This is a genomic window from Photorhabdus antumapuensis (assembly GCF_020387775.1).
Classification (GTDB): Bacteria; Pseudomonadota; Gammaproteobacteria; order Enterobacterales; family Enterobacteriaceae; genus Photorhabdus; species Photorhabdus antumapuensis.
Genome location: NZ_JAHZMK010000025.1, coordinates 1 through 57,671, shown reverse-complemented (window position 1 = coordinate 57,671; position 57,671 = coordinate 1). Strand labels below are relative to the sequence as shown.

At 42.1% G+C, this 57,671-nt stretch carries 23 protein-coding genes (1 of these 23 running past the window's edge); 3 read left to right on the top strand and 20 right to left on the bottom strand.

Annotated elements, in window-relative coordinates:
- The 4 genes from KZ793_RS11520 to KZ793_RS11505 form a co-directional block, all read right to left on the bottom strand.
- Positions 1 to 1,426, bottom strand: the 5' portion of a protein-coding gene (locus KZ793_RS11520) for a surface lipoprotein assembly modifier (RefSeq protein ID WP_225815472.1). 62 nt of this gene lie to the left of the window's left edge; the window shows 1,426 of its 1,488 coding nt (coding positions 1–1,426); its start codon is at positions 1,424 to 1,426; its stop codon lies beyond the left edge, outside the window.
- 85 nt (positions 1,427 to 1,511) lie between these two features.
- Positions 1,512 to 2,258: a Slam-dependent surface lipoprotein gene (locus KZ793_RS11515; protein ID WP_225815471.1), complete on the bottom strand. Its 747-nt coding sequence runs from the start codon at positions 2,256 to 2,258 to the stop codon at positions 1,512 to 1,514.
- Positions 2,259 to 3,028: 770 nt separating this feature from the next.
- On the bottom strand, positions 3,029 to 3,622 hold the full coding sequence (locus KZ793_RS11510) for a tetratricopeptide repeat protein (RefSeq protein WP_225815470.1): 594 nt from the start codon (positions 3,620 to 3,622) through the stop codon (positions 3,029 to 3,031).
- Between the two features lie 42 nt (positions 3,623 to 3,664).
- Positions 3,665 to 5,023: an MATE family efflux transporter gene (locus tag KZ793_RS11505; protein WP_225815469.1), complete on the bottom strand. Its 1,359-nt coding sequence runs from the start codon at positions 5,021 to 5,023 to the stop codon at positions 3,665 to 3,667.
- 668 nt (positions 5,024 to 5,691) lie between these two features.
- Here KZ793_RS11505 and KZ793_RS11500 point away from each other — a divergent pair.
- Positions 5,692 to 6,966 (top strand): bifunctional O-acetylhomoserine aminocarboxypropyltransferase/cysteine synthase, encoded by a 1,275-nt coding sequence (locus KZ793_RS11500; RefSeq protein WP_225815468.1) that lies wholly within the window; start codon positions 5,692 to 5,694, stop codon positions 6,964 to 6,966.
- Positions 6,967 to 7,368: 402 nt separating this feature from the next.
- Positions 7,369 to 8,178: a glycoside hydrolase family 16 protein gene (locus tag KZ793_RS11495; protein WP_225815467.1), complete on the top strand. Its 810-nt coding sequence runs from the start codon at positions 7,369 to 7,371 to the stop codon at positions 8,176 to 8,178.
- A gap of 61 nt (positions 8,179 to 8,239) precedes the next feature.
- On the opposite strand, the gene KZ793_RS11490 is transcribed toward KZ793_RS11495, so the two are convergent.
- Together KZ793_RS11490 and KZ793_RS11485 are read right to left on the bottom strand one after the other, a co-directional pair.
- A complete protein-coding gene (locus KZ793_RS11490) occupies positions 8,240 to 10,333 on the bottom strand; it encodes a TonB-dependent copper receptor (RefSeq protein ID WP_225815466.1) in 2,094 nt (697 codons plus the stop codon).
- 154 nt (positions 10,334 to 10,487) lie between these two features.
- Complete coding sequence (locus KZ793_RS11485) at positions 10,488 to 10,958, bottom strand: DUF2946 domain-containing protein (RefSeq protein WP_397443601.1); 471 nt, start codon at positions 10,956 to 10,958, stop codon at positions 10,488 to 10,490.
- A gap of 138 nt (positions 10,959 to 11,096) precedes the next feature.
- Between KZ793_RS11485 and KZ793_RS11480 the strand changes: the two genes are divergently transcribed.
- Positions 11,097 to 11,372 carry a hypothetical protein gene (locus KZ793_RS11480; RefSeq protein ID WP_225815464.1) on the top strand — a complete coding sequence of 92 codons (276 nt, stop codon included), beginning with the start codon at positions 11,097 to 11,099 and terminating at the stop codon, positions 11,370 to 11,372.
- Here the strand turns inward: KZ793_RS11480 and KZ793_RS11475 are convergent.
- The 14 genes from KZ793_RS11475 to KZ793_RS11410 form a co-directional block, all read right to left on the bottom strand.
- A complete protein-coding gene (locus KZ793_RS11475) occupies positions 11,369 to 12,202 on the bottom strand; it encodes a cupin-like domain-containing protein (protein ID WP_225815463.1) in 834 nt (277 codons plus the stop codon). The two genes, KZ793_RS11480 and KZ793_RS11475, sit on opposite strands and share 4 nt — an antisense overlap.
- A 101-nt stretch (positions 12,203 to 12,303) precedes the next feature.
- Positions 12,304 to 14,727: an acylase gene (locus KZ793_RS11470; RefSeq protein WP_225815462.1), complete on the bottom strand. Its 2,424-nt coding sequence runs from the start codon at positions 14,725 to 14,727 to the stop codon at positions 12,304 to 12,306.
- Positions 14,728 to 14,729: 2 nt separating this feature from the next.
- On the bottom strand, positions 14,730 to 15,710 hold the full coding sequence (locus KZ793_RS11465; protein ID WP_225815461.1) for a TauD/TfdA family dioxygenase: 981 nt from the start codon (positions 15,708 to 15,710) through the stop codon (positions 14,730 to 14,732).
- 61 nt (positions 15,711 to 15,771) lie between these two features.
- Entirely contained in the window at positions 15,772 to 16,515 is a 744-nt protein-coding gene (locus KZ793_RS11460; RefSeq protein WP_225815460.1) for an aspartyl/asparaginyl beta-hydroxylase domain-containing protein, read from the bottom strand.
- A gap of 72 nt (positions 16,516 to 16,587) precedes the next feature.
- Positions 16,588 to 18,255, bottom strand: coding sequence for a cyclic peptide export ABC transporter (locus tag KZ793_RS11455; protein ID WP_225815459.1), 1,668 nt, complete (start codon positions 18,253 to 18,255; stop codon positions 16,588 to 16,590).
- A gap of 40 nt (positions 18,256 to 18,295) precedes the next feature.
- Entirely contained in the window at positions 18,296 to 20,134 is a 1,839-nt protein-coding gene (locus KZ793_RS11450) for a thioesterase domain-containing protein (protein WP_225815458.1), read from the bottom strand.
- A gap of 35 nt (positions 20,135 to 20,169) precedes the next feature.
- Complete coding sequence (locus KZ793_RS22670) at positions 20,170 to 30,006, bottom strand: non-ribosomal peptide synthetase (RefSeq protein WP_225815457.1); 9,837 nt, start codon at positions 30,004 to 30,006, stop codon at positions 20,170 to 20,172.
- The gene (locus KZ793_RS11440) at positions 30,003 to 33,404 is read right to left on the bottom strand and encodes a non-ribosomal peptide synthetase (RefSeq protein ID WP_225815484.1); all 3,402 of its coding nucleotides are present in this window, start codon (positions 33,402 to 33,404) and stop codon (positions 30,003 to 30,005) included. The genes KZ793_RS22670 and KZ793_RS11440 overlap by 4 nt, the downstream gene beginning before the upstream one ends.
- 2 nt (positions 33,405 to 33,406) lie before the next feature.
- Complete coding sequence (locus tag KZ793_RS11435) at positions 33,407 to 43,249, bottom strand: non-ribosomal peptide synthetase (RefSeq protein WP_225815456.1); 9,843 nt, start codon at positions 43,247 to 43,249, stop codon at positions 33,407 to 33,409.
- Positions 43,246 to 53,085, bottom strand: coding sequence for a non-ribosomal peptide synthetase (locus KZ793_RS11430; RefSeq protein ID WP_225815455.1), 9,840 nt, complete (start codon positions 53,083 to 53,085; stop codon positions 43,246 to 43,248). The genes KZ793_RS11435 and KZ793_RS11430 overlap by 4 nt, the downstream gene beginning before the upstream one ends.
- A 59-nt stretch (positions 53,086 to 53,144) precedes the next feature.
- Entirely contained in the window at positions 53,145 to 53,603 is a 459-nt protein-coding gene (locus KZ793_RS11425; RefSeq protein ID WP_225815454.1) for a GNAT family N-acetyltransferase, read from the bottom strand.
- Between the two features lie 15 nt (positions 53,604 to 53,618).
- Positions 53,619 to 54,476, bottom strand: a complete 858-nt coding sequence (locus KZ793_RS11420; protein ID WP_225815453.1) for a cupin-like domain-containing protein — start codon at positions 54,474 to 54,476, stop codon at positions 53,619 to 53,621.
- Between the two features lie 30 nt (positions 54,477 to 54,506).
- Positions 54,507 to 55,814: a diaminobutyrate--2-oxoglutarate transaminase gene (gene ectB, locus KZ793_RS11415; RefSeq protein WP_225815452.1), complete on the bottom strand. Its 1,308-nt coding sequence runs from the start codon at positions 55,812 to 55,814 to the stop codon at positions 54,507 to 54,509.
- A gap of 1,111 nt (positions 55,815 to 56,925) precedes the next feature.
- Positions 56,926 to 57,671: AMP-binding enzyme (locus tag KZ793_RS11410; RefSeq protein WP_225815451.1), on the bottom strand; the 746-nt coding region annotated here is incomplete at its 5' end.

Genomic DNA, 57,671 nt, shown 5'->3' with positions numbered 1-57,671 from the left:
CATTACTACTATTTTTTCTAAATCGATAAGTAATCACTGGGGTTAAACCGAAAACCTCAAATTTAGGCATACTCACAATTGCCGCATAGAATTGTTCATTATCTTTACGACGTGCATTTAGAGGTACGCTGTAATCACCAAATTGCCGCTGGCGCAATGCAGTAAATACCACTGCATTAACTCCCGGATACAATTGAGTGGAAATGCCTGCTCGCACACCCTTTTGCTGATAATCATCCACTTTCTCAACACTGGTTTTATTAACCCAATCCCCCCCTGCAAAGGTAATGGTTTGATCAGTTAAATAATAAGATAAGGTAGCATAAACAGAAGTCATATTTCCGTCATTATGATTATAAAGTTTATGATAACGAAACTGCTTATATTCACCTTCCAAATTCAATGCCAGACTTTTGGATAGAATATGCATCCATTCGGTTTTCATTCCCGTAGTACGATAACGGGAACGATTACCAACATAATTAAATTCAACAACTGGCCCTATTAGGAAATCATCTTGTTGCGCTTTATAACTATAGCCCAAATAAGCAGAAGTGGTATTTTCATTCTCCTCACTATGATGATGATAACTTTCTCCATAAGTCATCGAGCGCAAAAAGACACCGTGGTGACCATTCAGCGGATATATCTTACGTAACGTAGCATCATAACTAATACCATTTGCTTTCTTTGCCATAGGCAAATTACGCTCAACTGCGCACTCTCCATTTTCACGATAGAATGTGCAAACAGGAGGCTTATCCGGCGACATATTCGTATTATCGTTAAAGACATATCCTACGGAAAAAGATCCTCGCCAGGCATTGCGCAAATTAATCGCCTCCTGATAATTAGTTATATTCTTAATGACTGCTGGTGGTAATTTATTTTCATTATCGCGACTGGCCGCTGAAATCTCATTAAATAGTAAACTGGCTTCTCTATTTTTTTGATTCTCATAATAGACCCTGGCTAACTCTAATTTAGCACGGGTAAAATCAGGTTGTTGCTGCAAGATAGCCTGATAATGCTGTTCTGCCACGACTAAGTCACCTTGTAAACGCGCCAAATTCCCCTGAGCAAAATGGACTAATTGGGTATCGTGTCCAGATAATTTCTGGTATATCAATAAAAAACGCTCAACATCTTTCACTTGTTGATGATTAATAGCTAAATAGAGCGCCTGGCCAATATCATTCACATTATTTTCAACACTAAACGCTTGACCATTAAGTACTATCGACAAATGATCCGTCTTTTTATTTACAGTTTCATCTGTGACAAGCGCTTTTTCCTGATCCTGCAAATTTCGCTGTACGTTATGCCACAATCTTCTACCGGTATCTTCATCTGCCAACACTAGAGATGGCTTTATAAACAAACAGCTAATAAGTAAAGTAAAACGAACAATTGGGGTATTTAACATCGTTAATATCACTGCTTAATTGTCGAACCAAAAATAAGACAAAGCCCATATGAACTTTGTCTTATCCAGTCATTACAAACTCATATTATGGGTTCTTAGTTCCGCCAAAAGCAGTATCTTTGCTATGATCCGTAGGGAACGTAGCTGCTCCTGCTAAACTAGCGGCATTATCGCCAAAGAAGTGACCGCTGTTTGTCCCTACAACATTTCCAGCAGTCGCCCTACCCGCAAATGAACCATCTGTTCTAATCCTAGAATTAATACCAACGGTTAATGCACTATTTGCTATTGAACCAGTAAGCCTTTTCTGACCGAAATCAGCAGTAAATGTCCCATGCAGGGCATTGCTACCACTATATTGGTTAATTCCTTTAACCGTATAAGTTGCAATACCACCGGTAGGCAAATTAGTGGTCACATCTTTACCGGAATAATAGGCGGTATGGGTAGTATCATTCACCTTGCCGGTTTGTGACCATTCACCAAAATAGACATCAGCGTTAGCCACTTTACTAAAATTAAATACCCCCATCCCGCTGTGGCTGCCCGATCCAGGCATAGAAATTTTGTGAATTCCATTTGCATCCGCTGCGGCATAATTTACAAGATTTGAAAAGCTAGTAATCTTACCCTTCGCAATAGACTGAACACCTATTCCCGGTTCTCCACCCGGAGTCGGATGACCTCCACCACGTGGATCAGTCACCCCAACACGAATACTTTGATTATTAGAATCATAATTTTGAGTTTGCCCAGTACCAGGAACAGCAATTGATTGTGCTACTAATCCACATGTACCTAATACTGCAATTAACACTTTAACTTTGTTCATAGCATATTCCTTATGTTAACTAATTAAATGTTAGAGTATTGCTTATTACATAGTTTTAGTACCGTCCGAAGACTGGCGCGCATATTAACGCACTTTTAATAAAAAATGAAATGATAATCATTATCATAAAACAATTGTATCTATTTGTATAGGATGGCAATTAATTCAGCTAACTATTTAATTATTAAATAAATATTCACCATAACCTTAATATAATAATGGATATAATCTTAGATAAACCGCCCAATAATGAGTGTAAAAATATCAATACATATAGATGTATAAATAAGAAATTATTTCAATATTAAATTAATTACAATGTTATTATTTAGATAGTAATTATATAACACAAAATTAGCTATCTCACATTAATTAAGAAATATTTAACAATAATAAATAAAAATCAAAAATATATATTTCATCTAAATGATTTAAATAGGAAAAATTATTCTTTCAAATATAAATATATTTATTCCGAGAATGATTTCTAATATATAAATTATTAAATTTACTAAAACAAAAATATTACCAACATGACTTAAACTCTAACTAAATATCATTTTACATTGATGAAAAATTAAATAACTACAGTTTTGGAGAGTAAATTTTCATTAACTGTAATTTTTTATAAAATAAATAGTCAAATGATAACATTGATACTATTTTAGCTCTAAGATTAAAAAGTTTAATTAAGTTATTTAAATAAATTCAGAAAAATCCCCTACCTTTCGACAGGGAATTTATATAGATATGATACTGTAATATGAGCATCATTCAGGTTCTTTGTATCCTAGCTGGATCAGCATGATGTCCCAATGCTCTAAAGAAAATTTAGCTTCTTTATCCCCCATGTCAGCTATTTTCTGAAAATATATTTTCGCCTTCTCTAAATCTTGTGGAACATCATTATCACCATGCAAGTAAGTGACGGCAATATTGTCATACGCCCTTATAAAACCCAAGCTACCTGCTTTTTCATAAAGTTCTATTGCTTTTTTCACATCTTGTTTATCTCTACCTTCATATTTATAAATTCCACCCAACCAATATAAAGCCAACATATGATTTCTATCTAAGCTCAAAGCTTTCTCATAATAATATTTAGCCATTTGATAATCTCTTTCAGATCTTCCTAATGCACTATCGCTATATAAACGGCCAAGCAAAAAATTGGCATCTGCACTCCCTTTTTCTGCCAGTTTTTCTAAGTTATGAAACTCCTCGACGGTTCTAGGCGTTTTCAGGGTAATTTCCTTATCCTCATAATGCATTCCTGTAAACACTGTTTTCGGAATATATTTTTCTATATTTCCCGCATATACATTAGAAACCAATAAAACCATCATCAAAATAATATATTTCATGATATTTCCCTAAATTATTTACCAGAATATTCTATGGTTAAGTCAGGAAATTAACCGAGAAATCATTCCTCTCTGTCTAACCCTTAATATGATAAACAGCAAAACAGCATTCACAAAAAGACCCAAAACCAACCCATACCAAAACCCTATAATTCCCATACTCTCAGTTACCCAGTCTGTCAAAGCCAAAATAAACCCTAATGGAAAACCAACTAACCAATAACCAAATAACGGCGCGTAAAATACCGATCGGGTATCATGAAAACCCCGTAAAATACCGGATAAAGCCGCCTGACAAGAATCAAAGAATTGGAACAGGCATAACAGAAAGATTATGTTAAGCGCAATTATTATAACTCCATTGTCATTAGTATAGAGTGAAATAAATGAACCTGCGAAATAGTAGATTAAAACACCAATAACTGCTGAAATAGATAAAATCAAAGCAATTGAGATCTTTATAGTACCTGTTAATAATGTTTTATCTCTCTTCCCAATATAGGAACCGACTCTCACTGTCACAGCGGCTGCAATTCCCCCAGTTATGGTATAGATGATAGAGGTAATATTAAGCATAATATTATGTGCAGCAATGACTTGCGCACCTAAAGGAGCGGCAGTGATAGCAATTACATCCAAAAAAACCATTTCAACAAAAAGAGCTAATCCACTTGGAATACTAATATAAAAAGTCCTAATTAAATCATTATATTTTGGCAAACTGAAACTTAGCCTATATCGACGATATTCCTTCTTTAGCAAAAAATAGATAATCAGGCATACAGCACTGAGGTTATTAATAACCGCAGTTGTAATACCCGCGCCAATGCCTCCCATTGCTGGCAAACCCAGTTTTCCATAAATGAGTATGTAATTTAATGGTATATTCAATAATAAAGCACCAGCAGACAAATACATGGCGGTTTTCGTATCTTCCAATCCTTGTAGAAATGAACGAAAAACATTAAATATCATAACACTAGGAACACCACATGCCATCGCAAGAACATAACCCTGGGTAATTTCTAGAATATGCTCATCGATGCCTATAAACGAAAGTAGCCAGCTAACTAATATTAATAAAAGAATTATTGGTATCGAAAGTATCACCGCCAGAAACAAGTAATTTTTAAGACTTGCTTTAATCCCTTCGTCATCATGTTGCGCTTTCTGCTTGGCTACATCTGCTGCCAGCATGATAATCGTCCCATATCCTAATACAAATATAGGAAACCAAATACTACTGCCTAACGTTACAGCTGCTAAATCAGCCGTAGCATAGTGACCAGACATCACAATATCAACAAAACTCATTGCTGTACGTGCTATCTGACTAACGATGATAGGGAAAGAGAAAAATAAAAGTTGTTTTAACTCCCTCCGGGTTGAAAACTTAGCCATAAAAATCCCATTAATTTATTGGTTAGTGCCAATATTGGTCATGCTAACAATAAATTACGACCAAAATCATTTAGAAAAGTTTGAAAAAGTTAGAATGATGAGTATACCTTCTATTTTCGCTCAGGCAACAGCGAAGAAATAAATTAAGGCAATCTAACGAAAACTAACTATTTCACGGAAATTTTTGTGATCTTTCTAAAAGATTGGATATTTATTTAAGTATTTTGTTCTCATTTTTTATTTTAATAGTTAATGTTACTTGGCTGAAATCGTTGAATTCTTTTGTGATAATATCCACATTATTAGGAAATAATGACACCAGCATAACTAAAGCAGATAATTAGTAACTTTTTCAAATTATTTCTTTAATTAATAAATAATTAGCGGAAATATACCTAATAGATTTCGAGTTGCCGCGCGGCGGCAAGTGAACGAATCCCCAGGAGCATAGATAACTATGTGACTGGGGTGAGTGAAAATAGCCAACAAAGCAGCAGCTTGAAAGATGAAGGGTATATCATGTCTATGCAGATACCTATTCTAATAGTTCATCAATCAAAAAGAGATATCAATTAAGTTACTTATGAGCAATAGTAAGTGAGGCTATAAGCCGCTTATCCCATCCATCAAAGATATATGTCATCTTACCGTAAAAGAAGAGATCGAAAATGAAACCAGAAACTCTTGCGATCCACGGCGGATATTCCCCTGATCCAACAACTAAAGCCGTTGCCGTTCCTATCTATCAAACAACATCCTATGCGTTTGACGATACTCAACACGGTGCCGATCTGTTTGATTTAAAAGTTGAAGGCAACATCTATTCCCGCATTATGAACCCGACCAATGATGTATTGGAAAAACGGGTTGCTCTACTTGAAGGAGGAATAGCTGCCTTGGCCGTTGCATCTGGTATGGCAGCCGTCACCTGTGCGATTCAATCCATTGCCAGCGCGGGTGATAACATTATATCTGTTGCTAAATTATATGGCGGCACTTATAACCTGCTGGCTCACACATTGCCGCGATTCGGGATTGAGACACGATTTGCTGAACACGACGATATTGCAGCATTGGAATCACTGATTGATGATCGTACTAAAGCAGTATTTTGTGAATCTATTGGTAACCCGGCAGGTAATATTGTTGATCTGAAAAAATTTGCCGAAGTAGCTCATCGTCATGGCGTTCCCTTAATTGTCGATAATACTGTTGCCACCCCTGTACTTTGCCGCCCTTTCGAGCATGGCGCTGACATTGTTATTCACTCTTTAACTAAGTATATGGGAGGACATGGTAACTCTATTGGCGGTATCATTGTGGATTCTGGTAATTTCCCCTGGAAAAAATATAAGCAACGGTTTGCGATATTGACTACCCCAGATCCCTCCTATCATAACGTCATTTATACCGAGCAATTTGGCAAAGCTGCATTTATCGGACACTGCCGCGTTGTACCGCTACGTAATATGGGCGCTTCACTGTCGCCTTTTAATGCTTTCCTTATCTTGCAAGGATTGGAAACACTGGCATTAAGAATGGAGCGTCATACTGAAAACGCGCTAAAAGTCGCGCATTATCTGCAAGATCACCCTCAAGTTAGTTGGGTGAAATATGCCGGGTTGTCAGACCACCCAGAACATGAATTGGCTCAACAATATGTAAATGGCAAGCCATCAGCCATTCTCTCCTTTGGTATTAAAGGCGGGCAGCAATCCGGCGCACGATTTATTGATGCACTAAAATTGATTGTGCGCTTGGTTAATATTGGCGACGCTAAATCACTTGCTTGTCATCCAGCCTCAACAACGCATAGTCAATTAAATGCAGAAGAGTTAATTAAAGCCGGCGTATCACAAGATATGATTCGCTTGTCAATCGGCATTGAACATATCGATGATATTATTGCCGATCTTGCCCAAGCTCTGGATGCATCGAAATAATTTAAATTTGTCATACACCCCGTTCTGGCGAACGGGGTTTTATTTATCTGCCACAACCGCTTCTTTTATACCCTTCATCTTTCAAGCTGCTGCTTTGTTGGCTGCTTTCACTCACCCCAGTCACATAGTTATCTATGCTCCTGGGGATTCGTTCACTTGCCGCCTCGCTGCAACTCGAAATCTATTAGGTATACAGTCTCTATTTTTATTATTTTCCCTTAATCAACGTCGCTGACTTTTATTTCCTTATTTTTACCTACTAAAACAACAAGCAGGGGATAACAAATTAAATCGGTCACCCTGGCGCTAATATTCGATAAAGTGGCCTCCCCCTATCCCTAAGAAAACGTGTAATAACGTCCAAGTGGCGACTATTCACGTCAAAAAATACAAGGAAAACAGATGAAAGTTCAGCTAGCCTATACGTTTTTATTAAACACATTGTTATTAAGCACATTATTCAGTGGATATGCTCTAGCGAAAATCCCAAATGAATTCAGCCCTACACCGTCATTTGAGGATAATTTCAATGGCACAACACTCAATAGCCAAAAATGGGATTACCGTGGCCTGGGTGTTAGAAATAATTGTATTAATACTCAATCAGCCGTTATTGTACGGAATGGATATTTAACTATAAAAACCTATTCCGATAGTTCTTCTGGCAAGCTACAAAATTATTGCGGCATGATTTCAACACAAAAAAGTTTCCTACAGTCATATGGCTATTGGGAAGCCGCTGTCAGATTTAATCGCGCTGAAGGTAATCAGGTCGCATTCTGGGTACAGTCACCGACAATGGGTCACGATTTAACAAATCCAGAAAAATCAGGTGTCGAAATTGATGTCTTTGAACATTTAGCCGAAGCGACACAGGATCAATATAATCATGCCATTCACTGGAATGGTTATGGCAGCGCTCATAAACAATGGTCAAAGAAATTGTCTATGAATAAACTTGGTGATGGTAAATTCCATAAATTTGCAGTGGCATGGACACCAAATGGCTACACATTTTATGTTGATAGTGTTCCTCAACATTTGTCTGGTCTGGAACAAGTCCCCATTTCAATCGCCAACCAATATATTATTTTGAGCTCCGAAGTACCGCGCAGTTATCCAGCACAAGGTTATGGCCCGATAAATAAAACAACCGCCACATTCGATGTTGATTATGTGAAAGTTTATCCGTATATCGGTAATAAGAAATAGCCATCGATCAGGAAAAGGGCAAACAAATATTGGCGTCCAATAATTGGACGCCATTTTCTCATTAGAATTTTACATCTACTTTCGCCCACACTGTCCGGCCAGGTTCATTCACTGAGGTATTCGCTGAATAACCAAAGATGCTATTACCGGCAAGGTTGAGGTGTTCGCTGTATTCTTTATCCAAGATATTGTCAATGCCAGCGCTCACTTTTACATTTTTGTTAACCTTATAGGCCACGTTGGCAGAAAGCACGCCAAAACCTGGACTATCTTGAAAATCTTTGCCGACAACATTGCCTTGCCCCACAGCAATCCGATGCTGGCTGCTCACCAATCGCCACAAACCGGTACTGCTCCAGTCACCACGTTCATAGGTCAATCCGAAACGGGCTTCCAGAGGTGGGATCTGAGGCATCGGCTTGTTATCCGCCCGGTTTTCTCCCCAAGCATAGGCAAGGCTGGCATCCGTTTTCCAATGATCTGTCAATTGATAACCAAAGCCCATTTCTCCGCCCATGATATTGGCATTGATGTTATCAGCCTGACTGATACGGGCATTTGTCGGGCTATATCTAAATAAAATGAAATCATTTACACGCCCTATATAAGCGGATACCCAACCATTAAAACGTTCCCCGGTATATTGAGCACCAATATCAAGCTGAGTGGTTTTCTCACTTTTTACCCCATCAAAAGCACTGGTACTCCCCGCCGGACCATATGTAGGTGAGAACAGTTCCCAATAGTCAGGGAAACGTTCGGTGTAACCAATACCGGCATAAAACATCATTGGCACATCAGCCAGAGTATGCTCTAAACGCATAAAACCACTCGGCAAGGTATCATTACGCTCTTTTTCACCATTGCTAGCAAATTTCTTTACCCGGCTGCGATCAAGACGGGCACCGGTTATCAATTCGTTCTGTTCCGTGGCAGACCAAGTTAGCTCGCCAAACAGACCATAATTATAGAATTGCGCATCTTTTTGCCATCCACTACCTGCTTTATTACGATGGGTATTGGTTTGCGTATCTGCACCACTTTCCAATTTGAAGTCTTGCCATAACCAGGTGCCCATGACTCGTCCCCCGACAACACGGCGGTCCAGTTGCATAGACATACCGTGGTTCATATTCATGTGCATACCACACCCATGTTTACAACTCGAAGAAGGCATACTCATTGACATAGCGCTATTCGGAGAACGCAAAGTGATATTGTCCATAATATGGTTGGTATAGTTGTAATAAACTTGGGCTTCAACCTTATCAAGCACCTCACCGATGTTAGATTTCTCAAAACGCACACCCAGACTTTCACGTTTGAATTGCGAACCATCCATACTACGTCCAGCATAACGGGCCTCTCCATCACCCTTACCCATTGTCAGTTCGAGCAATGTATCTTTATCTGGCGTCCACCCTAACGCCAGATCACTATTCCATTTATCCCAACGTGAAGGAACGCGATACCCGCTGCCATCTTTGTAGTCATTTGAGCGGGATTTATTTGCCATTAAACGTAAATATCCCAATTCATTGCCAATACTGGCATCCACATTGCCATCCCAACGGTCATTTGAACCACTCAATCCACTGGCATTGAATTTGACTCCCGGCTCATCAAATCGAGGATGTTCACGTTCAAATCTTACGGTCGCTGCTGAAGCACCGGCCCCCCACAATACCGTTTGAGGCCCTTTAATCACTGTCAGCAAATCATAACTCTCCGGCGAAATATAGGATGAAGGTGCATCCATTCTGCCAGGACACGCTCCTAACATTTCTGCGCCATCAGTCAGAAGCTTAATCCTCGAACCAAACATGCCACGAAATACCGGATCACCATTGGTACCACCATTACGGATTTGTGAAAAGCCGGGTATGGTTTTCAAATAATCAGAGCCATCACTTGCCGGAACTGGCTGACGGGGCGTTTTTGGTGAAGTGACAATTGATAAAGGAGAGTGCAAAGGCGCGGTTACGGTAATCACATCACCATCATTGGTTTTTGGGCCATTCGCATGATCGTGCGAATCTGATGTGGTTTCAACCGCATATCCATTAAAAGCAGCCAGCAAAAAAAGCGGCATTGCCGAGCTAATACAACGGGCCAGCGTATTTTTTTTATGAGAAGAATTTTTTTCAAACATCATCTTTCCTTAATGTGCATCCGCAATCCGAAGCGATATTGCTATCAAAAGCAGAATACGTTATAGAATCCAACCAAACAGTTTTTGGTATAAGCAAACCTTTCCTAGCTAAAAAGTTAGCAGGACAACGCGTTTTATTATGTTTAAACCGATGAGATTAGATCTGTTCAGGCGGAGCGCGAGGCAGCGAATCAGAAAAGATGAAATGCGCAAGGAAGAGAGTTACAGATTGAACCGGTGGTGACCGTGAAGTCAGCGAAGTTGACCAGAATAACGGTGTATTTGCCAAATCCAGTAAAGGTACATGGATAAGAAAGACGCAATATCCACAGGCAATATCCTCCAGCATCGACATGCCACCACCCGCATGCATCCCCATCTGCATTCCATCATGATGGTTAGTGCCCGGTGATGCAGAAGCAATGTCAGAATGAGACATACTGGGCATATCATCGTCAGATGACATCACCGTATGACAATCGGCCACTCTCGATGAATGAGACTCACAAATGCGCGCATGTTCCAGTGACCGGGAGATCACAGGTGCAATGAACAACATCAATATCGCGAATATACCAAGCCAAGCTGACAAGCGGCTCCGCGATGTGTAAATCTGAATCAGTGACAAACCAAGCCTATTCTGTAGAGAACACATTCAGGGAGGAGATTGTACGTATTTAACAGTCAAATGTTAAAACACTTTATGCAGGAATGTCGCTTTGACGACAAAATTTGTTGTTTTTCTAAAATTAGCAGGATTTTTTTCATGAATTCGACGCAAAATACCCAAAATCCAAGCTGCCACAATAACTGCATTCTTAGCAATTTGACACCCTCTGAAAGAATGGGGTTTTACGACATACTGGATAAAGCTGCCCATTTTTACAAAGTAGAACAACCTGCTTCAACCCAATATAGTCAGCCGACGGGGCCAAGTCGCCTGACTATGATAATCGGCGCTAAAAACGCCATTTACGTTAGCCCCAAGGCATTTTTTCACCTTATTACTACCATTAATTACCCCTTTGTTTCCAACAATTAACCTAATTCAGGAATCAACATCCGAATAAAACCCGCTTGTTCAGGTGATATATCATCGTCGTTAGTGATGGCATTCTTAACAAGCTCCAAATTCGTGTCATTAATAAAATTTTCAGTGATTGAAATTCCTGACTCCAAATTTTTAACTTGGTGATAGTGTGTACAAGGGGTGAAAACAATATCACCAGGATTCTGTACACAATGAATACCCTGAGCCTGAATGAAATCGGGATATAAGGCCAGATCAGGATTAAAAGCATCAACTTTGCCATAACCTATTTTCACTGCCTCTTCCGGCCCATAAAATACCCACTCTTTTCGACCACTAATAACCGCATTCCAGGCATGAGTAGAGGCAATGTCCAAATGCAAACGAGAACCACTGTTTTTAGGCCCCATATAAATCCAGCGAAGTAATAGTAATGCGGCTTCATTATGCAAAATATCGTCTGCAACACGCTGACGAATCAAGCAAGAAAAATAGTCAGGGACCTCATAATCATTCACCAACTCTTTAAAATAGAGCGAGAACTGCCACGCAGAGGCATAATAAGGATCGGGTTCTTCCACATCTTTTATATAATCAATATAGTCACCAAGAGACATATATTTATTATCTTTATTATTTGATGATCGAAACACGTTTATCAGGTGATGACCAAATTTTTGCTGAAAATAGTCCCATGTCCACTTCGTTCTTGCTACCCACTGTTCAGCCCCTCCTCGAATAATAAAAGGGACTCTATCCAGCATACAAGTAAACACATCCTCGATAGATGGCATGGTGAACTCTACACATTTCTGACAACCAGAATTAGAAAAATCCATCATATTTATATAGTTCCAAAGAATAAATAGTCTTCTCTATAACTGACGGAACTAAGTCGCCAGTTAATAATTTTATCCAGCCAAGCCCCAAATAATCTTATTGCCTAATGTTGGATAACCAATTCCGAAATAGTTGATTGCTTAACGTCTTCTGGCCGATAAGGCAGCGGCAATAGCTGTTTATAATGAGAATAAAACCGGCTCTGATCCGCAAAATGAGGCGAATCAATATCAGAAGATTGCGAATAAGTGAGTAACCCACGCGCATTAGGTCCTTGTTGATCAAATGCCACCAGCATTATCCAACTAGAACCATAACGAATATGATATCCTTGATCAGTTAGCTCCGATTCCAATGCCTCACCAGTCACCACATCATTACCCACAGTATAATGATGTTTAGGAAACAGGGTTTCATCCTCATCCCGCGGAGCGATCATATTAAAGCCGCCTTCTTTTCCAAACAACCCCGGCCAACTCATGCGATTATCTGCCGGTTTACCGTCAGGTGCGGTACTTTCAATAAATTGAAACTGACTCACCGGAGTATCTAAAGCCAGCCCCGCATTATTCACATTAGCAACCGCTCGTGCTAACAAGGTGACAAACTCTTCACTTTGTTTTAATTGGCGTGGCGTTGTTGCCGGATGGGCTATGTCAAACGGTACAGCAAAGTGTTTTTGCTGATCAATTAAAAAAGCTAATTCACGGAATATAATCGCGCCCCGACTATCAGCATTAAATTCACCGTTCCATTGTGATAGCAATTGACATGCCTGAGTAATATCGACCTTCATGCCATTCACCAATCTAATTAATCGATTCGGTGTTTTATCACATAGGGCAACCACATCTTTTAATATCAGTTCGGCTAAATATGAACGCTCAGAGAATAACGCCCGTTCTAACTCCATGAGAGAAAATCGCTTATTATCACCCGCCGCATCCTGTATTAGTTGCAATCCCATACGAGTTCTGAACGACAGGGGTTTTCGTTCATTACCCAGAAGTGGGGAAAAACCTTCGAGTAAATGTTCCAAGTTCGTTGCCCAGTGAGAATCATTGGAATTTTGTACATAGGATGTTTCCACAAGCTGCGGGATCTGATCATAACCCAAGGCTTCGGTAAAAATCATGGATGATGAGTTACCCGGTAAAATAGTCACGTCATACTTCTCACGTGCTGCCGCTAGGGTTTCGTTATCATTCAATAATTGAATAGCTTCAAGAGACAATGCCGGTACAGCTTTATCACCAATAAAAATACCAACGCCTTCTTTACCAGTTAACAAAGTGTTATTAAAAGCCAAGCCATTAAAATCTTTATAAGATTGTTTTGCATCAGCAAGACTATCCGCTCGATTCAACGCCAACCAATGATCAAGCATATCAAGATTGTAAAGATTGACATCTTTCACGACATAAAATTCAGACTCGGACCAAGCAAAGTCTTCATTTTCAATAATGGGCCCAATATCAGTATAAAAATGATCTTTGGTGACCGTTTTAATACCGCTATCGGTTTTGACTTCAATATGAATTGGCTTCGACATTACCGGTTTAATAACACCATCAATCACATAATTGAGCGGATTGTTAGCAGCAGTTTGCATTTTATAAACAATGACATGTTCAGCCGATGAATAAGTGTGAGTCCAGGCAATGTTGTGATTAAATCCAATATTAATAATACCCGGAAAACCAATTAAAGACGCTCCCATAACATCAATCTTTCCGTTCATGACATGATGCACTTGCCAAAAACGAAGATCGCCTTCATAAGGAAAATGGGGGTTCGCCAATAACATGCTATTGACCCCTTCAACTTTATCACGGCCTAACGCCCAACCATTCGAACCAATGGAATAATCATTATGCCTTGATGTATGGGAAGCCAATTGTTTTTGATCATCATTATTGGGATCAGCTGTATAATAATCAGCAAGAAATTGGGCAGAACCAGGAAATACCGCAATAGAAAACACATATGCCAGCACATCCTCACGTTGAATAGGTGCTACCCATTCTTGATCTCGACAAGCTTTTGGTAAGGTATAACGCCCTTCCTTAACATGGGACAGGTAGGTATTATAACCTGCAACAAATCCATCAATAATTACCTGTGAATCAGCACTTAATTGCGGCCATTTTTCACGCGCCTGTTCCACCAAAGCTAACGTTTTATAACCGAAGTCCTGAATTAAATTCAGTGAGTCCCCCTGCTTATCTCTATCAGCACCAAAGAAACGAGCACGCTCCCCTCTAATGCGCACATAATCATCCGCCATAATGCATATATTATCTTGTGCCTGAGCATAGGCATTGCCAAAACTCAAGCTTCCCAAGTCGTGTGCATAAATATGAGGGACACCATAATGAGTACGAACAATTTTCGCTTCAAATGCTGTCTTCGTCTTTTCTGAATAACTTTTAAATCCGCTACAACTTATTGTTAATAAGGTAATCAACAGTAATGTGATTGATTTAAATGATATTGTTTTAAATAATATTGTTTTAAATGATGTCATTTTTATTTTGCCCTTAAAGTACCTGTATAAAAGCAATCTCTGGCTTTGAATTTTGATTCCAATATTAATGCTCTGAGTAACCAACGATCATAACCATCGTATCGAGGTTCATACTCGCTGCGTGCATGAGCAACTTTACGGTTATCAAATAGCAACATGTCTCCAGGAGATAATATAAAGGTCTCTCTATTTTCATTAATACACTGATTCAACTTTTCCAACGCTGCTTCTGCATTTGGTGTTAAACAACGCATATAAGCTGGATCAAATATCATTTCTGGCTCTTCATGTTGACTTAATATGGCAACACAACGGCGGCCACCAGTATTCGACACAAATGTCGGATCGACATCGATCTCAAAGTTTGGTTTTTGCAATTCAGCAATAGTTTCAGCATCCAAACGAATATTCTTTGTTTGAAACAAGTAGGTTTCCGCATTTTTATCGCCACGTAGGCAATATAAAGCAACCCAGTCAGCTTTCGCATCGTGGAAACCATCTTCAACATGCCATTCCAAAAATTCCTTGTTTGCCCCTAACTGCATATTTCTATATTTTTCCATTGGAAAAATATCATCGATAAAATTAAAATTCTTTTTATTAACAAACGAATAAATATATCCAATTCGAGATAAAATCGTTGATATTAAAGTGCGAATACCCGCCACCTCAGAACCATTTGTTTGCTCATAAGATAAAGGTGTTAAACCAAGCTCATCAGGGATAGGTAATCCCTTTATCAGCAAATAATTTTCATTTTCTAACGCACGAAAATCAAATAACTTTTTCTGTAAACTCACAGGCAAATGAAACGATTGATAAAAACATTTCCAGTAAAATTCCTCGAAATTATCAATATCATATTTTAGAGTAGACTCTAAAAATTCCTGTTTTAAATATGTCTGTTCTGTTGAATCAAGCTCAAAAACGAAGTCATCAAACGCCTGAATATCAGACACCATGCATTGCCCCTTTCTATTCATAATAGGCTATCCTTTTAAACTGTGTTGCCAATACCTAGCAACACATATCCAGAAAAATAAACTAACCGAAAAGTTTACGAATACCGGTAATGATCAAAACCAGTGCTTCCCGTTCCGCAAACGATAAGCTGGGATGCCAGATATCCATTAATAAACAAATTCTATGTTTATCTGAACGGTTATAAGCTTCATGCTGATAAGAATAATCAAAAAGTAAACATTCTCCTTCCTTCCAACATCTGGCTTCATTAGCAACGATGATCTCACAATTGCTAGCAGGAATATCGACCGCAAAATGTAAATTAAGGGTAAAATTCCACAAATCACAATGCGGTTTAATCACCGTACCCGGTTGCAATACCGAAAAGTGAACTTCCAATAGAGGACAATGCCAATCCCGTAACTCATTATTAAAAATATGCCATGTAGCGGGCAAAATATTGGCAACTACGTTATTAGGCTGACCATTTTTGAACAAATATAACGCTTTCCAATCTTTTTGAGTTCCCAAATAGTGCTCATAATCGGTTATATGTTGGGATTCACCGCTGATGACCGCGTTAATTTCCTGTTTTATTTTACCCGCATTATTCATCAATGAGGTTACTAACGGCTGCAACTGCGGAAAAGAATTCGTATCCAACCAAGGCGTGGTAGAAAGCCCAGGCATGATATACTTGGCATCTGCTTGTAATGGTGCTCTTTGTTGTAATAAAGGATAAAACATATCCTCTACTCTTTTTAAACAGTCATTCCCATATCTTTCTTTGATTCCAGCTAATTGATCTTCAAATAGTTCCAACATTAATAATCTCCCTGATATCTATTTTCTATTATGATTACATTTTCCTATTATAATTACACTTTCCTGTTATAATTACACAGTAGAAATAGCGGACGCCAAAGCGGCATTTTCTACTTTATCAGGATGTACGTTAGTTTCAATATTATCCACTAAACCATTATCCATAGTGATAACTCTGTCCGCAATATGAAAATATTTATCGTCATGACTAATAACGATGATAGTTTTTCCATTGCGCTTCATTTCAGGGAGTAATTCATTATAGAAAAACCCTCTATAATTAGGGTCCTGATCGGCTGCCCATTCATCAAATAAATAAATAGGTGCATCTTCCATATAAGAGATAACCAGAGCTAAGCGTTTACGTTGACCATGAGAAAGCTTAGTTGTGGACAATCTGCCATCTTTAACCGTGACTTTTCCTGCTAAATCCAATTTTTTCAGATATTGACGAGTTAATTCATCATCGGCAAGTTCACCTTTTCGATTAATTACCGTATCAAACAGATAAAAATCCGAATGAATAACACTGTACATATTCAGATAATTCTCTCGGTTATCTTTATTAACCACCTTATCATCTATGAAAATATCACCTTCATATTTATTCAACAGGCCAATCAACAATTTGCCAAAAGTTGACTTACCACTGCCATTACCGCCTTTAATAATGATAATTTCGCCGCGCTGAATATCCAGATTAATCGGCCCAACAGAAAAACAGTTCCCTTCACCAGTATACTTAAAGCTTATAGAATGCAGGGAAATTCGAGACCATTCTTTATACTCTTCTGTATTGGTTACAGTTGGCTCCATTGATAAGTTTTCAGAAAACCTCAAGCGATCAATCTTGCGCAGAGATATGAGCGCTTTTACTATGGTTTCCTGTGAGGACAAAATAAAATCAACAGGGCCCAGTAAAAAGGTCATTATAAAGATAAAGGTAAGAATATCGTTACTTTCCCCTATACCCCACATAACATGAGAAAATAAAATAGTTCCAAGCACCAGAAATAATAATATTTGTCCCCAATTTTCATTCAGCTTCCAGAAAATTTCTGATTTAAGATCAGAGTCATTAATCTTTTCTAATGAGGGTAAAACACCTCGATTAAAAAACGAATGTTTGCGTTTTTCATTGTTATTAAGCTCTTTAACTCCATCTACTAGACTCTTAAACTGTTCATGAAGGTTATCATAATCATCGCGATATATTTCATCATAAGCTTCGGCTTTACTGATGAAATAACGCGAAACACAAATCCCTAACGGGAGAATTACCAGCGTGACCATAAACAGATCAATCGATTTGAATGCCAGAAAACCTAAACATGCAATCACTGTAATCACATGATAAATAAACTGCGGCATGGTAGAAATAGCCCTGGAAATATCGCTTACATCAGATGTTAAGCTAGCCTGAACTTTATGCCCACCAATCCTATCCAAAATAGCATAAGGGGTATTCAAGATACGTTTCACTAAGGTACTACGAACTTCAAAAATAATTTTGACACTTAACTTTGTCATTAAGTAATTAGCAAAAGAACTCACAATAAATAAACAAGCGAGCCCGATGAAAAACTTAACTGTCCATGATACTAAGTCAGCACTAATCTGCTCCAATGCATCATCGGTAATCAAGGAAATTAACCAAATACTAAAGAAAGCACTAAAAGCACCAACAATACTATTAAAAATAATTTTTAACCGATTAGCTTTCACCAAATCAGAGATCATCGAGATTAACTCCTAAATAAAATTTTATTATTGCCAAACTTTAATAACCTTTACTTTGCCACAAAGTGATATTCCATCCTCCCATAAAACCTCGGCTAACTGTTTTTGGCGTTAACCAAAAACACTGTTGATAAATAGCATCATCACCATTAATTTGTAAAATCAACACTTTATAGCCTTTGTCATAAACATCTGTTTTCAACCGCCGTAGAATTTGCTTAAGCTGATCATTAAAAAAACTATCAAAGTTATAAATAACCACATGGTTTTCATTAAATCGATAGTCATTTGCATCAGCTTGTATTACCTCAATATGATTTTTTTGCTTTATAGCATTAACATTTTTCTGCGCAATTAATGCCAACGATTCAACAATTTCTACTCCGGTAATCTGGCTAAAGTTGTAGCTGGATGCACATATAATAGATCGCCCTTTCCCACACCCCAAATCGATAAATTGAAAGTCACTGTACTCGATCGGCAGAGACATTAATGCCTTGTGAATCACACTGTAATAAGCAGGCATATAGCGAGTACAAATGTGAGAATTGGCATGCCATTTATCGTCAAAAGTAATTCCATGAGTTTGCACACCTAAATGCTCATCTTGGCTGTCTCGTTGATCAATCCAGCAAAAAATCTCATCAGGTTCCGTTATGCCAAAAACAATCCATAATAAGTGATACAACGCTTCTCCTCGTTGTACCTGAATTTTATTATTCAATATCGCCTTAGCAATAGCGGCTGATGGTTCCTCGCTGGTTACGCACGCTATTAATGAATCTATACTGATTTCAATCTCACTATAAAAATCATATTGCGTGCACATTGCATCATCAGCGTTGAAATCAATATGTACACGGCCATCCGCTATCTCAATAAACCAACATCCGATCTGTGGTATCCTCACTCGGTGACAATGATTGATATTATTTATAGGCCGGTAAATATCGGCCCGATATTGCACAATGTCGAGCAACTCCTGATAGGTTAAGTTCGATTTTTTGAATGAAGGCTCTGGCCGGTAGCGTTGTAGCAATATAGCCTCAGCCAGACCTTCAACGGCACCCGGTTTTAATACTGAATAATGATCACCACCTACCATGCCACAAGTAATCGTTTGTGTGACATGATCTTGTAAGGATGCAATAATTTTCTTTTTTTCTGCCCGTAGTTGTATAGAAGTTTCGCAATAAATGAATGTCATCGTGCCCTTTAACCTGGCCGATGGTACATAATTGCAAGCCATCATAGAGTAGCTTTTATAAACTTCAATAAACCTTTCCAGAGCTTCACCTTCAATGCCTTGAGCTAGCTCTGCACTGACTTCATCGATCTCCTCGCGGGTATAAGGCTGTCGATCATAGGCGGTAAGAAAACTATCAATCGCTATCAAGTCAACCGTTTTCCCTTCATTTTCCAACGCCAAAGCGACCTCGAAAGCAACACATGCCCCTACACAATCCCCCACCAGTCGATAATGCTCTTGTGGATAGTCTTGCAAAAGTAATGCCGCATAACGTTCAGCCAATGTTTTAACAGTAACTGTTTTCCCTTCCAAGAACAGAGAAGTTGCATCAAATACTTTGAGGCAGAAATCGTTTTTTATTTCTCGGGCTAAATCAATAAAAGATGATACTGGAGCACCTGCGCCAGGAACCAAAAATAATGGCGTTTGGTCAGCCCCCAATGACACCAATTTAATGGCGTCATCTGGCGCTAAAAAAGCAATAATGTCAGCTTTATTAGCAATCACCAGGTTTTTTAGTTCAGGAGTAAAAACACAACCTGACATGACCTTAAAACCCAATTTGCCGTGCTCAACAAATAACTGCACCCCCGCAGCCGAAGTTTGCCGAATAATATCAACGATTCGCATTATTCCACCTGATTTATCAGCGTCTATTTTTATCATCATAACCAGCCTTCTTCTGCCACCGAGTTATGCCCCTGATTGACTGGTTCAGCTTGTTGCAACTGCTTACGCTCAATTATCAGTGCCAGTATTGCTAGATCACTGGCCGTCATGACATCGGCAACGCTGACCACGACAGCAAAAGTCTGTTGTATCTGATGTAAAAACCTCAACAAGGTTAACGAATTCCCGCCCAACTCGATAAAAGACGCGGTTAAGCTCACCATGCTTAACGGTAATTTCAGTGCGTCGGCACACAGTTGTACCAATTGTTTTTCAATTTCAGTTTCCGCAATACGATCCAACCCTCGCGTAATGCAAGGTTTTGGCTCAGGTAGGGCAGCAAAATTCACTTTACCATTAGCCGTGGTTGGTATAGTGGCTATCACAGCATATAGGGTTGGCACCATATACTCTGGTAATCGGGTTTTCAGTTGCTCCCTTATCGAGGGGATGACAGCATCCGTTTCGGTACCCTCTGGCATAACCAGCCAAGCACACAGTTGTTTTTCGCCAGTCGCATCGACAATCACTCGCACAATACTTGTCGCCACGCCATCAATAGCTGACAGTGCTGACTCTATTTCGCGAGTTTCGATACGAAAACCTCTGATTTTGACCTGATTATCAAGACGACCGACATAAACCAGTTCACCATCGTTATTCCAATAAACACGATCACCGGTTTTATATAAGCGTACTGTTTGTTCCGGCAAGATAGCCATTTCAACAAACTGGGCCGCATTTTGCTCTGGGTTATTCACATAACCTAAACTTAAGGCATCACCAGCAATGTAGAGTTCACCAATAACACCTGGCGGTACCAATCCCCCCTGAGAATCCAAAACATAGGTCTGACAATGTGCCAAAGGACGACCTATAGGCACCACTGAGTCTGCTAAGGTGTCTAACTGTGTGACATCGATAGCGGTTGCCACGATGGTTGTTTCCGTCGGTCCATAAGTGTTGAATAAACGGATCTTTCCTTGTGTTTTTTGTTGCCATAGCGCCAATAACTCCATTCGCATGGCTTCACCCCCGACGATACATACCTCCAAATGATTAACGAGTTGTTCAACATCGTCGGCAGTTAACTGATACGTCCACTCATGCCATAAGGCTGTGGGTACTGAAATCAGTGTGACTTTTTGTGCATCAATGATCTGACATAACTGTTTAACGCTATACGCTGTTTTATGATTATCCAGAACCAAACGACCACCGGAAAATACCGACAACATTAATTCTTCGATAAAAATATCAAAACCAATGTTGGCAATTTGCAATACCGCGTGGACAGAATTTGCCGGATAACAGCGTTGAACCGCCTGATAATAGCTCAGTAAATTGTGATGGCTGATCTTAATGCCCTTCGGCGTACCCGTTGAACCCGAGGTATACATGATGTAAGCAACACGCTCTTGCGCTGATAATGCCACTTCTTGTGCCACAACCGCAGTATCAACCGAGTCAATCTCATCAACCATAACAATACGTTGTTCATCAACAGGCAAAGTGTGACTTTCAGAACGTTGTGAAACAATAAGCTGAATATCCGCATCATTAATAATATGGGCAATGCGTTCTGTTGGATAATCGGTTGCCAATGGTACAAATGTCGCGTTCGCCTTCAAAATAGCCAAGACGCTAATCACTACCTCAGGACTACGGGATAAATAAATACCCACCGTATCATTTACCCCGATACCCCGCGCAATAAGGAGTGTCGCCAGCTTGTCAGCCGCTAACGCCAACCGAGCATAATTCATGCTGCCCCAAGGCCCTGACAAGGCCACTTCATCAGGTATCTGACGCGCAATTCGGGCAAATAATTGCGTCACAGATGGGCAATCATTAGCAATAGATGAGGCATTATGGGCTAATTGATGCAAGTGTTGGATTTGACCTGATGCTAAATAATCCGCATGCCCCAAATGATGATGTTGTGAAGCTAACATCGATTTTATTGCCGTTTCATAACAGGCTAATATTTGCCCCGCCTGATGTTTCCCAAACACCGATTGGGTCAACGCTAATTGCAGAACCAGAAAACTATTAGCTGAACTATGATGGCAAACAAAATCATAACCATAATCAACTCGTTCATATTCATGATCATAAGCCTGCTCAGGCTCAGCATCTTGAGTTGTCTGTAACTCATCAGACACATGAAAATCGACATAGTTAAACAAAGCACCAGAGTAATCACACTTGAATTCCTCTTGCATCACAGCAACCGGATAATGTCGATAAGGCCAGCTTGCAGTGCTATATTCGGTTAATTGCTGAATCAACGACGCCCAAGTTTGTTGATGAATATCTGCATTAACCGGCGGCGTATTCAAGAATAATCCAAGACAAGATTCAGCCCCCTCCACTTCAAGTCTCCCGTGGCTTACTACCGAACTGGTGATGGAATCAGTGCCATTGATTTTCGCCAATACATAAACATGTACCGCCAACAGCAATGTGCGCAACGGTACTTTTAAGCGCATCGCAAGTTGTTGCAAATCGTCATGTAAATAAGATAGCTCAAGGCGAGCAGAATAATGTTGTGTTGACCCTTTTCCAGTCCAGTCAGGAAGTACAGCAGCGTTGGCAATATGCTGCCAATACGCTTTGTGTTCAGGATCATCAATAGCAGCCAGTTCTTCAGCAATGTATTCACCGTAATGCGGTAAGTCAGCTCTTGGTGGAATGGAACCGCCAGACAACACCGATAAATAGTTTTCCATAAACTCAACTTTTAGGTTGGCAACACTCCAACCATCAAGAATGGCATGTTGATGGGACAAAACCAGAGCAAATGTATTATTAGCATCAACAAATACATGAACTCGCCACATCAATTCATTTTCAACGAAAAAGTTGCTATTTTCCTGCGCCAAACAGCGGTCTAATTGATGCTCGAATTCCTGCACGGAAAGGTGGCGACCATCATTAAGCGTAACCGGCAAAGCAATCGTTTTATGAATATATTGCAACGCTCTCCCTAATTCGAAGTTGTATGTTGCACGCAATAACTCATGGCGTTGTACTATGGCATTAAATGCTTGACGAAACGCTTGTTCACTCCACACTGCATTAATCGAGTAATGTTCTACAATGTGGTAACTTTCATCTTTTAGCTGATGATAAATAGACCCCATTTGCAAACTCGACAATGAATATGCATCATCCAATGTGGATGGCTCAGTCAATACCGCCCGTTCGTCATTTGTGAGTAATGAAAAAGCACGATAAGCATCTTTAGCAGAGACGCTTTTGTCGTTCAAATCAGGTAACTGCTGCGTTATTTCATGAATACTTTGATAGGCCAAAATATCTTTTACACTGAGTGCTAAACCCACCTGTTTAGCCATCGCAACAACACGCACAATTAATATTGAGTCACCACCCAACGCAAAGAAATTATCGTAACGACTCACTTTCTCCTGCTTCAAAACAACGGCAAAAATAGACGCTAATGTTCTTTCAACCTCATTTTGTGGCGCAACATATTCAGTACTGGTAAAAGCTCTGGCTTCTGGTGCAGGTAGTTTTTCTTTATCCACTTTTCCGGTAATACTCACCGGGAAAGCATCCAGACATACAAATGCACTGGGGATCATGTAATGAGGTAATTGATGCCGTAGCTGTTCTCTGATCTGTTCAACCAATAACGATTGTGGCGTTTGAAGATAAGCAATAATTTGTTTATTGCCCGGCTCAATTTCCCGTACCACAGCAATAGCATTCTGCACATCAGGCAATGCACGCAGCTTGGCATCGATTTCAGCCAGTTCAATACGGAACCCACGCAGTTTTATTTGATCATCATTACGCCCTAAAAACTCCAGAGTCCCATCAGATTTTAATCTAGCTTGATCACCCGTGTGATAAATATAACCACAACGGCCAGAAAGGTTGTCTTTAACAAATTTTTGTTGCGTTAATTCGCTATTGCGGTTGTAACCTCTTGCCAAACCCGGGCCACCTACCGCAATTTCACCAACCACCCCCATAGGCACAGGCTCGCCATAAGCATCAAGGATATAAATGTGGGTATTGGCAAACGGCGTACCGATGGGAACATAGGCATCATCAGGTAAAGAGAGATGCGTCACATCACCGTAACTGGCATCAATCACCGATTCTGTTTGTCCATAAATATTGAAACAACGGGCATCGGTATGCATCAGCTTTTGTAAACGGTTCAAATCACGGCCATACCAGGCTTCGGAACCCACTAATATATGGCGCAGTGAATTCAATTGAACCCTGTTTTGTTCAGCATAATCGAGTAAATTTCTCAGAATGACCGGCACAAAGTCACCAAACGTCACTTGTTGTTGTTCGATAAGCTGATACAAAGCCTCTGTGGTAATCAAATCCGACTTGCGGCAAATCACCAAGCGACCACCGGTGGTCAAGCTCTTAACGATATCACCCAGAAAAATATCCACCGCCAAACCCGCCATTTGCAATACTGTTGGCGGCTTCTGGAATAAGCCAAATACCGCATCCCAGCCATACAAACGCGCTATCATCGCCGTGTGCTCAACCATCACTCCCTTGGGATGGCCAGTTGTTCCTGAAGTGTAAGTCATGTAAGCCAAATTGGTCGCAGTTGAATGACTCTGCGTCGCCGCAATATTGGTATCAATCCGTGACTGGCTTAATATTTCATCCAATCGCCAGACGTTGTACGCCGAAGCCACCTCAATGGGCAAACGCTGAATATCATCAACCACAACCAATGGTGTACCGCTCTCTTGAAGAATGTATTCAATCCGCTGCAATGGCTGATCAGCATCAAATGGCACATAGGCTAAACCCGCCTTCAAGATGCCAAGTACGGTAATCACTGAGGCCGCAGTACGCTCCATACAAACCGCAATAAAGGAATCCGATGTATAACCTTTGTCCAACAAAAAGTGGGCTACCTGATTAGCTTGAGCATTCACTTGCCAGTAAGTGAGATGAAGCTCGCCGTCAATAACCGCTATTTGTTCCGGACTCCGTTCCATTTGTTCTTCAAACAACTGATGAATACACTTATCAGCAGGATAAGGCTGCCAATTGTCATTGATATCGCTCAACAGATATTGCCTTTCCTGCTCAGTTAACACTGGCAGTTTAGTCAAAGGAGCCGTTTGATATTGGTCACTCACTAATGCAGACAATAAAGTCAGAAACCGTTGGCTAAATCGGGTTATTGTCGACCGTTCGAATAGTTCACAGTTGTATTCAAAACTAAAATCAAGACTGTCCTCACTTTCACTGGCATCTAAGGTCAAATCAAACTGGGCGGTAACATGCTCGCTATCAAGGTACTCAAATTCAACGTTACTCAATTGCAATACCTTGGATTCATTGGTATCCATTGAGAATACGATTTGGAATAGTGGCGAATAACTTGCACTCCGCTCCGGCTGCATTTTCTCAACCAACAATTCAAACGGCAGTAACTGATGCGCTTGAGCATCAATATTAACCTGGCGAATATGTGACAGATATTCAGCAAAAGTGAGATCTGCTTGGTATTTGGTGCGCAGCACTAGCATATTGACGAAAAAGCCGATAAGCGGCTCAACTTCTGGCTGCAAACGATTCGCAACCGGCGTTCCTATGACAATATCTTTGCTTTGACCATGACGGGCAAGTAACAGGGTAAATGCAGCATGTAATACCACAAACAGACTGGTATTATGCTGACTGGCAAGCGATTTGAGTCCAATCAAAAGAGACTTGTCAGCACTAAATTCAAATAACCCACCACTGCTACCAAGTTGTAATGGACGCGGGTAATCCAACGGTAAATCGTGTACAGGAGGCAACTCATTAAGCTGAGTTAACCAGTAGTTAAGATCCGCTTGTAACGTTTCACCCTGTAGTTGTTGCCGTTGCCAGACAGCATAATCTTTATATTGAATGGGTAGAGATGGCAAAGCCGGTTGCTGACGGCCTTCAAGCAATTGGCTGTATATGTTGACAAACTCATCAGCAAGCACTTTGATTGACCAACCATCTGATGCGATATGGTGCATATTGAATACCATAACACACTGATCTTCCGTTATCTTTAGATAGGCCGCTCGCAGCATGACATCGTTAGCCAAATCAAATGTCTGCTCCGCGTGCTGCTGAATAAATGCTTGCACCTGCTGTTGGCAGCTTTTTTCCCCAAGGCTTTGATAGTCAATACGGTCAATCTTCACAGTTACCTTGTCCAGCACTTCCTGCCATGCACCGCTAGTATCATGCCGATAGACAGTTCGGAGCACCTGGTGGCGTTGAACAATAATGTTTATCGCACGTTCAGCGATAGCGAGATTGAAGTCCCCTTTGACGGTTAATGACAACGGCATATTATATTGAGGCGTTTGCCCATCTAACTGGTCAATAAACCAAAGCCGTTGCTGGGCAAACGACAATGGAAGCCGCGCCATCTCAGCTCCCATCACTTCAACTACAGGCGTAATTGGCGCTATCGCTGCATTGCCGTTAGTTGCTGTCTGTTGTTCAGCGATCAATTGTGCAAATTCAGCCAAGGTTTGGCTTTCAAAGACTGCCCGAACCGAGATCTGTACGGCCAAGGTTTGCTGGATTTCCGATACCAATTTAATCGCCAACAGGGAATGTCCCCCTAGCTTGAAAAAGTTATCGGTACGGCCCACTTTAGGATGGCCTAACAACTGCTGCCACATATCAGCCAGTTGCTCCTCCAGTTCCCCCTGCGGGAAATGGTAGTTTTCTGGTAACGGCTCTGGTGTCTCTACACTCAGTAACGCTTTATAGTCGACTTTACCGTTTACCGTCATTGGAATACTGATTAGCGAAATAAAGACATTCGGGACCATATATTCCGGCAAGGTTTGGCTTATTTGTTCCCTCAACGCTACTGGCTCCAGCGGCGCATCCGCAACGTAGTATGCAACCAGTTGTTTATTGCCATTAAGCTCATCAGCAGTGACAACCGCTTGCCTCACCCCATCAATCGCAATAAGTTGGTTCTCAATCTCACCTAGCTCAATACGGAAACCCCGAATTTTTATCTGGTTATCCTTCCGCCCGATATATTCAATTTCACCATGAACATTAAACCTCACCAGATCGCCGGTCCGGTAAAGCCGCTCAACCTCACCGCCGAAAAAAGCAACCTGGATAAAACTCCTCTGCTGCTCCTCAGGTCTGTTTAAGTAACCTCGGGAAACGCCTTTACCACCAACAACTAATTCACCAATGACACCTTGTGGCACCAAATTCAAATACTCATCAACAATATAGGCTTTAACATGACCACATACCCTGCCAATGGGAACCGACTGATCAATCTGCAACGCGGATTCCATCAAGTGGTGACTCGCCAAGACTGTCGTTTCGGTCGGCCCGTAGGTATTCATCACCGGAGGATGATTTGCTGATGCAAACCAATGCCTGACAATTTCAGCATTAATTGCTTCACCGCCAACGATAACCAACCGTAGTGTGTCAGGCACCAAGGCGTCGCCACTACTTACCTGATGCCAAAATGCGGTGGGTAAGCTCATTAAGGTGATGTTGTGTTGACAACACTGTTGCCAAAATAGGTCAGCGCTGTTGAGCCAATCATCGTTCCTCAATACTAAAGTGGCACCTGCACATAGGGTGACAAAACACTCTTCAATGGAAATATCAAATGCAAATGAGGAGAACTGTAATACGTTGTCGTCAGGTTTAACGGAATACATTGCCAATGCTGCCGCAACAAAATGGCTCAACTGCGTATGCTCTACCATGACCCCTTTAGGTTTGCCCGTCGATCCAGAGGTATACATGACATAAGCAAGTTCATCCAAGCTATGGTTGATATTCGGATTATCAGAGGCAATCCCTAAAAATGGCTCCATTTCCGAGGTTAACAGCTCAACAATGACATTCAGTTCAGCAAACTTGTCTGCATATGCGTTGTTCGTCAACACAACCGCCGGCTGGCAATCCGCAATAATGTGATGGATTCGGGACTGAGGGTTGTCAACGTCAATGGGGGTGTAAGCAGCGCTTGCTTTCAGTACAGCCAATATACTGACAATCATCTCAGGGGAACGAGGTAAACATAACGCGACAATATTGCCCGGCTTAACCCCCTTTTCGATGAGGTGATGCGCCAATCGGTTAGCCCGCTGGTTTAACTCGCGATATGTCAGGGTTTGATTTTCTCCTGCAACCTGCCATACCAAAGCGGTGGCATCGGATCTTTGTTCTGCCTGACGTTCGAACTGGTATTGCACAGATTCTGTCGTTGTTGCAATAGAAGATGGTATCGCCAGTTGTTGTCCTAAACGGCGCTTTTCGTCTTCACCCAACAACGCTAAAGAGTCTAATGTTTTATAAGGATTTTTGGCGATATCAATCAACAAGATTTCAAACGATTTGAGTAACCTTGCAATAGTGTGTTCATGGAATAAGCTACTGTTGTACACCACTTCAAACAGAATAGTGTCACTGTCATCAATCGCATCGAGTTCCAAATCAAATTTAGAGAATGCTTCACCCGAAGATACCGGGGTAAATACCACGTCATCCAGTCTCGATTCGCTGGCCTCAGTCGTATCCATTGCGAACATGAATTGGAATATCGGTGAGTAAGCAATGTTCCGACTCACCGCCAATTTCTCCACGAGAACATCAAACGGCAAATCCTGATTCATTTGTGCTTCAATGTTGACTTGCTTTACATGCTGCACAAACTGCATGAAATCAGCCTGGCCCTGATATTCGGTTCTCAACACCAGCGTATTGACAAACAACCCGATCAGTGACTGTAACTCTTTTTGTTTACGGTTCGTGGCCGGTGTACCAATAACAATATCCGTTTGCTGGCTGTAGCGAGCGATAAACACTGAAAATGCAGCGTGCAATAACATAAACAAGGTCGCACCGGCATTGCCTGCATGTTTACGCAACATCGCCGAAGATTGCCGATCCAATCGGAATCGCACCTTGACACCATAGTTGGTCTGTTTCACAGGCCGCTGAAAATCCAATGGAAATTGGTGAACTTGCGGTATATCAGCTAATTTTTGTTGCCAATAATCAAGTTGCGCATCAAATACCCCGTCAGCAATCCATGACTGCTGAGTATAAGCATAATCTGCATATTGCACCGGCAATGCAGGCAAGGATTCCGGCAGACTCTGCTTAATCGCTTGATAATGGGTGACAAATTCTTCCATCAATAGAGAGAAAGACAATCCGTCTCCAGCAATATGGTGCAAATTGATGATAAGAAATTGCCGCTGAGTATCAGTTGTAAAAAAGTCAATCCGGACCATTAGATCTTTCTGTAAGTCAAACGGAGCAGAAACATACTGATAAAATATCGCTTTCAGCTCAGCAGGATCACATGTCAAGTGCCGAACATTGATTTTTTCCTTAACATCTACATCTGGCTGAATCTCCTGCCATACTTCTCCCTGTTCTTCTCGGTAAACTGAGCGCAACACTTCATGGCGTTCGACAATTCGTTGCATGACTTTTTCAGCAATCGTTAAATCGAACGCGCCACTCACTTCCAACACCGTCGCCATATTGTAATGTTCGCTGCTGCCAAAGAGCTGGTCGATGAACCACAGGCGTTGTTGCGCAAAAGAAAGAGGTAACCGAGTTAGCCCTCTGTCGACAGTCTTGATCGGTAATGGATTTGATTGTTGCCCTTGCAGATACGCAATAATCTCTACCTTATGCGCTCTCAACTCAGTAAGCATATCTTGCGATACTGCGCCTTTAGGCGCGTTCAGCTTAAGCGAGTCAGATTCAAGGTATACCATAATGTCTTGCTGTTTTAAGTCAGCTAAAAATGCAGCGATATTCACAGTTCAACGACCTCCCTTTCTTCCCCAATCTGTTTCTGTTGTTCAGTAAGCTGATGCTCAACATACTGTGCTAAAGCAAACAGAGTGTCATAGACGTAAAAATCCTTCACGGACAGTTCTATCTTCAATTCTTCTCTGATGACACTGCCGAGTTTGACAAATTGCAGTGAGTGAATACCGAGCTGTACAAACCGGGCCACAATATTGATTCGCTCCAACCCAAGCTCTCTATGGAACAATTCAGCCAACTGCTTTTCAGTTGTCGTTTCTGGTGGCGTAAAAGGCTCCTCAGCGATATTTTCCATACTTGGAGCAGGCAGGGCTTTACGATTAACTTTACCATTCTCAGTCAGTGGCATTTCCGGCAATAACACATAGAAGCTAGGCCACATAAACTCCGGTAAGATGCGCTCGACTTTATCGCGCTGTTCACGTATGTCGAGCATCGACGGTGCTACCAAATAAGCCACCAAGGATTGCCTCTGCTTGTCATCCAGCCTCACACAAACCACAACATCCGCTACATCAAAATTAGCGCGGATACAGTTCTCAATTTCACCCAATTCAAGACGAAAACCACGCAATTTCACTTGGAAATCGTTTCGGCCAATGTAAGCAATTTCGCCTGATGGCAACACCTTCACTAAATCACCGGTGCGATATAGTCGTTCGCTGTTACCTTTAGAGTCCACATGATCAATAAAACGTTCAGCCGTCAGTTCTGGTCGGTTCAAGTACCCTTTTGCTAATCCGACACCACCAACATACAGTTCTCCAACTACACCAACCGGACATTGGGAGCGATCTTTTGCCAACACATAAAGTGACACATGGGGAGCAGGACGACCAATCGTGACTGACTCAGTCGCCTTTTCAAAGATTTTCAACGAAGACCATACCGTGGTTTCCGTTGGCCCATATTCGTTGACCAGAGTTGCCTGAGGCTGACATTGGAAATGTTTTGTCTTAACTTTGTCCGACAAATTTTCGCCGGCACAAATCACCTTACGTAGTGAATGTCCTGTAAGGGAATCAAGGACGGCATCGTAGAAACTGGGAATAAAAAGAACGTGGCTAATTTGTTGACTGTCTATAATCTTTGCCACATACGATGCATCTTTCGCATCCTGGGGGGCCATTAAATGCAACGTTGCACCGCTGCCAAGCCCCCAATATATCGCCGGAACCGATGAATCGAAAGCAAATGATGAAACCAGTAAAAATTTCTCCGGTACTATCGAGTATGAATTAAACCGCCCAACAGTTGATGCGCTCAAAGCCCCATGCGAGATCATCACCCCTTTAGGATTACCTGTCGAACCCGAGGTATAAATGACATAGGCAAGGGAATCTGCTGTCACACTTGAGGTCAACATTGGTTCAGTACGGGCCTGGGCAGCAATTTCAGTGTCATTGAGCAAGATAGTGCCAATGCTACCCATTGGTAAATCGACCTTATCGATACTCTTGTTATCGACGATAACCAAACCAACATGGCTGTCAGCCAAGATAAAACTTAGCCGTGCTACAGAATAAGTAGGGTCCAATGGTAAATAAGCACACCCTGCTTTCAATATCGCTAACATGCTGACAACAAAGTCAATGCCAGGTTCCATCAAAATAGCAACCAACGGGTTGTTGTCAGCACCTTTAGTCAATAAGAATTGAGCGATCTGATTAGCCCTTGCATCAAGTTCAGCAAAACTGAGGCTTTGCTCCTGGTAGCGAATTGCCACTCGCTCCGGATATTCAGCCGCCCTCTGTTGAATAAGCTGATGCACAAAAGGTTGTTCCTCAGGCAGTTGCCAAGCTGATTGATGAGACTTGTCCAACACAGCTTGTTCCTGCTCACTGACGATCGCCAATTGATTAATTGGTCTATCACCGTTGACCGCAATATGTGCCAACAACAACTGCATATTTTCAGCAAAACGGGCGATTGTGCCCGGATGAAAGAGCCCTTGATTAAACTCAAAAATCAGTGACAATCCGTCCTTATCTTCTGTAGCGGTTAGGGTTAAATCAAACTGCGTTTGTCCCCCTTGTGCAATAACCTCTTCAAATTCAACATCAGCAAGTTCCAACTGTTGAGATTCATAATTTTGCATTGAGAAAAGCACTTGGAATAAGGGAGTAAACACAGTGCTTTGCTCAGCTAGCAACTTCTCGACTAATAATTCGAATGGAATGGCCTGATTGCTCTGTGCATCAAGGTGCACCTGCCTTGCACTCTTCAACAACTCATTGAATGTCAGCGTCGGTGTACAATCCAAACGCAACACAAGAGTATTGAGGAAACAACCAATTAGCGATTCCAGTTTCTGTACCGGTCGACTTGTAATAGGTGTCCCAATAATCACATCCGGGTTATCGCTGTAGCGACCTAGCATCACAGCAAAAGCGGTATGCAAGAGCATGAATAAAGTGGCATTTGAATCCACAGCTAATCGCTTAAGTTTACTAATCGTCTCCATTGGTATCTTTTGCGTGTGCGTTGTGCTGCGCATATCCAATTTTTGAGGGCGTGCATAATCCAAAGGCAATTCATGAACCAACGGCAGGTTAGCCAACTGTTGTTGCCAATATTGCAACTGCTCGTCAAACATTTGCTGAGTTTCAGCTTGATTCTGCCAGCAGGCATAGTCCGAGTATTGCAGTTCAAGCTCAGTCAACAAGGCGGGTTTACCATGAACAATTTGCTGATAAATAAGGGTAAATTCATCAACTAATATCGCCAGAGACCAGCCATCAGCAGCAATATGGTGCAAATCAAAAAACAATACGCCAGCCAACGGCTTATCAGATGTATCTGATTTTAGATCAGATGCCAAATAAGCCACTCTTAGCGGTAAATCCCTACTTAAATCAAATCGTCTCTGTCTCTGCCCCGCCAGCCAATCCTCTATGTGTTGCTGTTGGTCAACTTCATCGGCAAGAGTGTCTTTGTCAATCTGGAAAACATAGTCGTCCAACACGACTTGTTCGGGCATGCCCTGTGATTCCTGATAAACAGTTCGTAAAATTTCATGTCGCTTAAGAATGGCATCCATCGCCTGGCTTGCGGCTTCCAAGGAAAATTGACCATATAAATTGAACGCGGTTGAAATCTTATACTGACGTTCAACAGTAGAAACCTGTTCGACCAGCCAAAAACGGCGCTGCGCAAAGGATAACGGTGCCTTGGTAAGGTGCCGACGTTGTAATAACGAAAGTTTCTGTTGCCCCCCTACCTCTGCATAAGAGAGAAAATCAATAATTGCTTGTTTGTTTTGTTTAATAAATTTTCCCTGTTCAGGCGTAATGGCACCGGGAGCAGACTGAGATTTTAGCGCCCCATTTTCAACAAAAAGACGAACTTCCTGCTCGGACAATCTATCAATAAAGCCTTTTAGGTTCATAATCACCACTCAGTTACCTCATATTCTTCCACTACAGCCCCAACTGACTTGTTACGTTGAATAACAATTTCTTTTTCAAGCCAATCACATAACTGCTCTAATCTTGATCTTTCAAACACAATCGCAATTGGCACACCAACGGAAAATGCCTGTTCAATTCGAGAAATTAGCTTCATAGCTAATAAGGAATGACCACCTAAATCAAAAAAGTTGTCGGCCATGCTTACCCTGTCTTGTTGCAACAACCCCTGCCAAATTTTCGCAACGCTTTGTTCCAGTTCAGTCACTGGCGCGATGTATTTGGCTTTGACAAAGTCATCTGCTCTAGGTTGTGGAAGTCGGCTGCGATCCACTTTGCCATTGGTATTCAGCGGAAAAGCCGCCATCTGCACATACGCAGATGGCAACATGTAATCAGGTAAGCTAGTCGATAAATAGGCTTTAATTTCAGATAAATCCAATGGGTTAGCCGCGATAAAATAAGCGATAAGCTGCTTATCACCTGCTTCTGTATCAATAGCAATGACTACGGCTCCGGTTATGCCATCGAACTTACCCAATTGGGCTTCGATATCACCGAGTTCAATTCTGAACCCACGGATCTTGACCAGATGGTCGTTGCGGCCAAAGTAGTTGATTTCACCGTTTCGATAAAAGCTGGCTAAGTCACCGGTTCGATACACTCGTTTCCCAAGAACCCAATCGCAATCAAGATAACGCTCTGCGGTAAGTTGGGGCTGTTGATAATAGCCTCTTGATAAACAGTTCCCGGCTAAATACAGCTCGCCGATGGCTCCCATCGGGACAGGCTGCAAATACTCATCCAAAATATAACAGGCCACGTTGGGCAATGGTCGGCCAATCGTCGGCAAATCAGGCCATGAGGCAGGTTCTCCCTGTAATGTCTTGGACGTTACAACATGGGTCTCTGCCGGGCCATAGTGGTTCACTAACTTACATTGACTATGTGTCGTGAAGAACTGTCTGATGGCCGCTGTGATTTTGAGCCTTTCAGCACTCGAAACAATACCCCTTAATTCGGGGAACTGTAGCCTATTGACACCGCTATACTCAGCCAAGTTCTGCAATACGGCATAAGGTAAGTTCAGGATTTGAAGTTGCGCCTGCTGGATTTGCTTCGCTAACAGCCGAATATCCAACTGAGTCGATTTATCAATAAGCTGTACTGAACCCCCGGACAACAACGGCATGAATATGTCTTCAAAACTGAGATCAAAACCAATTGATGAGAATTGTAACCAACGGTTCGGCCCCGTAAGCGCTGGCTCAAGCTGGCTAATACCTCGTAATAAATTGCTCAGCGCCCGCTGTGGCATTTCAATCGCCTTAGGCTTACCCGTTGAACCTGAGGTATAGAGCACGTAACCGAGATCATCCAGGGAATATTCGATAGCCAAATTACTCGCTGGCTGTTTGTCCAGTATCTCTGCTGTACAAGGGTCGTCCAATAACACCATTTTCTGGCGTTTTACCGCAAACCTATCCTTCAAGGAGCACATCGTTACTAAGATCTCATCAGACAGATCACTAAGAATTATGTTTAAGCGTTCTGTCGGTAATGAGGTATCCAGTGGCACATAACCAGCACCCGTTTTTAAGATAGCGATAACAGTGATGACCATCTCAAAGGAACGTTCAATGAACATCACGACGGGGGTATTCACTTTCGCTCCCTTGTTCAGGAGATACTGAGCAAGTTGATTGGATCGCTGATTTAACTCACGGTACGTCATCGTCTCGCCAGCAAAATTCAACGCAATCTCATCGGGAGTAGCCTTAACTTGGGCTTCGAATCTCTCAATCAGAGTTTGTGAGCTGTCATACGGTAATACCGTTTGATTTAACGAATGCAGCAGGAACGCCCGTTCCTCAGAATCAAGGATGTCGAGTGACAGTGCGGCAACCTGTACCTGACTTTGCAACGCAGCAACAAGTTGCCTGCTAGCATTGATGAGATACTCCACCAAGCGTTCAGCATCAAATCGACTGTCAATTTGGGCTGCAACAGAAAAATCATCACCGAAATCGTCAATGGATAGGGTAATCGGGTAATTGGTACGTTCTCTTATATCGACCAGCTCAATGCCGGTTTTTTGCCAAAGCTGGTTAAGTTCACTTGTCTCGCCACTCACTTCGGAGTGACGGTAATTCAAAATACTGTCGAATAAACTGCTAGAACCCGCCAATTTGCTACACTGTTCAGCAATTGCAGTCGGTACTTGCTCGAATTGCAGCAAGCTAACCAGTTTCTGTTGCATTTCCTGCACTAACTGAGCCACGCTCAACTGACTCAAATCAACACGCAGTGGCAAGGTATTGATGAATAAACCAACTACTCGCTCAACATTATCAACACCCTGCAAGCGACCAGATAATACAGTACCGAATATTACATCTTTAGTGCCGCTGGTTTTTGCCAGAACCAATGCCCATGCCATGTGAAAAATAAGCGCTGGACTTATCTGCCATGCAGAAGAAGAGCGACGAATCTCTGCGGATAAATCCGCAGGCAACCCAATTTGGATTTCAGTGAATAAGTTATTGTCAACCATTCCACTTGTGATCCCAAAGGGCGCCGTGATTTCATCAACCCCGGCCAATTGCTCGGTAAAAAACTGCTGCGCCGCTTTCGTATCGGTTTGGCTGATGGCGTTTAAGACAAACTCCCGATAACTGAAAGCTTCTGGCAGCGACTTTTCATCACCTGTCAAGATAGCCAGCAACTCTTCTTGAATAATCTCCAATGACACATGATCACTTATCAGGTGATGCTCCTGCACCATAACATAGAGCTGCTTTTGCTGGCGGTCGATAAACCGGGTTACTCTGACCAACGGTGCCTGAGTAACATCCATCCATTGTTGTGATGGTTCCATAAACTGCGCTAACTGCTGCTGGATATCAACATCATCCCGCAAATCGATGTCAACCACCGGTAATGGCAGCTCTTTGTAGATAACCTGCACCGGTTCATCAATACCTTTCCAAAAAATTCCAGTTCGCAGCGCATCATGCCTCTGTACTATTTTATCCAATGCTGCAATAAAGCTTTCCATCTCGGTGTTTGACGGAAATGAATACAGCATCGGAGTAACATAAAGGTCAGATTGCCCACACATCATGTGATGGAATAAGATCCCTTCCTGTAATGGCGCCAAAGGATAAATGCCAACAATATTTTGCTCACCGCCCGGCGACTGAGATACGATCAAGGCCCGCTCAGTTTCCGACAGGGAAACCATACTTTCCAATGCTTCATGGGCTGTTAACAGCAGTGATTCCTGCTCGGTTGCCTGTAGTGGATCGTAAAGTTGTTTCGCCATATCCCGTAATTTCGGGTACTCAAACAAGGCCCGAATATCCAATCGATAACCATGCTTTTTAATATGGGATAGCATCTTCATGCTCAACAACGAGTGTCCACCCAACTCAAAGAAGTTGGCCACAGCACTGACTTGTGCCAATCCAAACAGTGTTCGCCAAATTTCAGCTAGCAGTGTCTCCTGTTCAGTGGCTGGCGCGATATATTCAATTTCCCCCTGAGCAACAAAATCTGGTTTAGGGAGCGCTTTACGATCCACTTTACGGTTGGCAGTAAGCGGTATTTCCTCTAGCACCACAAAAGCCGAGGGGACCATATAGCTCGGTAACTGCTGACTTAATAGGTGTCGGATCTCAGCAATTTTCTGCTGACCATCAAGGGTGATATATGCTGCCAGATACTTGTGAGCCGATTCATCCTCTCGAGCAATGACAACCGCATCGCGAATGGTAGGCAGGCTACGCAACCTTGTTTCTATCTCCCCTAACTCAATACGGAATCCACGGATCTTAACCTGATGGTCATCACGCCCGTAATATTGAATATCCCCTGCCAGTGAGTAACGCCCCAAGTCGCCAGTTCGATAGAGCTTTGGATAGCGGCTTACAAAAGGATTATCAATAAATCGTTCACGGGTTAATTGCTCTTTGTTGATATAGCCCCGTGCGACACCGTCACCCGCGACACAAATTTCACCAACAGCACCAAAAGGCACAAGCTGTTGGTTTTTGTCCAACAAGAAAATTGCCGTATTTTGAATTGGGCGCCCAATACTGAGGGTGTCTCCCTGAAAATCGTAGGCAATGCAAGTATTGACCGTGTATTCGGTTGGCCCATAGGCATTGACTAAACGGGGTAAATGCCCTGGTCGCTGATACCATGCAACCACTTTATCTGGCTTAATCTGCTCGCCTCCGACACTGATTTGGCGAATATGTTCAGGTACCAAAACCGTATCTTCACTTACCACTTCGTGCCAGAACGTAGTTGGCAAATTCACCGCACTGATCTGGTATTCCCGGCACCTTTGCCAGAAAGTGGCAACATCTATCAACCAATCTTCGCCACGTAAGACCAAAGTACTGCCATTGCCAAGGGCGCCAAATATTTCTTCAATAGACATATCAAAACTGAGGGCGGCAAATTGCAGTACCCGATCCTGCTTTGAATAAAGATAGGCATCTGCAAGACCCACCACCAGATTCACCAATGCCTGATGTTCAATCATCACACCTTTCGGCATGCCCGTAGAACCCGAGGTATAGAGAACATAGGCCAAGTGAGTAGAACACAAACCCAATTCAGGGGCGGCAATATTATCGGTTGAGAATCCTGCAACCGAGGTTGTAGTCACATCAATACTCAATGGACTATTTTCAGGTAATAACTTCTTGTTATGGCTGTTGGTTATCACCATCAAAGGCTGTGCATCATCAATAATATAAGCAAGCCTTTCTTGCGGGTACGCAGGATCGAGAGGCAAATAGGCACTACCCGATTTCAAGATGGCCAGTACCGACACAATCATGTCAATACTTCGCTCAATACATATCGCAATCATTGAATCCGGTTTGGCACCCTGAACAACCAAATAATGTGCCAACTGATTAGCTCTGGCATTAAGTTGGGCATAAGTCAATTGTTGGTCACCAAAGGCCAACGCAATAGCATCCGGCGTTTGTTCAGCAAACGCTTCTATCCGCTCATGGATACATTGGCTACGGTCATACTCTACCGCTGTCTGGTTCAAACTGTGCAGCAGGTAATCCTGCTCTTCCGGCGGTAACAAGGCCAAATCGCCAAGCTTTTCGGACGGACAGGCCACAATGCTCATCAACAAGGTCGTAAAACGTACCACCAGCCGCTTTATCGTCTCCTCTGCAAACAAATCCGTGTTGTACTCGAAATTAAAAGTCAGTCCTTCCTCTGTTTGGCTGGCATCCAGTGTCAATTCATACATCGCATTGCGGGTCTGTTCCGGCTTCGGCCACAAACTTACCCCTTCCAATTGCAGCGCCACACTGTCATTCGTATTCATAGAAAACATGATTTGGAACAACGGTGAATAACTGGTGCTACGTTCCGGTTGCAACCGCTCCACTAATAACTCAAACGGGACATTTTGATGCCGCTGGGCAGCCAGGTTTACCTCCCGGACCGATCTCAGGTAATCGATAAACGATTGCTCCAGCTCACACTCGCTGCGCAATACCAGCGTATTCACAAAACAGCCTATCAACGGCGTTAATGATGTCTGCAAACGGTTAGCTATCGGGGTTCCCACCACAATATCCCGTTGCCCGCCGTGGCGACTGAGCAGTACCGTAAACGCCGCATGCAACACCATAAAAAGAGTGCACCTTTGTGTCAGCGCCAGTTGCTGCAACCCTTTGCTAACCTCATTGTCCAGGCTAAATTCATAACTGCGACCATGGCTGGTCTGGTTGGCTGGCCGCCCGTAATCCAGAGGCAACCCGTGCACTGGGGGTAAATCCGACAACTGTTGCTGCCAATATTCTAACCCTGCCGCTAACTGAGATTCTCCTTCTTCACTGTGTTGCCAGACCGCATAATCGGCATATTGAATCTCCAGAGCCGGTAACGGGTTAGTCCGACCTTGACGATAAGCCTGGTACAAACTCACAAGTTCCTTAACCAGTACCCCCATTGACCAGCCATCAGAAGCAATATGATGCATGTTAAATAACAACACGCCCTGCTCCGTTGAAGTGATGATGTAGTGACAACGCACCATCACATCCTGTGTTAGATCAAATCGGTAGGTCATTTCATGCTGAATAGCCCGTTCAATCCACTCCTCTTGCCCGGCTTTGCCTATGTCACTGATATCCGATTGAGCTATCTCAAACGACCACTCCGGCTTGATAACCTGCCAGGTTCCATTTTCATCGCTGTGGTAAACAGTACGCAGCACTTCATGTCGATCTATGATGGTTTGCAAGGCCAGATTCGCTGCCGCCAGTTCAAATTTACCGCTTACCGCATAAGCTGACACCATGTTGTAGGCGGTGCTATCACCGCCAAACTGCTCGATAAACCAGATCCGTTGTTGAGCATAAGATTGCGGTAATAAATTTGTCTTGCGTTCAAGAATAGGAATTGTTTGATAACGCTTATCCGACGCCGCATAAGGCACTCTCTCTGCAAGTAAAGCCACTGTTGCAACTTCAAAGATATCTCTTACCTGTAAACTGCATTGAAACTGCTCATTAATCTTTGTGATCACCTTAGTCGCAATTAATGAGTGGCCTCCAACCATAAAAAAGTTGTCATCCCGGCCTATTTGCCCAATACCCAGCATTTCGCACCAAATAGCTGCCAGTACTTCTTCTTTTTCGTTGATGGGTGGCGTACTGGCTTTAACAGCAATATCACTGTTTTGCGGTGTAGGAAGCGCTTTGCGATCAATCTTGTTGTTTAGCGTAAGTGGCAATGTTTCGAGCTGAATAATTGCTCGTGGTAACATATAGGCAGGCAACTTCTGCTCAAGGTGTTGACGTAGAGCATCAATATCAATTTGTTGCTCGGCGACCAAATAACCCGCTAGATACTGTTGTGTTTGCTGATCGTTTAGCGCAACCACAACAGAACGGGTTATTTGTGGAAACAGGTTGATAACCTGTTCAATTTCGCCAAGTTCAATTCGGTGGCCCCGTAATTTCACTTGGTAATCATTTCTGCCCAAATACACAAGTGAACCTTCTGTAGTGTAACGGGCAAGATCACCCGTTTTATAAACCCTGGCGGTTAAACCGTCAGAAAATGTCAGGTTGATGAATCGCTCGACAGTCAGATCTTCACGTTTAAAATAGCCCTCAGCAAGCCCATCGCCGCCGATGTATAACTCTCCCACTGCCCCGAAAGGCACCAGTTTTAATTGTTCATCAAGTAAATAAATTGTGGTGTTATTTAACGGTAACCCGATAGTAACAAGTTGCTGTTCAAGCAGTTGTGCGTCTAGTTTCGCAATGGTTGACCAAACCGTGGTTTCCGTCGGCCCGTACATATTCCAGAGAGCATTACCTTTGCTCAATAATGCCGTTGCTGTCGCTAATGGCAATGCCTCACCACCACTGATCATTTTTAACGATGAGCGCCCCTGCCAGCCTGATTCAAGCAACATATTCCAAGTCGTTGGCGTAGCTTGTAACAGCGAAATGTTATGTTGTTCGAGTAGTACAACCAGTCTAGCGGGATCAATCACGTCCTGCTGCGCCGCCACTACACAAGTGGCGCCAGACAACCAAGGCAGATAGAGCTCTAACACGGCAATATCAAAGGAAATAGTCGTGATGGCTAAAACATTGTCCTGTGCCATACACTGCAAGTTATCTTGCATTGAGATCAAGAAGTTATTAACCGCAGAGTGACTGACCATAACACCTTTGGGCTTGCCCGTAGAACCCGAAGTGTAAATCACATAGGCCAGAGCTGATGCGGCTAAACCGATCAACTGTTTAGGAATATTGGTGGTGGGTGATTGGCTAAGGTCAATGTGATCCAGTAAACAGGTTAATTCCGCAAAACCGACTAATCGTGATGCACATTCACGGTTACTTATAATACGGTTACTTATAATGCATTGTGGCTCCGCATCGTTCAGCATATACCGCACTCTATCGGCAGGAAAGCTGGGATCAATCGGAACATACGCTGCCCCTGCTTTCATCACTGCCAATAGTGCTGTAACCATGTCGATGCCTCTCTGCAACAACACAGCAACTCGCCCACCCGTTGAAACGCCCTGCGCTCTTAATTGATGTGCTAGCTGATTAGCTCTGGCATTAAGTTGCACATAAGTCAACTGCTGGTCACCAAAGATCAACGCAACGGCATCCGGCGTTTGTTCAGCAAATGCTTCTAGCCGCTCATGGATACATTGGCTACGGTCATACTCTACCGCTGTTTGGTTCAAACTGTGCAGCAGGTAATCCTGCTCTTCCGGTGGCAACAGAGCCAAATCGCCAAGCTTTTCGGACGGAGAAACCACTATGCCTATTAGCAAAGTCGTAAAACGCGCTGCCAGCCGCTTTATTGTCTCCTCTGCAAACAAATCCGTGTTGTACTCTAAACTAAAAGTCAGACTTTCCTCTGTTTGCTGGGCCTCTAACATCAATTCATACATCGCATTGCGGGTCTGTTCCGGCCTTGGCCGCAAACTTACCCCTTCCAGTTGCAATTCCACATTGTCATTCGTATTCATAGAAAACATGATTTGGAATAACGGTGAATAACTGGTGCTGCGTTCCGGCTGCAACCGCTCCACCAACAACTCAAATGGGACATTTTGATGCCGCTGGGCAGTCAGGTTTATCTCCCGGACCGAGCCTAGATAATCAATGAACGATTGTTCCAGCTCACACTCGCTGCGCAACACCAGCGTATTCATAAAACAGCCTATCAACGGCGTTAATGATGTCTGCAAACGATTAGCTACCGGGGTTCCCACCACAATATCCCGTTGCCCACCGTGCCGACCGAGCAGTACTGTAAACGCTGCATGCAACACCATAAAAAGAGTGCAACCCTGTGTCAGTGCCAGTTGCTGCAACCCTTTGCTAACCTCATTGTCCAGGCTAAATTCATAACTGCTACCATGACTGGTTTGATTGGTTGGGCGCCCGTAATCCAAAGGCACCCCATGTACTGGGGGTAAATCCGACAATTGTTGCTGCCAATATTCTAACCCTGCCGCTAACTGAGCTTCTCTCTCTGGGCTGCGCTGCCAGACCGCATAATCGGCATACTGAATCTCCAGAGCCGGTAACGGGTTAACCCGACCTTGACGATAAGCCTGATACAAGTTCACAAACTCTTTAACCAATATCCCTATCGACCAACCATCGGAAGCAATATGATGCATGTTAAATAACAGCACGCCCTGCTCCATTGAGGTGCTGATATAGCGACAACGCACCATCACATCCCATGCCAAATCAAATCGGTAGGTCATTTCATCTTGAATGGCCTGCTCAACCCACGCCTCTTGCTCGGCTTCGCCTATACCATGGATATCTGATTGGGCTATCTCGAATGACCACTCCGGCTTGATAACCTGCCAGGTTCCATTTTCATCGCTGTGGTAAACCGTACGCAGCACTTCATGTCGATCTATGATGGTTTGCAGGGCCAGATTCGCTGCCGCCAGTTCAAATTTACCGCTTACCGTATAGGCTGACACCATGTTGTAGGCAGTACTCCCACCGCCAAACTGCTCGATAAACCAGATCCGTTGCTGTGAAGAACTTAGAGGCAATTTCTGGGTTCGAAGAGCCGGTTCAATCACCATTTCATTGCCAGGGATATCCACTCTGCCTTTATCGAGAAAATCGATCAGTTCAGCCTTGTGTGTTTTAATCTTGGCTTTTAGTTCATCTGGAAAGTGAGCCCCCTTTAACTTAAACCCTAACTTACCCTCTTTACTGAATAGCAATACACCCTGCTCATAAGCGTCTTTAACTAATTTAAACATGTCCATCATAACCACCCCTCTTCACCTGCTGTTTCAAGCTCACTTTGGATTTGCCCTTGTAATTGCTGGTTGCAGATTAATTCTGCAAGTTCATGCAAGAGAGGTGTCTGGAAAACCTGCATAGCACTAAGCTCAATGACAAATGCAGCATTGATTTCCGTTATTAATTTGATTGCCAACAATGAGTGACCGCCTAGTGCAAAAAAGTTATCGCCGCGCGATATTTGTCTGACATTCAGTACCTTTTGCCAAATTGCTGCCAAAAAGATTTCCGTTTCACCAACCGGTTCAATAAAATTATCGCTTTTATCATGCTCTGTATTAGGTTCAGGCAGCATCTTACGGTCAATCTTGCCATTAGGCGTCAACGGCCATTCTTCAACCACAACCATAACTGACGGTATCATGTAGTCTGGCAAGGATTTAGCTAATGCAGATTTGATACCCTGAATAAACCGAGTTTGAGCCTGCTGCCATTCTGCACTCTCCCTCTCATTCGTCAGCTTATCCGACACCAGTTTGATGTAGGCAACCAGTTGTTTGTCACCTGCCAAGGTTGTCTTGACCAGCACCAGAGACGAGTTCACCCCTGCCTGCTGATTGAGTTGATATTCAATCTCACCCAGTTCTATTCTGAAACCACGGATTTTCACCTGATCATCAATACGACCAACGAACTCCAGATTACCGTCTGACCGGTAGCACACCAAATCGCCGGTTTTGTACAAACGCTCACTACTATCGGTATTGGCCGGATCATGAAACGGGTTGGCAACAAAGCGTTCCTTCGTTAGTTCAGGACGATTAATATAACCACGGGCTAAGCCCGCGCCGCCGACATAAAGCTCCCCTGTAGAGCCGTAAGGCACAAGTTGCTGCTCTTTATCCAAAATATAAGCCTGACTATTGCTAATAATCCTGCCAATAGTCGGTGTGGTGTGCACGGGAGAATCCAATTTCGCCCAAGTAGAATATGTCGTATCCTCTGACGGCCCATATAAGTTATAAACTGTTACACCTTCATTTTTCTCATATATTGCATTGACCAAATTTGCAGATAAAGCCTCGCCGGCCAAATTAATAACTCGAGTACCCCCCGGTATCGCATTTCGTTCAACCAAAGAGTTCATTGCTGAAGGTACTGTATTTATCAGAGTCACCTGGCAGTCAATACCTTGATGTAGAACCAGAATGTCCTCAACAACACACGTCCGCGTACCCGAAACTAAGGGTAAAAATAGTTCAAATATTGATAAATCAAAGTTCAGAGACGTTGACATGAGAACACAAGCAATGTCCTCCTTTGTATATTGCGACCGAGCCCAACTGAGCATGGCAATTGTATTACTATGCTCAATCATCACCCCTTTAGGTTTACCCGTTGATCCTGAGGTGTAAATCACATAGGCCAGATGACTGGCAGTCAACGCCAATGAATGCTTATCCAGATTAGTAATAGGATAGTGGCTGTATGCCGTGTTGATTTGACTATTCGTACCGCCAAGATTATCTAATATCACCCGATGACCGTTGAAATCTGACAGTACCTGCTCCAGGTGTGACTGGATCAGCACTACCTCAAGCTGTGCATCTTCCAACATGTAACCCAACCGTTCTTGAGGATATCTTGGGTCCAGCGGCACATAAGCTCCGCCCGCCTTGAGGATCGCCAAAATGCCGATTACCATCTCCAGTGAACGCTCCACACATAAACCCACTAGCGTATCCGGCCCAATAGCATGGCGTTCCAACAGATAGTGCGCCAACTGGTTGGATTTTTCATTGAGCTGCCTGTAAGTCAATTGGCTATCACCACACTCCAGCGCAACGTTATCGGGGTTTTCTTCGGCCTGTAGTTCAAACAGCTCGTGGATACACTTGTCCTTTGGATATTCTACATAGGTATCATTGAGCGTATGCCGCAGGTACGCGATCTCCACATTTGACAACATCGGCAGACTGGCAAGTGAACCCAGTGTATAGTCATTTGCCTTCGTCTCTTCGGCCAGCCCTATCAGTAAACGTGACAGGTGATCATTGAGCTGCTCAATATGTTCATGGCTGAACAAACTGGTGTCATAGACCCAATGCAAATGCAATCTATGTTCACTAATACTCAGGTCAATATTGAGATCAAACTTGGTTTGGATATGGTCCGGAGCTATTGAATTCAGCTTCATTCCCGGCAGGTTGAAGGTAACCTCGCCAACGTCACTATTCAGTCCATAATCTGTATCGGTCGTTAACATGATTTGGAACAATGGCGTATATGCTGTACTCCTCGTTACTTGTAACTGTTCAACCAATTGTTCAAACGGCACATCTTGATTGGCCTGAGCATCCAGATGCACCTGTTTGACATGAGAAAGGTAATCACTAAGCATAGCGTGCCTAGTATCTACTCGTAGTATCAAGGTGTTGACAAAGAAGCCAATAAGCGTTTCCAGCTCTGCCTGCAAACGGTTCGCCACTGGCGTGCCTATCACAATGTCATAGCTGTTGCTGTGACGAGATAATAATAATGCCAACGCAGCGTGGAACAGCATGAACGGAGTCAGTTGATGTTGTCTGGCCAAACTGACCAGTGCTTGCGTAGTGTCCTCCTGCAATGAGCCTGTCACCACGGCACCTTGATGTTGCCTTACCTTCGGCCTCGGTCTGTCCAGCGGCAAACCGTGTACTGGTGGTATCTCATCCAACTGCCGCTTCCAATAGCTGATCTGCGATGCTAAATACTCACTTTGCAACCTGTCACGTTGCCAAACTGCAAAATCAGCATATTGAATGTCAAGTTCCTTTATTTCGACATTGTTCCCATTGCGTAAAGCATCATAACGAACAACAAACTCATGGGTAAGAATATCCTCAGACCAGCCGTCAGACGCAATATGATGAGCATTAAATAGCAATACGCCATTATTGACTTGACGCTGAATAAAGGTGGCACGAATCATTAAATCGCGGCTTAGATCAAAAATTTGTCTAGCGTCTTCTTCCATTAATTCAGCTACATGCTGACTTTGTTGCTCCTTAGGCATACAGGTTAAATCAATATAATTAAGCGTCAGATTTCTTCCAGATAAAATTTTCTGGAACGGCTTGCCGTCTTTCTTAATGTAGACCGTACGTAATATTTCATGACGCTCAATGATTTGATTGAGCGCTAGTTCAGCCACGCCAACATCAAATTCGCCCTCAACAGCAAATGCAATGGGCATATTGTATTCCGCACTACTTTGGTCAATTTGGCTAAGTATCCACAAACGCTCTTGAGCAAATGACAGAGGCAATAATTCACCTGTTCGTGGCTGTTTGGGGATCGAATCAACTGTCGTCACCGTCCGCTGTTCAAGCATAACCGCAAGCTCGGCAAACGTTGGATGATCAAAAATAGCTCTAACAGCAATTTCCCGTCCAAGTTCCGCGCGTATTTTAGAAATTACCCGAATGACCAATAAAGAGTGGCCGCCGAGGTGGAAAAAGTTGTCGTTTCGACCAACCCGGTTAATATTGAGTACTGATTGCCAAATACCGGCTAATGCTTGCTCGATCTTGTTAGCAGGTTCAACCCACTCAACGTGATGATTCACTAAACAAGGCTTCGGCAATGCATGGCGATTAATTTTATCCGCCGCATTTAATGGCATCTTATCCAGAATCTCATAGTAGCCGGGGATCATATAATCCGGTAAGTGATGACTTAATCCCTGCTTAATGTCATTAGCAATCTGCTCGATCTGAGCAACATTTGCAGTTAATACGAGATAAGCAACCAGGCAATTTTCACCCGTTCTGTCTTTATGAACGAGTACTACTGCTTCCGCCACTTGGGGTAACTTCACCAAAGCCGACTCAATTTCCCCCAGTTCAACACGAAAACCACGAATTTTTACCTGATTATCAATACGCCCAACAAGTTCCAGATTGCCATTGGCGTCCCAATAACCTAAATCGCCAGTGCGATAAAGTCGGGTCCCATGCCCGTTCATTGTGTGGAAGGGGTTATCTTTAAAACTTTCTGCCGTTTTTTCAGGGTTATTCCAATAACCTTTGCCCACACCAACACCAGACACGCATAATTCGCCAATAACATTAGTAGGCAGAATTTGCATATGTTGATCCAGAACATACATGGTTAGGTTTGGTAACGGCTTGCCTACAGGAATATTTTGAACGTGTTCTTCTAGCGGCTTGTCAATAATAAAATAGGTAATATCGTCCGATGCTTCGCTAGGTCCGTAACCATTCATCACCGGAATATGAGGATAATATTGCAACCAACGATTAACCAAAGGCACAGGACAAGGTTCAGCAATAATCATTAACCATTTCAGATTCGGTAATGGCGTTGCTACCTCACCCTGACTAAGCAAATGTTCTAACAATATTTTCAACACTGACGGAGCAGTTTGAATCAGATGAATATGTTCGTCTTGCAACACACGAACATATTCAGGCAAATCCATAGCATCAGGCAGAATGACTGTTTTGCCCCCACTTAACAAAGGCGCCAGAAATTGCCACACAGAGACATCGGAAGAAGAAGCTGCACTTTGTAGAAAGTTACGTGATAACAGTTGATTATGACGCCCCATGAAACCGAGAACATCAAATTCAGCATCAATATGATTCAAAGCCCCGGCATGGTGCACCAATGCACCTTTAGGTTTGCCAGTAGAACCGGAAGTATAAATCATATAAGCCAGATCATCAGGATAACACTCAACCTCCGGGTTAGTATTTGCGTAATGACCCAATGAGGGCCAGACCACATCCAACCGAAAACATTTCTGACCATTGAAGGCTAACCCATTTAAATGGCTTTGAGTTAAAACCACATTAACCCCAGAGTCAGCCAACATATACGACAAACGCTCAGGTGGATTAGTCGGGTCCAAAGGAACATAAGCAGCGCCGGCTTTCATAATGCCAAGTATGGCAATGACAAACTCGATGGAGCGTTCGGCATAGATAGCAACAATATGATTTCGCTTTATTCCTTGTTCTATCAGATAGTGCGCCAATTCATTAGCACGCTGATTAAGTTCAGTATAAGTGATACGGTGTACGCCACATACAGCAGCAATAGCCGCTGGTGTTTTTGCTGCCTGATGTTCAAAACGTTGATGGACAGTAGCTGTTTTATCATAAACAACCACAGGGCTATTAAACTCGTTAATAAGCCGCCGTTGTTCGTTAATAGGAATAATTGATAATGTCAGCAATGGTGTTTGTGGAGCCTGATTAAGCGCATGAATAATGGCCATCAATGCTGTTCTCATATAAGTCAGAACATTAGCCGTTCCTACTTGTGACTCAACATGAACCTGCATCATGAAATCATTATCAAGCTGATCAATCCCCATTTCTAACGGATAGTTGGTATATTCTTTGGCTTCTATGATTTCAAAATGATGACTTTGGTTGGCAATCTCCAATTTATTTTTGTGACGTAAATTCAACAGGCTGGTAAACAAAGGTGTGCCACCTGGCAAGGAGCTATAACGTAATGCCTCGGAAAGCGGAAAATGCTCGTAGTCGGACAATTCAATGAGTTCATCACTAATTTGGGTTAATGCTTCGCTTACCGACAGATTTGTCAGATTTATGCGTATAGGCAGCAAATTAATCAACATACCCAAAATACGATCATTTCCACGAATAGGCTGCATTCGCCCTGACATCATGGAACCAAATACAACATCGTCTTTACCACTACATTTAGCAACGACCAATGCCCAAGCCAAGTGAAAAATATTTGCAGCACTAATACATTGCTGAGTCGCCAAGCCAATAATTTGTTGCGCTAAACGCGGACCAACCAATTCTCTGGCAGTATCTATTTTCAACCCGTCGTTATAAACATCTAATAACCCGAAAGGCGCGGTGGTTTCAACAACATCAGACAGTTTAGCTTTAAAGTAATCAACGCCACTATTGGATTGGTTAGCTCTTAATGAATAAGCAACAAACTCACGATATTGAACCGGAGTAGGCAACAACACATTTGGATCTTCAAGCAAAGCGTGCATTTCTGCAATTTGCAATAAGACAGAAATATGATCACTTAATAAATGATGTTGCTTTAATAGTAGAAAACACTCATCAGTCTTCGTATCTTTAGCTGCAATCGCTTGCATCATAGGCGCACGATCCAGCTTCATATGGTGGTGTTCAATTGCAGATAATTCTGCCAAAGTTTCCAATGCTGAGAAACCTGGAGCAACAGCTTGCCATTGTAAAGGAACAGAGGCTGTTCGATGAACAACCTGAACTGATGTGGTTAAATCATGCCAATGAATAGAGGTGCGGAAAATATCATGGCGTGCCACTATCTTATCAAGCGTATGTAAAAATGCTGTCAGCTTTTGCTCATTAGCAAACTTTATCAGAATGGGGATGATATAAGTATCACGCTCTTCATTCATTCGATGGTGAAAGAAAATGCCTTCCTGCAACGGTGATAATGGATAAATATCTTGTATGTTACTGGCACCACCTTCAACTTGCTGGCAAATAACTGCGATTTCTTTTTCACTCAAAGTCACCATATCCAACATATCAGGCGTGATATGTTCAACATGCTCTGCAAGCTTGTTAACAGCCACCTCTTGATGGGTTAACGTTTCCTCATCCTTACGGACACAAGATAAATGTAATGCCAATTCTGCCAGTGTGTTAGTTCGATAAATCGCGCGGATAGGCAGTTCATAACCACATTGTGCCAACTCTGCTCGCAATGACATAATCGATAAAGAGTGACCACCCAGAGCAAAAAAGTTGTCATGGCGGCTGACTTTACTCAAGGCTAATAGCGACTGCCACAGTTGCGCTAATACCAGCTCGGCTTCGCCCTCAGGGGCAACAAATTCCTGCTGACTATAATCTTGTTTTTGTGGTAGTGGCAATTGCTTAAAATCTAACTTGCCGTTTTGTGTCAGTGGCAATTTCTCTAACTGCACAACGGCAACAGGCAACATGTAGTCAGCCAGTTTGCTCTTCATCGCCAGACGAATAGCATCAATATTGATGGTTCCTTCAGCAACAACATAAGCAATTAATTGCAGTCGATCATCGGAGCCAAGTTGTCGAGGATAGACAACCGCTTCATGAATGCCGGGATAATCCATTAATTGATTACTGATTTCTTCTGGCTCAATACGAAAACCGTTTATTTTTACTTGGTTATCATTGCGCCCAATAAACTCTAAATTACCATCGGGTAACTGACGTACGATATCTCCTGTGCGGTAAAGTCGCCCCGGACCAAAAGGATTAGCCACAAAATACTTCTCGCTATCTTGTTCACGATTAAGATAGCCACGTGTTACACCTGTTCCACCAATATATAATTCCCCTTGAAACCCTGAGGGGACACTTTTTAAATTCGTATCTAATATATAAAGTTGGGTGCCATAATTAGCTTTACCAATGGGAATCATCGCCGTTACATCAGCCAAGGATGCCATGCAGTAAGCAGACGCGGTTACTGTTGTTTCAGTCGGGCCGTATGTGTTGATAAGTTCGATAGCAGGACCATGTTCGAACCATTCGCGAGCACTAACGGATTTAACCATTTCGCCACCCAAGATCACTAAACGTAGTGAAGAATCAATAGGTTGACGACTGTAATTCACCAGTTGATGCCAAAAAGCGGTAGGTAAACTGGTCACCGAAATTTTATGGTGTCGGCAAAATGCCCAAAATGCATCAAAATCGTAATGAATATCATCAGCTCGTAACACCAGAGTGCCACCGTTACATAAGGAGCCGAAACATTCTTCCACAGAAATATCGAAGCTGACCGAAGAAAACTGCAAAAACTTATCATGTTCAGTCAGTCTATAAGACTCTGTAATGTGTGCAACAAAATGACTCAACTGCTTATGTTCAACCATCACCCCTTTGGGCTGTCCCGTTGTACCGGAGGTATAAATCACATAAGCCAGATGCTCCAACTGTAAACCAATATTACTTGCGGATATGTTTGCCACAGAACGCTGGGCCAAATGTTCATTAAACTGAGCATCATCAAGCAATAGTGTTGCGATCTTGCATGCTGCGAATCGATGTGCAATGGAAGACATTGTTATACAAACAACAGGTTCAGCATCGGTCAGCATAAACTGCAAACGACCATCGGGATAATCGTGATCCATAGGAACATAAGCAGCTCCAGCTTTCAGCGTTGCCAACATCGCCACGACCATCTCACTCGAACGCGGCAAGCAAATAGCAACACGGCTATCAGGCCGAACTCCCTGCTCAATTAAATAGTTAGCTAACTGATTGGCTTTATTGCTCAATGTGGCGTAAGACATTTGTCGTTCGCCATCCACGATGGCAATAGCATCAGGATGCCGTTCAGCATATTGCTCAATTTGCTCATGCACTAATGTGATGGTCGGACAAACAAGTTTTTCTCCTGCCACAGCAGATTGACTTAGATTCCATAACGCCTGTTCAACGCCTTTACTCACCAGATCAAGTGAAGTTAATAACGCTTCAGGCTGTGCAACCATTTGTTCAACCAAAGTCATAATGCTTTGCAATAAATGTTCAGCCTGATGTGACGAGAAATAATCATGACGATAGTCTAGTTGGAGCTGGGTGTTTTGCTTATCACCGTAATTACATAATATAACGGTGAGAGGAATATCTTCACGCCCATGACTAAGGTAATTAGTTTCCGTATCCAAGCCACTAGCACTGAAATCAAAATCAATCTGTTGATAGTTAAAAACAATATCAAAAAGACGTTCGCGACCTTGAGCACGTAAAGATAAATCCTTATATAAAGCACTCGAAGGATAAGAGCGATAACGATAGCCACTTTTTATAGTACGTGCTGTCATTGCTACTGATTCAGCCACCGACATCTGCTCATTTTGCATGCACATTACCGGTAGCATTGACATAAACGAACCAACCATATTGCGTTGAGCTGATGTAGTACGATTATGTAAAGGCGTCCCGATGAGGACGCCATCACTTTGGTTGATACGGTTTACTAGAGAAGCAATAGCGGTGATAAAAAGTGGCGATATTGGTAAATTGCATTGACTCGCCTTGGTTAAAAATAACTTATATCTATCAGGTTTGATAAAGTATACAAGCCTGCTATTTTTCCTTAAATCGGCAGTTACAAAGCCTTCTTTCCTATATTGGAAAGGCACATCTGGCAAGTGGTGGAATAACTCTTTCCAATACTTAGCTGCCTTTGCTAATTGCTGACTATAATTCTCCGGTAACGGTTGCGCAGCAAGATCAAGAAACCGCTCTCCCGTGTTTTCTTTAAGCTTATTTCCCAGCTCCAATTGCTGGTAGGTGTCGAAAATACTTCGAAACCAGTTAGCATAACCGACACCATCAATGATGATGTGATGAGAAATAAAGTATAGCCAGAAACGATTTGTAGCCAACTGAATTAAGCCGACTCGATAAAGCACATCCTGTGCTAATCTAAATGGCTCAGAGAATATCCGTTCAATAATAGCCAAAGCTTTAGATTCCGCCTCTTCTTCACTCGAAAGATCTAAATGAGACAGTTCAAAGTGATGGTCTTGAACAATATGAGCAAATTCAACTGTATCTTTTAGCGCATCCAAACCAACATGATGCGGCATTGAGTACTTATCTACTATTGAACATCGAAGTACAGCGTGTTCTTGGATAGTGTGTTTTATGGCGCATTCGAGATTCTTTATATTAATAGATTGTTTAATCTCAACATAACCACCTATATTGAACGCTGCTGTATCCTCTCTACTTATATGATCAAGATAAATTTCTTTTTGCTGTTGATTTAGTGGAATAACAAGCTGTTCAACTTGATCTAGAAACATACTATAATCCCTTTGAAAGATATTATTTTTGGTTTTTATTATTTATAAGCTCCTTAAAATTATTTCCTCACAATAATTTCAGCTAGCATTTCCTCATACTCTTCATAATAACCGACTTCTACAAAACCAAAACGTTGATAAAATGATTTATGGCGTTCGCTCGTTTCGTCATAACAAACAGTAATCCTGTGACAATCAAGCTGCTGTTTCATTTCATCCAGTAATAACTGCATCGCCTCACTTCCAATCCCTTGATTTTGGTAAGATTGATCAACCATCATTCGATACAGATTATATTCGTTGGGTTTGCCTTCATTAACGCAACGCTCATACATTGCAAAACCAACTACCTCCTCGCCGTAACAGATCACTCTTGCTCTGCAATATTCATTAAAATGTGATTCGACAATTGACTCTGAGTTTGGCGCGACGAAAACTTCTTGTCCAGGTCCAACTTCAAGAGACATGACATCCTCATAATTGTCTTTATCGACATCAATCAAAGATACTTTCATCATTAACCTACTTGCTTTTTAAGAAATATAATTAAGATACGGACGGTACTTCTCGAAAAAACTTTCACGCTTCATTAATCCCAAAAGTCCACATAAACTTAGCCAATTGTAATACAGATTTTCACGCGGCATTTTTTCTTTAATGCTCTTAAAACTTACAAGGGCTGAAGCTCGAGTATGAAAATCGATATTAAAAGAAATGCTATCAGTCAACGTTCTTACATGATGAAGCATACCCGCTGGCATGATTAATATATCACCTTGATGTACCTCAATCGTGGACTTGTTTATATTAGCTATCTCACTAACATTCTGAATTTCTGGATTATACTCAAACCAGCGCCATCCTCGACGAGAACAGGCATCTCTTTCCTCCCAAGGAATAAAAGAGAATCTCTTGCTTCCCTTTATCTGAAAAAATAGATTGTTCGTTCTTAAAGTATCAAAGTGCAGTGGCGTTATAGCTCCGACTGGAGACATAAAAAATTGAACAAACTTCCACCATTCATTTCGGTAAAGCTTTGGCAAAATAGTTAGGGGAAAATCACCTACGTCATCAAGTAACTGTTGAGCTTGTAAAAAGATAGGAATGTCATGACAATAGGGAATATCGTTACCCATCTCTCCTTTTTTATATGCATTCAGAGTTTCTAAATAACGATACATTTTGGCTTGCTCAGAACGCACACCATTTGCATCAAAAAATTTGATCACAACGTCAATTTGAGGACACTTATCTTGAAAGTATTCAGAATTCCATTGTTTTATCGCAGGCCAGTCTTGCAGTAATCCTCGGTAAACTATCGCGTATCCCCGAGCAAGTGTGTGATCAAATTCAAGTTGATTAAACTTAGTAAGTTCTACTACACGGCTCATAATTCTACACTCCTAGCTAAAACTTTATTCCTAATTGCTGCTAACCGATAACCTCTGGACTTCACTTTCGAAGTTATTACTATTCCTTGATTTTAAACTGGCGAGAGCCTGTTCTATAATCTTCAATCCTTTTACCAGTGTGTCTTCATCAATGGTCAAAGCAGGCATCAATTTCAATACTTCATCATTAGGACCACACAACTCCACAATCAAACCATTTTCAAAGCAATGCTTCACCAAATACTGTGTTAATGAGGAATCAACCATTTCTATACCTTGCATGAATCCAATTCCCTTAACTCGCAGTACAAATTCATGATACTTTTCAGCCAAAGAGTCCAAGTACGTTCGAATTAATTCAGCCTTATGCTGAATTATCTTCTGAAAAGAGCTATCACCCCAATATTCATTTAACATCGCTTTTGAAGCGACAAATGCTAAGTTATTACCTCGGAATGTGCCGTTGTCTTCTGCCGGTTTCCACACATCAATATCGGGAGAAATAAGCAGTAATGACATAGGTAGCCCAATACCGCCAATAGATTTGGAAAGACAAACTAGGTCAGGTTTAATATTTGCGCGCTCAAAACTAAAGAATGTTCCGGTACGACCACAACCAGATTGAATGTCATCAACGATGAATAGAATGTTGAACTCTTCGGTGAGTTTTCTCAACGCCCTCAACCATTCAACAGAAGCAACATTTAATCCGCCTTCTCCTTGTACAGTCTCGAGAATTACCGCAGCGGGAAGATCAACCCCTGAACTGGGATCGGCAAGTAACTTTCTAAAATATCCTATATAATCAAATGCTCCATTGATATAACCATCAAATGGTAAACGCGTAATTTGAGAATATAGTCCAGGTTGGCGATGATGTTGACTACCTGTTAAACCGAGCGACACACCCGTCATACCGTGAAAGGCATTGGTAAAACAAACAATGTTTTCTCTTTTTGTATACTTTCTTGCTAATTTTACCGCAGATTCAATGACGCTCGTACCTGTAGGACTGGTAAATTGCAAACGATATTCAAGTTGTCTCGGTTTCAAAATCTTATCAACAAATGTCGATATAAACTCCATTTTTGCTTCCGAGTACAAATCAAGCCCCATAATAATACCATCATCTTGAATATACTTAAAAATCTGTTGTTTTATGATTGTATTATTATGTCCATAGTTTAAAGCACCAGCGCCACATAAAAAATCAATGTAACTCCTACCATCTATATCGATTAAGGTAGAACCTATACCATTTCTAAATATTACGGGAAATCTACGGCAATATGAGCGAACTTTAGACTCATAATTACTGAATATTTCTTCTATTTCCATAATAACTCCACAGTAATCCAGACAAAGGCCCAGATTGATTTAAGTTAACACCAATCCTTTTATATCAAATTAACCATAACATAATAACCAGAAAATTTATTTTGGTTGCAACTTTATCATTATAATCTTTAGATTAAAACCTATCGGATTATCAAAGTGATCGGATATTTCCCTATTCTTTCACTATCCCATATAACCATAAACTCTCCCTAATGCATACAGGTTTGAAGCGCAAATCATCACATATACCCTTCATCTTTCAAGCTGCCGCTTTGTTGGCTGCTTTCACTCACCCCAGTCACATCGTATCTATGCTCCTGGGGATTCATTCACTTGCCGCCACGCTGCAACTCGAAATCTATTAGGTATAATTATTAAGAGTTTTAAATTCACCCATCTATTTTTCTAAAAAACATTCATCTCTACCACCCGTAATTATTACCTGAAATTATTAATTATAATTTTTAATTGCCACCAGTAATTTTTCCTTTATAATAGGTAGAAATGGATTTGTATTGACATAATGATTCTGTAACCACATAACTCCGCATATTCCTAATATCTATTTTCCTCAATAGCACCATCGCTAAATCTGCTACGGTTATACATTTGAGCAGATTACAGGCAATTAACGTCGTACTATTTAATTCTCTACTTCGATATACTATTGGAAAATAATAGCTAGCCAACTCATATGAAGGCAAAAATAAAATACATCTTGGGACAGTTGTTTATATTTAGATAACGAAAGGAACGTTAACACAGGCTGAACATTAACACAAACAAAACACTAATAAAAGCCAAACACTAATCAAACAACTAAAAAATTTAATATGTCAGAAAGAAATCTTACCACTAACATTGCTATTATTTTACCCTTGAACTAATTAACAGACGTTATAGTTATACTCAACAAACAAAACCGTTCAGGTAATCAAATGTCATTATCCCTCACTGCTCCCGGGTGGTTAGCTCTATACTCACTGTTCGTGGTAATACATCCACTAAATATAGATATCTATACACGCCGACCTCAACAGAGTCTATTATGCGCCTGGCAACAGTAGGTACTCTGATTAATTTATCAAACTACTATAATCATAAGAAGTTATTATTCTTTAGTAAAAACAGCCTCTCGAATGATCTCCAGTGCAGTAGGATTTTCAATCAAGGCAAGATCACCCGGCTCACGCCCTTCACATATCGCCTGCATAGTTCGACGCAACATTTTCCCTGAACGAGTCTTGGGAAGCTGGGATACGAAATAGACCCGTGCCGGGCGGCCCACACTGCCAATTTGTTTGTTCACCAAGCCCATCAGGGCTTTTTCCAGAGAGGAATAATGCTCAGCATTCTGAATTTCCTTCCCATCCTTGAGAACGGCAAAAGCAACTGCGGCTTGTCCCTTGATGGCATCCTTGATGCCAATAACGGCTACTTCGGCAACGTCTTCATGACCAGCAATACACTCTTCTATCTCCCGCGTTCCCAATCGGTGTCCCGCAACATTAATCACATCATCCGAACGTCCCAAAATAAAATAATAGCCATCACTGTCACGGATACCCCAATCGAATGTGGAATAAACAGGCTGGTCGAAATGACGCCAATAGGTATTGATGAAACGTGTATCATCACCATAGATGGTTTGAATGCAACCTGGAGGTAAAGGCCCTTCAACAACGAGCAAACCTTTTTCGTTATCGCCACACGCCTCGCCAGTCAGTTCATTGATGAGCTTGACATGAAAACCATACATCGGGAAGCCAGTGCTGCCAAACCGGTTCGGCCTGTCATCCAGAACGCGGGCGATAGCCATAATCGGCCAACCAGTTTGGGGTACCGTCAGGATTCCTG

Excerpts from the sequence above, each read along its gene's own strand:
- KZ793_RS11465 (WP_225815461.1), bottom strand. The coding sequence starts at position 15,710 with ATGAATAGAAAGGGGCAATGCATGGTGTCTGATATTCAGGCGTTTGAT.
- KZ793_RS11435 (WP_225815456.1), bottom strand. The coding sequence starts at position 43,249 with ATGATGGACATGTTTAAATTAGTTAAAGACGCTTATGAGCAGGGTGTA.
- KZ793_RS11515 (WP_225815471.1), bottom strand. The coding sequence starts at position 2,258 with ATGAACAAAGTTAAAGTGTTAATTGCAGTATTAGGTACATGTGGATTA.
- ectB (WP_225815452.1), bottom strand. The coding sequence starts at position 55,814 with ATGGAAATAGAAGAAATATTCAGTAATTATGAGTCTAAAGTTCGCTCA.
- KZ793_RS11455 (WP_225815459.1), bottom strand. The coding sequence starts at position 18,255 with ATGATCTCTGATTTGGTGAAAGCTAATCGGTTAAAAATTATTTTTAAT.
- KZ793_RS11500 (WP_225815468.1), top strand. The coding sequence starts at position 5,692 with ATGAAACCAGAAACTCTTGCGATCCACGGCGGATATTCCCCTGATCCA.
- KZ793_RS11490 (WP_225815466.1), bottom strand. The coding sequence starts at position 10,333 with ATGATGTTTGAAAAAAATTCTTCTCATAAAAAAAATACGCTGGCCCGT.
- KZ793_RS11460 (WP_225815460.1), bottom strand. The coding sequence starts at position 16,515 with ATGTTGGAACTATTTGAAGATCAATTAGCTGGAATCAAAGAAAGATAT.
- KZ793_RS11430 (WP_225815455.1), bottom strand. The coding sequence starts at position 53,085 with ATGTTTCTAGATCAAGTTGAACAGCTTGTTATTCCACTAAATCAACAG.
- KZ793_RS11440 (WP_225815484.1), bottom strand. The coding sequence starts at position 33,404 with ATGAACCTAAAAGGCTTTATTGATAGATTGTCCGAGCAGGAAGTTCGT.
- KZ793_RS11510 (WP_225815470.1), bottom strand. The coding sequence starts at position 3,622 with ATGAAATATATTATTTTGATGATGGTTTTATTGGTTTCTAATGTATAT.
- KZ793_RS11450 (WP_225815458.1), bottom strand. The coding sequence starts at position 20,134 with ATGCGAATCGTTGATATTATTCGGCAAACTTCGGCTGCGGGGGTGCAG.
- KZ793_RS11480 (WP_225815464.1), top strand. The coding sequence starts at position 11,097 with ATGAATTCGACGCAAAATACCCAAAATCCAAGCTGCCACAATAACTGC.
- KZ793_RS11425 (WP_225815454.1), bottom strand. The coding sequence starts at position 53,603 with ATGATGAAAGTATCTTTGATTGATGTCGATAAAGACAATTATGAGGAT.
- KZ793_RS11470 (WP_225815462.1), bottom strand. The coding sequence starts at position 14,727 with ATGACATCATTTAAAACAATATTATTTAAAACAATATCATTTAAATCA.
- KZ793_RS11505 (WP_225815469.1), bottom strand. The coding sequence starts at position 5,023 with ATGGCTAAGTTTTCAACCCGGAGGGAGTTAAAACAACTTTTATTTTTC.
- KZ793_RS11475 (WP_225815463.1), bottom strand. The coding sequence starts at position 12,202 with ATGATGGATTTTTCTAATTCTGGTTGTCAGAAATGTGTAGAGTTCACC.
- KZ793_RS11420 (WP_225815453.1), bottom strand. The coding sequence starts at position 54,476 with ATGAGCCGTGTAGTAGAACTTACTAAGTTTAATCAACTTGAATTTGAT.
- KZ793_RS11495 (WP_225815467.1), top strand. The coding sequence starts at position 7,369 with ATGAAAGTTCAGCTAGCCTATACGTTTTTATTAAACACATTGTTATTA.